Source organism: Massilia sp. TWR1-2-2, assembly GCF_049897565.1.
Classification (GTDB): Bacteria; Pseudomonadota; Gammaproteobacteria; order Burkholderiales; family Burkholderiaceae_D; genus JAFCUW01.
The window spans coordinates 52,765-93,237 of record NZ_JAFCWM010000021.1 but is presented as its reverse complement, the minus strand read 5'-3'; the positions used below and the strand labels follow the sequence as shown (position 1 = coordinate 93,237).

The 40,473-nt window shown below is 63.8% G+C and carries 42 protein-coding genes and 1 pseudogene (1 of these 43 only partly in view); 24 read left to right on the top strand and 19 right to left on the bottom strand.

The window, feature by feature from the left end; all coding sequences use genetic code 11:
• Positions 1-385: 385 nt before the first annotated feature.
• The 14 genes and pseudogenes from ACP7DD_RS19260 to ACP7DD_RS19195 form a co-directional block, all read left to right on the top strand.
• Positions 386-820: pseudogene (locus ACP7DD_RS19260) on the top strand (hypothetical protein); the annotation flags it as partial.
• A gap of 65 nt (positions 821-885) precedes the next feature.
• Entirely contained in the window at positions 886-1,425 is a 540-nt protein-coding gene (locus ACP7DD_RS19255) for a hypothetical protein (protein WP_426176417.1), read from the top strand.
• 125 nt (positions 1,426-1,550) lie between these two features.
• Positions 1,551-3,017 (top strand): sensor histidine kinase, encoded by a 1,467-nt coding sequence (locus ACP7DD_RS19250; protein WP_426176413.1) that lies wholly within the window; start codon positions 1,551-1,553, stop codon positions 3,015-3,017.
• A gap of 229 nt (positions 3,018-3,246) precedes the next feature.
• A complete protein-coding gene (locus ACP7DD_RS19245; RefSeq protein WP_426176412.1) occupies positions 3,247-4,719 on the top strand; it encodes a sensor histidine kinase in 1,473 nt (490 codons plus the stop codon).
• A complete protein-coding gene (locus ACP7DD_RS19240; protein WP_426176411.1) occupies positions 4,716-5,462 on the top strand; it encodes a LytR/AlgR family response regulator transcription factor in 747 nt (248 codons plus the stop codon). The genes ACP7DD_RS19245 and ACP7DD_RS19240 overlap by 4 nt, the downstream gene beginning before the upstream one ends.
• Positions 5,463-5,543: 81 nt before the next feature.
• On the top strand, positions 5,544-6,131 hold the full coding sequence (locus ACP7DD_RS19235) for a hypothetical protein (RefSeq protein ID WP_426176410.1): 588 nt from the start codon (positions 5,544-5,546) through the stop codon (positions 6,129-6,131).
• 156 nt (positions 6,132-6,287) lie between these two features.
• The gene (locus ACP7DD_RS19230; RefSeq protein ID WP_426176409.1) at positions 6,288-6,962 is read left to right on the top strand and encodes a hypothetical protein; all 675 of its coding nucleotides are present in this window, start codon (positions 6,288-6,290) and stop codon (positions 6,960-6,962) included.
• A 99-nt stretch (positions 6,963-7,061) separates the two neighbouring features.
• Entirely contained in the window at positions 7,062-9,947 is a 2,886-nt protein-coding gene (locus ACP7DD_RS19225; protein WP_426176408.1) for a response regulator, read from the top strand.
• A gap of 54 nt (positions 9,948-10,001) precedes the next feature.
• On the top strand, positions 10,002-11,141 hold the full coding sequence (locus tag ACP7DD_RS19220; protein ID WP_426176407.1) for a sensor histidine kinase: 1,140 nt from the start codon (positions 10,002-10,004) through the stop codon (positions 11,139-11,141).
• A gap of 158 nt (positions 11,142-11,299) precedes the next feature.
• Complete coding sequence (locus tag ACP7DD_RS19215) at positions 11,300-12,370, top strand: porin (RefSeq protein ID WP_426176406.1); 1,071 nt, start codon at positions 11,300-11,302, stop codon at positions 12,368-12,370.
• Between the two features lie 330 nt (positions 12,371-12,700).
• Complete coding sequence (locus tag ACP7DD_RS19210; protein WP_426176405.1) at positions 12,701-13,429, top strand: Crp/Fnr family transcriptional regulator; 729 nt, start codon at positions 12,701-12,703, stop codon at positions 13,427-13,429.
• Between the two features lie 304 nt (positions 13,430-13,733).
• On the top strand, positions 13,734-15,788 hold the full coding sequence (locus tag ACP7DD_RS19205) for a PAS domain S-box protein (protein ID WP_426176416.1): 2,055 nt from the start codon (positions 13,734-13,736) through the stop codon (positions 15,786-15,788).
• Positions 15,789-15,821: 33 nt separating this feature from the next.
• Entirely contained in the window at positions 15,822-16,643 is an 822-nt protein-coding gene (locus ACP7DD_RS19200; RefSeq protein WP_426176404.1) for a response regulator, read from the top strand.
• Between the two features lie 53 nt (positions 16,644-16,696).
• Positions 16,697-17,140 (top strand): hypothetical protein, encoded by a 444-nt coding sequence (locus ACP7DD_RS19195; RefSeq protein ID WP_426176403.1) that lies wholly within the window; start codon positions 16,697-16,699, stop codon positions 17,138-17,140.
• Here ACP7DD_RS19195 and ACP7DD_RS19190 read toward each other — a convergent pair.
• Positions 17,118-18,005 carry a dienelactone hydrolase family protein gene (locus ACP7DD_RS19190; protein WP_426176402.1) on the bottom strand — a complete coding sequence of 296 codons (888 nt, stop codon included), beginning with the start codon at positions 18,003-18,005 and terminating at the stop codon, positions 17,118-17,120. The two genes, ACP7DD_RS19195 and ACP7DD_RS19190, sit on opposite strands and share 23 nt — an antisense overlap.
• A gap of 185 nt (positions 18,006-18,190) precedes the next feature.
• Here ACP7DD_RS19190 and ACP7DD_RS19185 point away from each other — a divergent pair, with 185 nt between their 5' ends.
• Positions 18,191-18,793, top strand: a complete 603-nt coding sequence (locus ACP7DD_RS19185; protein ID WP_426176401.1) for a hypothetical protein — start codon at positions 18,191-18,193, stop codon at positions 18,791-18,793.
• A 3-nt stretch (positions 18,794-18,796) separates the two neighbouring features.
• On the opposite strand, the gene ACP7DD_RS19180 is transcribed toward ACP7DD_RS19185, so the two are convergent.
• Entirely contained in the window at positions 18,797-19,801 is a 1,005-nt protein-coding gene (locus tag ACP7DD_RS19180) for a sulfate ABC transporter substrate-binding protein (RefSeq protein ID WP_426176400.1), read from the bottom strand.
• Positions 19,802-19,957: 156 nt separating this feature from the next.
• On the bottom strand, positions 19,958-20,170 hold the full coding sequence (locus tag ACP7DD_RS19175; RefSeq protein WP_426176399.1) for a hypothetical protein: 213 nt from the start codon (positions 20,168-20,170) through the stop codon (positions 19,958-19,960).
• Positions 20,171-20,299: 129 nt separating this feature from the next.
• On the opposite strand from ACP7DD_RS19175, the gene ACP7DD_RS19170 reads away from it, so the two are divergent.
• From ACP7DD_RS19170 to ACP7DD_RS19160, 3 genes are read left to right on the top strand one after another with little or no spacing between them, the layout of a single operon-like run.
• Positions 20,300-21,043: a phosphatase PAP2 family protein gene (locus tag ACP7DD_RS19170; RefSeq protein ID WP_426176398.1), complete on the top strand. Its 744-nt coding sequence runs from the start codon at positions 20,300-20,302 to the stop codon at positions 21,041-21,043.
• Positions 21,044-21,054: 11 nt separating this feature from the next.
• Positions 21,055-21,930 carry a diacylglycerol/lipid kinase family protein gene (locus ACP7DD_RS19165; RefSeq protein ID WP_426176397.1) on the top strand — a complete coding sequence of 292 codons (876 nt, stop codon included), beginning with the start codon at positions 21,055-21,057 and terminating at the stop codon, positions 21,928-21,930.
• A 13-nt stretch (positions 21,931-21,943) separates the two neighbouring features.
• A complete protein-coding gene (locus ACP7DD_RS19160; RefSeq protein ID WP_426176396.1) occupies positions 21,944-22,780 on the top strand; it encodes a metallophosphoesterase family protein in 837 nt (278 codons plus the stop codon).
• 79 nt (positions 22,781-22,859) lie between these two features.
• Here ACP7DD_RS19160 and cls read toward each other — a convergent pair whose 3' ends face one another.
• Positions 22,860-24,248 (bottom strand): cardiolipin synthase, encoded by a 1,389-nt coding sequence (gene cls, locus ACP7DD_RS19155; protein ID WP_426176395.1) that lies wholly within the window; start codon positions 24,246-24,248, stop codon positions 22,860-22,862.
• Positions 24,245-26,335, bottom strand: a complete 2,091-nt coding sequence (locus ACP7DD_RS19150; protein WP_426176394.1) for a site-specific recombinase — start codon at positions 26,333-26,335, stop codon at positions 24,245-24,247. The genes cls and ACP7DD_RS19150 overlap by 4 nt, the downstream gene beginning before the upstream one ends.
• Before the next feature lie 220 nt (positions 26,336-26,555).
• Here ACP7DD_RS19150 and ACP7DD_RS19145 point away from each other — a divergent pair, with 220 nt between their 5' ends.
• Positions 26,556-27,392, top strand: a complete 837-nt coding sequence (locus tag ACP7DD_RS19145) for a branched-chain amino acid aminotransferase (RefSeq protein WP_426176393.1) — start codon at positions 26,556-26,558, stop codon at positions 27,390-27,392.
• Here the strand turns inward: ACP7DD_RS19145 and ACP7DD_RS19140 are convergent, their stop codons facing one another.
• The 6 genes from ACP7DD_RS19140 to ACP7DD_RS19115 form a co-directional block, all read right to left on the bottom strand.
• Positions 27,393-27,920, bottom strand: a complete 528-nt coding sequence (locus ACP7DD_RS19140) for a DUF3617 domain-containing protein (RefSeq protein ID WP_426176392.1) — start codon at positions 27,918-27,920, stop codon at positions 27,393-27,395.
• Between the two features lie 70 nt (positions 27,921-27,990).
• Entirely contained in the window at positions 27,991-28,446 is a 456-nt protein-coding gene (locus ACP7DD_RS19135; protein ID WP_426176391.1) for a hypothetical protein, read from the bottom strand.
• Positions 28,447-28,589: 143 nt separating this feature from the next.
• Entirely contained in the window at positions 28,590-29,267 is a 678-nt protein-coding gene (locus tag ACP7DD_RS19130; protein WP_426176390.1) for an OmpA family protein, read from the bottom strand.
• 103 nt (positions 29,268-29,370) lie between these two features.
• On the bottom strand, positions 29,371-29,517 hold the full coding sequence (locus ACP7DD_RS19125) for a lmo0937 family membrane protein (RefSeq protein ID WP_426176389.1): 147 nt from the start codon (positions 29,515-29,517) through the stop codon (positions 29,371-29,373).
• Positions 29,518-29,607: 90 nt separating this feature from the next.
• Positions 29,608-29,832, bottom strand: a complete 225-nt coding sequence (locus ACP7DD_RS19120) for a hypothetical protein (RefSeq protein ID WP_426176388.1) — start codon at positions 29,830-29,832, stop codon at positions 29,608-29,610.
• Between the two features lie 184 nt (positions 29,833-30,016).
• Positions 30,017-30,778, bottom strand: a complete 762-nt coding sequence (locus ACP7DD_RS19115) for a glycine zipper 2TM domain-containing protein (protein WP_426176387.1) — start codon at positions 30,776-30,778, stop codon at positions 30,017-30,019.
• 271 nt (positions 30,779-31,049) lie between these two features.
• Here ACP7DD_RS19115 and ACP7DD_RS19110 point away from each other — a divergent pair, with 271 nt between their 5' ends.
• On the top strand, positions 31,050-31,781 hold the full coding sequence (locus ACP7DD_RS19110; RefSeq protein WP_426176386.1) for a Crp/Fnr family transcriptional regulator: 732 nt from the start codon (positions 31,050-31,052) through the stop codon (positions 31,779-31,781).
• A gap of 3 nt (positions 31,782-31,784) precedes the next feature.
• Here the strand turns inward: ACP7DD_RS19110 and ACP7DD_RS19105 are convergent, their stop codons facing one another.
• Positions 31,785-32,018 carry a hypothetical protein gene (locus ACP7DD_RS19105; protein ID WP_426176385.1) on the bottom strand — a complete coding sequence of 78 codons (234 nt, stop codon included), beginning with the start codon at positions 32,016-32,018 and terminating at the stop codon, positions 31,785-31,787.
• Between the two features lie 49 nt (positions 32,019-32,067).
• Entirely contained in the window at positions 32,068-32,394 is a 327-nt protein-coding gene (locus tag ACP7DD_RS19100; RefSeq protein WP_426176384.1) for a hypothetical protein, read from the bottom strand.
• Between the two features lie 82 nt (positions 32,395-32,476).
• Here ACP7DD_RS19100 and ACP7DD_RS19095 point away from each other — a divergent pair, with 82 nt between their 5' ends.
• The 4 genes from ACP7DD_RS19095 (at position 32,477) to ACP7DD_RS19080 (ending at position 33,943) form a co-directional block, all read left to right on the top strand.
• Positions 32,477-33,079 carry a kelch repeat-containing protein gene (locus tag ACP7DD_RS19095; protein ID WP_426176383.1) on the top strand — a complete coding sequence of 201 codons (603 nt, stop codon included), beginning with the start codon at positions 32,477-32,479 and terminating at the stop codon, positions 33,077-33,079.
• A gap of 114 nt (positions 33,080-33,193) precedes the next feature.
• Entirely contained in the window at positions 33,194-33,571 is a 378-nt protein-coding gene (locus ACP7DD_RS19090) for a hypothetical protein (protein ID WP_426176382.1), read from the top strand.
• Positions 33,463-33,738 (top strand): RHS repeat-associated core domain-containing protein, encoded by a 276-nt coding sequence (locus ACP7DD_RS19085; RefSeq protein WP_426176415.1) that lies wholly within the window; start codon positions 33,463-33,465, stop codon positions 33,736-33,738. Before ACP7DD_RS19090 ends, ACP7DD_RS19085 begins: the two co-directional genes overlap by 109 nt.
• A complete protein-coding gene (locus ACP7DD_RS19080; RefSeq protein ID WP_426176381.1) occupies positions 33,701-33,943 on the top strand; it encodes a hypothetical protein in 243 nt (80 codons plus the stop codon). The genes ACP7DD_RS19085 and ACP7DD_RS19080 overlap by 38 nt, the downstream gene beginning before the upstream one ends.
• A gap of 326 nt (positions 33,944-34,269) precedes the next feature.
• Here ACP7DD_RS19080 and ACP7DD_RS19075 read toward each other — a convergent pair whose 3' ends face one another.
• From ACP7DD_RS19075 to ACP7DD_RS19050, 6 genes are all read right to left on the bottom strand, one after another.
• Positions 34,270-35,733, bottom strand: coding sequence for an RAD55 family ATPase (locus tag ACP7DD_RS19075; RefSeq protein WP_426176380.1), 1,464 nt, complete (start codon positions 35,731-35,733; stop codon positions 34,270-34,272).
• Positions 35,730-36,143, bottom strand: coding sequence for a hypothetical protein (locus tag ACP7DD_RS19070; protein WP_426176379.1), 414 nt, complete (start codon positions 36,141-36,143; stop codon positions 35,730-35,732). The genes ACP7DD_RS19075 and ACP7DD_RS19070 overlap by 4 nt, the downstream gene beginning before the upstream one ends.
• A gap of 3 nt (positions 36,144-36,146) precedes the next feature.
• Positions 36,147-37,550 (bottom strand): hybrid sensor histidine kinase/response regulator, encoded by a 1,404-nt coding sequence (locus ACP7DD_RS19065; protein ID WP_426176378.1) that lies wholly within the window; start codon positions 37,548-37,550, stop codon positions 36,147-36,149.
• 165 nt (positions 37,551-37,715) lie between these two features.
• Entirely contained in the window at positions 37,716-37,937 is a 222-nt protein-coding gene (locus ACP7DD_RS19060) for a glycine zipper 2TM domain-containing protein (protein WP_099790168.1), read from the bottom strand.
• 57 nt (positions 37,938-37,994) lie between these two features.
• Positions 37,995-38,312, bottom strand: a complete 318-nt coding sequence (locus tag ACP7DD_RS19055; RefSeq protein ID WP_426176377.1) for a BON domain-containing protein — start codon at positions 38,310-38,312, stop codon at positions 37,995-37,997.
• Positions 38,313-38,473: 161 nt separating this feature from the next.
• A protein-coding gene (locus ACP7DD_RS19050; protein WP_426176376.1) for an AsmA family protein crosses the window boundary here: on the bottom strand, positions 38,474-40,473 show its 3' portion. Its footprint extends 70 nt past the window's final position; only the last 2,000 of its 2,070 coding nucleotides appear in the window; the start codon falls outside the window, past its right edge; its stop codon occupies positions 38,474-38,476.

The window sequence follows — 40,473 nt, the reverse complement described above, 5'->3', positions numbered from 1 at the left end:
TCGCCTTGGCGTACCACGTCTTTCTTAACCTCAACTACTCGAATCGCCCGGTGCGGACCCGCATGCCGGGTGGTGTGGCAGGGGAGCGGCCCTTTTGGGCTGCCCCCTATGCCGATGTCAGTCAAATCTTCATCATGGTGTGATCGATTTCTCGAGACAGGGCCAGCGTATCGCTGCCTGTGGAGAGATGCGCAGCAATCTGCTGGCACCGGATATATGTATGTTCGGATGTCAGCGCAATAATCGGCGGGGCCGCAAATCGCGCCGAAGCAAACACCTTTATTACTGCTGGTTCTAAGAAGCGCCACTCTTATGGTGCTTGCTTAAGCCAACGTCTGCAGCGCGCTTCGGCCAGTCCGGCGCAGCGGCGGCAAACCAGTATTGTATGCCCCGTGGACGCCGGAGGTTATTCGCTGAGTTGTCGCGAATTCATGATAAATTCTGCCGTCAATCAAGTGCCGCGAATTTTTATTCGCAGTCCCCACTAGTCAATAATAGAGTGTTCATGTCGTTTCCTTATTTGAGTGATGTAATCAAGGCTCTCACTGGCTACGATCTGCCGCTGCCGATCGCGATGTTCGGCTTGTTCGTCGCGTTTGCCATGCTCGCCGCGTCTGCCTTGCTCAGCGCGGAATTGGCACGCATGCACGCCAGCGGACAGCTCGGCAATGTCAAGCGGCGCATAACCGGCAAGGATGGTGCGGCAGGGTGGCTCGACATCGCGCCGCAGGAAATCGTACCCAACTTTGCCGTCACCGTCATGATCGCCGGCGTCGTTGGCGCCCGCGTCTTCCATATTCTCGAGCATATGGACAGCTTTGCGGCCGATCCCTTGGCGATGATTTTCAGCCGCTCAGGACTGAGCGTGTTTGGCGGCTCGCCTGGGTGGCGGGCCTGGTCGCCGGGGTGTCGCTGGTTGCCGCGCCGGCGAATGAATGGCACCTGTTTGAAATCGGCTTCGGCGCATCGGATGCATTCGCGCGTGGGCATATCGCCGGCGCCGGCTATACCGATACCGCGCGCTTCGAGCATGGCCCGCTGTGGAACAAGGCATCCGACACGGCGCTCGAGCGCCTGTTGCTGGAACACGGCATTCGCCACGACACGACCGTCGTCCTTTACGGGCGCAATCGGCTGGCGGCGGCGAAGCGCGGCGCACCTGATGCTGTATGCGGGAGTGGCCGATGTGGGCCTGCTCGATGGCGGCTTCGATGCCCGGACCAATGCCGGACTGCCGCTCAGGGCAGGGGCGACGACGACGACGTCAACAGCATGAGCGCGTCGCTGGCATTCTTCTGTGCCTGGCTGATGAACTGGGAACGCATCGCCGTTTATGACGGCGGCTGCTGCGAATGGAGCCTCGACCCCGACAATCCCGTGATTTGCCGGGCGCATGGCGCCGATCGCAAGGCGCTCGGCGCATAATCGCCGCGGGCGAATTCCGTCTTATCGCGCACTCGTCGCGCTTTTACCTTCATCCATCGCATCAAGCCGGCCAGCGCAAACTCCGTGCTGCAAAATAAGAATATCCATCAAATGCGGAGTCCGGAATGAAATTGAGCGCGTCGAATGACAGGGTAAAGGCAAACGACCTGATTGTTATGGTGCCGCTCGGTATCGCCACCGGCATCGCGTTCTGCCTGGCATTCGGCCGGATTCCAACGTGGCAGTGGCTGACGGCGGACGTGGTCTTTCAGGCGGCCTATCTGTGGTGGGCGTCGAAGCGTTTTTCGGCGACGGGATCATTGAAGAACGGCGTCGCCTTTGCATTGCGAATCCAGGCGCAGGCCGCCATTCAGGTTGCCACCATCCTGGTGTATGTGTTGTTGCTTGCCGCTGTCCTCGATGCGATGTCCGGCGTCTCGATCCGGGCGATGGGGAATGCGCTTGCGGAGGGTGACAATCTTGCATTGCTCCTATTTGGAATGGCCAAGTCGATTGCGGCGGTTTCGATCGGGCTGTCCTGGTCGCGTGTGTACACCTTCGGGCAAAAGCGCCTGAATCTGCGTGCCGTGGCGGACGGCAGCTATTACCGGAAAGTAGTGCTGCTGCCGGCTTCCCGCGAGGTCGCCAGCCAAGTGCTGGTGCGCTACCTGGAGCGCCTGACGCATGAAGCGACGACGCGCTATCGCCGCTTCTTCTACGATGCGCATGCCAGCGTCACCGTGCACGACCTCGCTGGCCACCAGTTCTACACGCTGCAATGGACCATGTGCCCGGTGCGCATTCGCATCGCTGTCGTCGGATTGGGGCCGGCGGCCGTCGAACTGCACGTGACCGGCGAACTGCGGGGAGGGCACTACCGCACCGAGCTGTTTGCAAATCCGCTCGAAGTGCAGTCGATTCATGCCTATCTGCAGACGCACCTGTTCCAGCCTTTGATCAGCGAGTTCGCGTTGTCGACCGCGGTGACGCGGCAGGACGAATTGCGCCATCAGGCCATCGAATCGCAGCTGCGCATCTTGCAGGCGCAGATCGAGCCGCATTTTCTGTTCAATACGCTGGCCAATGTGCGCCACCTGTATCGCTCCGGCGTCGACGCCGGCGAAGAGATGATGGACCACCTGATCGTCTATTTGCGCAGCACGCTCGAAGACCTGCGCTCGGATGCATCGACGGTCGGCAAGGAGATGGACCTGATCCTGCATTACCTGGCGATCATGAAGATTCGGATGGGCGATCGGCTGTCGTATGGCTTCATTATTCCGGACGCGTTGTCGCAGCACGCTTTTCCGCCGGCGATGCTCATTTCGCTGGTCGAGAATTCGATCATGCACGGGTTGCATGACAGGGCGAGTGGCAAGCTGACGATCAGCTGCGAGCGGGAGGGACAGCATCTGCGCGTAACGGTTGCCGATAACGGCGCCGGGTTTTCCAGCGTAGAAGGTACCGGGGTTGGGCTGAGTAACATACGACAGCGGCTGGAGGCGATGTACGGCAGCCGTGCATGGCTGGAGGTGGGGGCACTGGCCGAAGGTGGATTTACGTCGAGCGTGATGGTGCCGTTCGAAGGATAGCGACAGCAAGGTTGTCGTCTGGAGATGGATCTTGCACGAATAGTTCTGTTAAGCAATAATGCCGCATGCACACCTCGCGAACCCGTCCGCGGCTCGCCTTCGATGCGCTCCCGCCAATTCCCCGAATCCCCGACGTTATCCGCGTTCTCCCCGCATTCATCGCACGCTTGCTGCGGTTGCAGTTGCAGCTGGGCACACTAGCCTCACGTGAACAACAACGGAACACGCAATGAAAATTAACACTGGCGCCGGCGATACGTCGGCGGCCGATCTGGCGCTGCTGACGCTGATCGCACTGCCGGCCACAATCGGCTTTGCCACTGCAACGCAGTCGCACCTGACCTGGCAGTGGCCGGCGTCGTCGGCGCTGCTGTACGCGATGTACTCGTGCTGGCTCGCGCACGGGCAGGCCGGCGCCGACCGCGGCAAGGTGCTTCTGCTTGGCCTGCGCATGCAGGCGCAGGCGTTCGCCCAGTTTTTTGCGTTTGCCGCGATGATCGCTTGTGCAATGGCGCTGGCTGGCGTAGTCGGCGCCAAGCTCGATCCGGCCGATCCGCTGTGGCCGCGCATGGCGCTGCCGCACGTGCTGGCGCTGGCCGGCGTGCTGGCGAAAATCGCACTGGTAGCGTCGATCTGCCTGGCCTGGGCGCGGTTTCATTTCTTGCGCCGCGCGGGAGCGAAGATTGCGACGCTGGCGGACGACAACTTCAATCACCGGGTGATTGTTTTCCCGGCCGCGCCGGCCGTGGTGACCGAATCGCTGCTGCGCCACATCGATCGGCTCGGCCACCAGTCGGCGTCGCGCTATCACCGCATGTTGGTCGAGGCGGCCGTCCGCATTGCCACTATTCAGACCGACGGCCGCACCGCTTTCACCCTGACGTGGAGTAATTCGTCAGTGCGGATGAAACTGATCCCGCTGCAGGCGCCAAGCGGCGCCACCGATTTGCAGATCGATTTCGAATTGCGCGGCGGCTTCCACAAGCTCGAATTGTTCGCCAATCCGGTCGATGTGCAGATGCTGATGAATTTCATGCAGACGCAGGTTTTCCAGCGCATGTCGAGCGAATTGATTCTATCGAACGCGATGACGCGGCAAAACACGCTGCGCGCCCAGGCGGTCGAATCCCAATTGCGGATCCTGCAGGCGCAGATCGAGCCTCACTTCCTGTTCAACACGCTGGCGAACGTGCGCCACCTGTACCGGTCCAGCGTGGAATCGGGCGAAGAAATGATGGATCACCTGATCGTCTATTTGCGCAGCACGCTCGAAGAGTTGCGCTCGGACGCGTCGACTGTCGGCAACGAGATGGACCTGATTTTGCACTACCTGGCGATCATGAAGATCCGCATGGGCGAGCGGCTGTCGTACGGCTTTATCGTGCCGGACGCGCTGACGCACCATGATTTTCCGCCGGCGATGCTGATCTCGCTGGTCGAAAACTCGATCAAGCATGGCCTGCACGACAAAGCCCACGGCAAGCTGACCATCAGCTGCGAGCGCGACGGCGAGCATCTGTGCGTATCGGTGGCCGATAACGGCGCCGGTTTCTCGAGCGTTGGTGGCACCGGCGTGGGCCTCAGTAATATCCGCCAGCGGCTCGAAGCGATGCACGGCAACCGCGCCTGGCTCGCAGTCGGCGCACAGGCCGATGGCGGCTTTATCGCCACTGTCACTGTGCCTTACGAAAGAAAGCAATGAACATCATGACGGCCATCCTGGCCGAAGACGAGCCGCTATTGCGCGACGAATTGCGCGAAGCACTGGCGGCGCTGTGGCCGGAATTGAAGATCCTGGCAGAAACCGGCGACGGCGTCAGCACGCTGCGCGCAATCGAGGCGCAAAAGCCGGATGTCGTTTTCCTCGATATTAATATGCCGCAGTTAAATGGCCTGGAAGTGGCGAAGGCGGTGCGCGACACCATCACCGTGGTGTTTCTGACCGCGTACAACGAGCACGCGCTCGAAGCGTTCGAGCTGGGCGCGGTCGATTACCTGGTCAAGCCGCTGCAGCGCGGCAGGCTGCTGACGACGATCGGCCGATTGCAGGCGCGCGCCGCCAGCGATCGCAAGGCGGTGCCGGAAGCGGTGTTCGAGATGATCGCCGCCAGGCCCGAACGCAAATACCTGCGCTGGATCCAGGCATCGGTCGGCGCCTCGCTGCGCCTGATTACGATCGACGAGGTGCATTACTTCCAGTCGGATGCGAAGTACACCCGTGTCGTCACGGGCCACAGCGAAGCGCTGATCCGCCGCCCGATCAAGGAACTGGTCGACGAGCTCAATCCGGACGACTTCCTGCAGGTTAGCCGCGGCGCCATCGTCAATCTGCGCCGGATCGAGTCGATCTATCGCGACGACGGCCACATGGAAATCCGCCTGAAGGACAGCGGCATCAGGCTGGCCGTCAGCGTCGGTTTTCAGGCCGCGTTCCGGCAGATGTAAATACCTGTTTGAGAATGAATGCCGTCGCCTGCGGGCGGCGGTTTGCACCGTCACGTCGATCAATTACGAAAAGGTTTTCCCATGAAGCGCCTCTGTCTGTTTCTCATCGCTTTACTGTTCGCTTCGATCGGCAATGCCGCCACTGCGCTTGCCTACGTCAAAGGCCAGGCTGCGCAAACAATCTACGTCTCCTGGAGCCAGCCGAACCAGGCGGGGGCCGATGCGCTGGCGCTGAAAGGCTGCCGCGCGCAGGCGAAAAAGGCAGGCACGTCCGCCAAATGCGTGGTCGGCGGACGGTACACCCTCTTGGGTTTCGGCGCGCTGGTGTGCGGCAAAGGTGATTGCGCCTGGGTGACCGGTCGCGCCAGCGCGCAGGCGGCGGCGGACGACGCCTACCGCGAGTGCGTCGCTGCCGACACCGCAGAGTGCAATGGCACCGATATCTTGACGTGGACCGATAAGGTCGGCGGCGTGCAGCCGGCCATCAAGCCTGCGGCGCCGGCCAGGCAGTGCAGCCCGCCGGCGGGAAGGGCAGTGCGCTCGACGACGCGCTGCAACAACGGCGCCTGCAGCAGGACGTTCGAAAACGGTTGCACCGTGCAGTTCCAGGCGCCGTACTGCCACAACCCGTTTTCCGGCCAGTGGGAATGGAAGCCGGACGGCTGCTGAGCTGGAACGGCTACATCTGCGAATTCCACGGAAACCGGCGTTCATCGCGATTAATACTTGCCTCATCGCAAGGTTATGGATGGGAAGCGGGCAGCTTCGTACACTTGGTCCTGAGTCGCAACGAAGCGATCAACGCGAACTACACGGAGCTGCAAAATGAAAAAAAATATCCTCGTCCTGGTCCCGATGCTGGCCCTGCTGGCCGCCTGCGGCAGTACCAACACCTACCTGGCCAACAAGACTTCCACCGTCGAGATGTATCACATCTTCGATATCCGCACGACCGCCGGCACCGCCACCGTGGCGAAGGCCGCCGCCGATGGACTGGGCCAGAATTCGAATGCCGTCGACACGAACACGCCGCTGCAGATGGGCGTGGCGGTGCCGGCTACGCCAGGTCGCTTCACGCTGGTTGACATGGGCTCGAAGATGGCCGGCACCGGGATCGGCGCGATGATGCAGATGGCGGCGATGCAAAACGGCGGCGTCGGCATGAAAACGGCCAACTGCGAAGGCGCCGTCTGGACCGCCCGCGCGCAACGCACCATCTCCGGTTCCAGCAACCTGACCTTGCACGGCTGCCTGTACCGCTACCAGAAAGGCTTCCACCTCGACACCTATGCGGTATTCCAGAAAGTGGAGGGCGGACTGCAACAGGTGACGCGCGATATCGCCTTCAAGATGGTCGGCACGCCGGAAGAATGGGTCAACAAGACCATTCTCGACATGGTCCGCTCGATCGAAAGCGGCGCCAACGCCAAGGTCACCCACCTGGAAGGCCAGCCGGAACTGGGCGCCGAGCCCGGTATCGCCAAGTCCGGCCAGCGCTAGCGGGCACGTGGCGACGACGGTGTTGGCATGTTGCGGCTTATTCGTGGACAATAGCAACAAAGTCCACTCACCTAATCCACCGCCGGCCAGACGGGCACAATGACACATCACGCAATCGCTCCTCGCTTCCTCGACGGCGGCGGCGACATGGCGGCGGCGATGCGCGCCCACGACTGGTCGCGCTCGCCGATCGGCCACCCGGCCGACTGGCCGCCGACGCTCGCGTCGATGGCCGGCATGATCCTCGGTTCGAAGTTCCCGATGCTGTTGCTGTGGGGGCCCGAATGCGCCTTCCTGTACAACGACAGCTATATTCCGGTGCTGGGCGCACGCCACGGCGATGCGCTGGGCCGGCCGATGTCGGCAGTGTGGCCGGAAGTGTGGCCCGAAATCTGTCCGATCGTGGCCAGCGCGTATGCCGGCGAGGCGAGCTTCTTCGAAAACCTGCCCGTCACGCTCGAGCGCAATGGCTTTCCGGAGCAGGCTTGGTTCATGTTTTCGTTCTCGCCGCTGCGCGATGAGAACGGCGTCGTCGGCGGCGCCTTGTGCGTGTGCGCCGAAACGACCCAGCATGTCATCGAAAAGACCTCGCTGCACCGCAGCGAATCACGCTGGCGCGGGCTGTTCGGAAACATGCAGGAGGCGTTTTTCGTCGGCCAGGCAGTGCGCGACCACGCCGACAAGATGGTCGACTTCCGCTTCCTGGAGTGCAATCCGGCGTTCGGCCGCCAGACCGGGCTCGACCCGGCGACCACCATCGGGCGCACCGCGCGCGAAGCCATTCCAGGTCTGCAGCAGTCGCTGATCGACACCTACGCGCAGGTGGTCGAAACGGGCGAGCCGAACGATTTCGAAGTCGACATTCCGGCGCTGGAGCGCTGCTACGAGGCGCGCGCGCGGCGCCAGAGTCCGCAACTGTTTTCGGTGCTGTTCCTCGAAATTACGGCGCGCGTTGCCGCCGACAAGGCGCTGCGCGCCAGCGAGCAGCGCTTTCGCACCTTGGCCCAGGCAATGCCGGACCAGATGTGGACGTCCGGCGCCGACGGCAAGCTGAACTGGTTCAACGACCGCGTGTTCGATTACTCCGGCCGGGGATTCAGCCAGCTCGACGGCGACGGCTGGGGCAGCATCGTCCACCCCGACGACTTGCCGGCGGTGCTGCGCGACTGGTCGGCGGCGCTCGCCGGCGGCGACCCTTACCGCAGCAACTTCCGGCTGCGCCGCGCCGACGGTGCCTATCGCTGGTTTCATGCGCGCGGCCTGCCGGTGCCGGATGACAGCGCCAGCGACAGCGCCAGCGGCAGGCTGTGGGTCGGCATCAACACCGACATCCAGGACCAGTACGATGCCAACGAGGCGTTGCAGCGCATGAACGACACGCTCGAACTGCGCGTGGCCGAGCGCGGCGCCGCGCTGGAAGCGGCCCACAGCGCGCTGCGCCAGTCGCAAAAGCTGGAGGCGGTGGGCAAGCTGACCGGCGGCGTCGCCCACGATTTCAACAACGTGCTGCAAGTGATCGGCGGCAACCTGCAGCTGCTGCGCCCGTTCGTCGGCGGCGCCGGCGGCCACGCGCGTCTGGACGGCGCCATCGCCGGCGTCGAGCGCGGCGCCAAGCTGGCCTCGCAGCTGCTGGCGTTCGCCCGCAAGCAGCCGCTCGAGCCGGTGGTCATCAACCCGGGCGTGCTGATCGCCGAACTGGGCGATATGCTGCTGCGCTCGACGGGCGAACAGGTCGAGCTCGAGACGATCATCGCCGCCGACCTGTGGAATACGCTGATCGACCCGCACCAGCTCGAAAACTCGCTGCTGAACCTGGTCATCAACGGGCGCGACGCGATGGACGGCGCCGGCAAGTTGACCATCGAGGCCGTCAACGCCGAGCTGGCCGAGCATGACGCGCGCCGGCAGCCGGGCGCCGCTGCCGGCCAGTATGTGATGCTGGCGGTGTCCGACCGCGGCAGCGGCATGAGCGAAGAGGTGCTGCAAAACGCCGTCGAGCCGTTCTTCACCACCAAGCCGGAGGGCCACGGCACCGGGCTCGGCCTGTCGATGGTGTACGGCTTCGTCACCCAGAGCGGCGGCCACCTGCGGATCGACAGCAAGGTCGGGGTCGGCACCAGCGTGCGCATTTACCTGCCGCGTTCGCTGGCGGCGCCGTACGTCGAGGATGTGCCGGCGCCGCGCGACGCGGTCGGCGGCAATGAAACGATCCTGGTGGTCGAGGACGACGCGCAGGTGCGCGCCATCGGCGTCGCGCTGCTGGCCGACCTTGGCTACCGCGTGCTGGAAGCGCCGGACGCCGGGCGCGCGCTGGCCATCATCGACAGCGGCCTGCCGGTCGACCTGTTGTTTACCGATGTCGTCATGCCCGGCGCCTTGCGCAGCCCGGAACTGGCGCGCCGCGCGAAGCTGGCGCAGCCGGCGCTGGAAGTGCTGTTTACATCCGGCTACACGGAAACCGGCATTGTCCATGCCGGCCGGCTCGAAAGCGGCGTCGCGCTGCTCAGCAAACCCTACAGCCGCGGCGACCTGGCGCGCAAGATTCGCCACCTGTTCGCCAACCGCGACCATCGGCTGGCGCTGGCGGCGCCGCCGATGCCGGCCGCAGCGGTGGCCGCGTCGCCCGCCGCGCTGTCGATCCTGATGGTGGAAGACAACGCCGACATGCGCGAGATGACGGCCGAAGTGCTCGCCGCGCTCGGCCACCAGGTCGCGTCGGCCGGCTCCGGCGAGGAGGCGCTGGCGCTGCTGGCGCAACGCAGCTTCGACGTGCTGCTCACCGACGTCGGCCTGCCTGGCATAACCGGCTACGAGCTGGCCGAGCGGGCGCGCGCGCACGGCATTGACGCGGTGCTGTTTGCCAGCGGCTACGGCGCCAGCAGCGACTTGCCGCCAGGCTCCTTCTGGTTGCAGAAACCTTTTTCACTCGACAACATCGAGGCGGCGCTGGCGCGCATCGCCGCATGGCGGCAGCAAACTAGTTGATAGCGGACAACTGAAATCGGCATACAATGCGCGCACTCCTCCACGAAAGCGCGCATGACACTGACTGCCTTTATCACCGACCACATGGATACTATCCTGTCGGAGTGGGAAGCGTTTGCCGGCACGCTCGAGCCAGCGGCCAGCCAGATGACGGCGCTGGCGCTGCGCGACCACGCGAAGGGGATCTTGCAGGCCATCGCGCTCGACATCGCCACCCGCCAGAACCCGGCCGAGCAGCTGGAAAAGTCGCAGGGGCGGGCGCCGGACGATGACGCCACTGTCGCAAGCGCGGCGTCGATCCACGGCGCGCTGCGCCACGACAGCAATTTTTCGCTGATCCAGCTGAGCGCCGAATTTCGCGCCCTGCGCGCCACCGTCTTGCGCCTGTGGCTGCCGCAGGTGAGCGCGATGTCGGCCAGCACCACCAACGACATGGTGCGCTTTAACGAAGCGATCGACCAGGCGCTGGCCGAATCGGTGGTGACGTATTCGGCGCGCGCCGACCATACCCGCGAATTGTTTCTCGCCGTGCTCGGGCACGACCTGCGGGCGCCGCTGTCGACGCTGTCGATGGCCGGCCAGTTGCTCACCAGCGAACAGACGCCGCCCGCCAAGGTGGGGCCGATCGGGCTGCGCATCGAGCGCGCGTCGCGCCTGATGACCTTGATGGTCGACGACCTGATCGGCTATACCCGCACCCAACTCGGCGCCGGCATGCCGACCATTCCGGGCGCCGCCGATGTGCGCGAAATTTTCCACGCCGCCGTCGAAGACGCCAGCGCGACCCATCCGGGCAGCCGGTTCGACGTCGACCTGACGGGCGACCTGACGGGCGTGTTCGACGCCGTGCGGCTGCACCAGCTCTACACGAACCTGCTGGTCAACGCCGCCCAGTACGGCGGCAAGGACACGCCGGTGACGGTGCGCGCGCGCGCCGACGACGACGCCGTCACCATCGAAGTCAATAACCGCGGCGAAACGATCCCGCCTGCCTCGCTGCAATCGATTTTCCGCCCGCTGATCCAGCTGCCGGCCGAAAGCGGCGACGACCGCCCGCGCACCAGCCTTGGCCTGGGCCTGTTCATTGCCCGCGAAATTGCCATCGCCCACGGCGGCAGCATCGTCGTCAGTTCCAGCGACGCCTCCGGCACCACGTTCACGGTGCGCTTGCCACGTTCACAACAGGTAAATTAATTTTCTAGCAGGGAACAAATAAGTGTAATGTCGGAGCACGCCGATAAAAAGGGCAGGAAATGTTGAGCCTGCTATGTGGGATAGCCGACAGATCGGTTGACAATAAAAGCGGATAACGTAAGCATGATGCAACGTCACCCGTTTGTTGGAGCCCGCTCATGAAACGAACCGGCTGTGTTTTCGCCCTGCTTGGCGCAAGCGTTGGCAGCGCCCTGGCGCAAAGTTCGACCACCGTCTACGGCGTCGTCGACGGTGGCCTCGTCAGCGAGCGCGGCTGCCAGCATTGCAGCGTCCGCGTCGACGGCGGCGTCGCTGCCGAATCGCGCCTCGGGGTGCGCGGCAGCGAGTCGCTCGGCGGCAACCTGTCGGTCGTGTACGCGCTCGAAGCGGGCCTGCAGCTTGACACCGGCCGCGCCGGCCAGGGCGGCCAACTGTTCGGCCGCCAGGCGTATGTCGGCGTCAGCGGCAAAGCCGGCACCGTCACCGTCGGGCGCCACCAGAATCTCGAATATGACGCGCTGACTTACGTCGGCGACCCGTTCAAGGGCGGCATGGCCGGCACCGCGGGCAACCTGATCGGCAGCGGCGAACGCCGGGTCGACAACAGCATCCTGTACAGCGCCGAATTGAACGGCGTGTCGGCATCCGCTTCCTACGGCGCCGGCGAGATCGTCGGCAACGGCCGCGCCAACCGCGCCTGGGGCGTGTCGGTCGGCGTCGAGAACGGCCCGTTGACGCTACGCGCGGCGCACCAGAACCGCAACGTCGCGCTGGTGGCGCCATCGACGGCGATGGGCAACAACACCGACGCCAAGAATTCGATCCTCGCCGCTAACGTGCGTGTCGGCATCGCCACCGCCTACGTCGCCTACAGCGCCAGCCGCGGCCGGGGCAGCTCGCCGTTGTGGAATCCCGACAATCCGTACGGCGCCGGCATGGCCAGCACGCCGTCGACCGACAGCCGCGACGTGCTCGTCGGCATGGCGCTGCCGGTCGGCGCCACCACCTTGCTCGTTTCGTACATCCGCAAGAACGACCGCGACCTGGCCAACCAGGACGCCAAGCAGATGGCCTTCGGCGCCACCTACGCGATGTCGCGCCGCACCGATTTCTACGCCGCCTACTCGCGCATCACCAACCGCAACGGCGCCGGCTACACGGTCGGCAACGCCTCGTCCCTCGGGCGCGGCTCATCGGCGCTGAATCTCGGGATGCGCCACGCATTCTAGACGGACCCGTACCGGCGCCTGACCTACGCCGGCCGCTGGGGTCAGGTCTGACATTCGACGATGTCTTCGCCAGCTTGCGCGGACGTGGCCGCCTTATCATTTTCGTATTGCATTAAATCGACAGGTCGGCCCGCTCTGTGGAGACGAAAATGTGCGATTGTCAGACCTGACCGCAGCGATAGGCTGTCCTCGTCAGCGCGGGTACCGGATGCTATGTTCGGTACCGAACGGACAGTGGTTCCCAACCGCAATATATTCGTGTGCCATAGCAGCTGCGTGTTACCCTGTATGCCCGAATCATTTGGCACTGCCAGCACGCAGGAACACGTAATGTCTAGTAAGCAAGATCCCAACCAGAATCACCTCATGGCAGCTCTGCTTGACGCCGACTTCGACCGTCTTTCGCCGCACCTTGAATTGATCCCGATGAAGCTCGGCGACGTTTTGTACGAGTCGGGCGATAAGGTGCAGTATGTGTACTTCCCCACCAGCGCGATCATCTCGCTGCACTACCTGCTCGAGAACGGCGGCTCGTCCGAAATTGCCGGCGTCGGCAATGAAGGCGTGCTCGGCATCTCGACGTTCATGGGCGGCGACAGCACGCCCAGCCGCGCCGTGGTGCAGACCGGCGGCTTCGGCTACCGCCTGCCGGCCACTATCCTGATGGAAGAGTTCAACCGCGCCGGCCCGGTGATGCGCCTGCTGCTGCGCTACACCCAGGCGCTGCTGACGCAGATGTCGCAAACGGCGGTGTGCAACCGCCACCACACGGTCGAGCAGCAGCTGTGCCGCTGGCTGCTGCTCACGCTCGATCGCCTGAGCTCGAACGAACTGACGATGACGCAGGAACTGATCGCCAACATGCTCGGCGTGCGGCGCGAGGGCGTCACCGAGGCGGCCGGCCGCCTGCAGGGCTACGGCTACATCAGCTACCGGCGCGGCCACATCACCGTGCTCGACCGCAAGGGCCTGGAGCAGGATGTGTGCGAATGCTACGGCGTCGTCAAGAAGGAATTCGCCCGCCTGTTGTCGGACACGCGCCACCGCCAGGCTGCGTGACGACGCAGATTTCGCCGTCCCCTTGTCGAGCCGAGGCTAGCGCTCCGTATCAGGTCACTGGAAGTATTGCATGAAAAATATAATAGTCAGAAACCCGTCGGTCGAGCGCTTGATGGCCATCGGCCTGGGCGCCACGTTCGGGGTGCTGCTGCTGGTCGGCGCCATTGCGCTCAGCTATGCGGTCGAGTCGCCCGGCGCCGTCAACCTGATCCAGGTCAGCATCATCCTGCTGTCGCTGTTTCTGTCGCTGCTGTTCGTCAAGGTGCAGCGTGCGATCCGCACCCGCTCGGCCAAGCAGCAGGCGATGATGGAAGTGCCGCTGCGTAAATCGGGCGCACTGCAGGACGCGATCTTCAACAGCGCCAATTTTTCCAGCATTGCCACCGACGCCCAGGGCGTGATCCAGATTTTCAACGTCGGCGCCGAACGCATGCTCGGCTACACCGCCGCCGACGTCGTCGACAAGCTGACGCCGGCCAACATCTCCGACGCCGGAGAAATCGAAACGCGCGCCGCGGCGCTGTCGGCCGAGTTCGCCACGCCGATCCGCCCCGGCTTCGAAGCGCTCGTCTACAAGGCCTCGCGCGGCATCGAAGACATTTACGAGCTGACCTATATCCGCGCCGACAAGACGCGCTTCCCAGCGCTGGTGTCGGTCACCGCGCTGCGTGACGCGGTCGGCAAGATCATCGGCTACCTGCTCATCGGCACCGACAATTCGGCGCGCAAGCAGGTCGAGGCCGAACAGGCGCTGCTCGACCAGCGCCTGCGCGACCAGCAGTTCTACACCCGCTCGCTGATCGAATCGAACATCGATCCCCTGATCACCACCGACACGCGCGGCATCATCAGCGACGTCAACAGCCAGATGGAACAGCTGACCGGGCGCACCCGCGATGAACTGATCGGCGCGCCGTTCAAGAATTATTTCACCGAGCCGGACCGTGCCGACGAAGCCATCACCCGGGTGCTGCGCGAGAGCAAGGTCACCAACTACGAGCTGACCGCGCTGGCGCTGGACGGCAAGGAGACGGTGGTGTCGTACAACGCCACCACGTTCCACGACCGCGACCGCAAGCTGCAGGGCGTGTTCGCCGCGGCGCGCGACGTTACCGAGCGCAAGCAGTTCGAGCACGCGCTGCAGGAAACCAACGCCGCGCTCGAGTCGGCCAAGGCGGGCGCCGAAAAAGCCAACCGCGCCAAGTCGGAATTTTTATCGAGCATGAGCCACGAGCTGCGCACGCCGCTCAACGCGGTGCTCGGCTTCGCCCAGCTGATGGCGTCGGAAGTGCCGGCGCCGCCGCCGCACCAGCAGCGCTCGATCGACCAGATTCTGAAAGGCGGCTGGTATCTGCTGCGCCTGATCAACGAAATCCTCGACCTGTCGATGATCGAATCGGGCAAGGTGACGATGTCGCAGGAGGCGATGTCGCTGACCGACGTGCTGCAGGACTGCAAGGGCATGATCGAACCGCAGGCCAGCAAGCGCGGCATTTCGCTGACGTTCCCGTCGTTCGACGACGTGTTCTACGTGCACGCCGACCGCACCCGGGTCAAGCAGGTGATGATCAATCTGCTGTCGAACGCGATCAAGTACAACACCAATGGCGGCTCGGTGATGGTGCAGTGCGTGAAGCGTGGCGACGACCGCGTGCGCGTCAGCGTCAAGGATACCGGCATCGGCCTCGCGCCCGACCAGCTCGCCCAGTTGTTCCAGCCGTTCAACCGCATCGGCCAGCAAGACAGCGCCGAAGAGGGCACCGGCATCGGCCTGGTGGTGACCAAGCAGCTGGTTGAATTGATGGGCGGGAAGATCGGCGTCGACAGCACGGTCGGCATCGGCACCGTGTTCTGGGTCGAGTTCGAGGCCGCCGCGGCGCCGACGCTCGAACTGGGCAATATCGACGACCAGTTCGAGCGGCGCACGCCGGCGCGGCTGGCCGGCCAGCAGCCGACCTTGCTGTACGTGGAAGACAACCCGGCCAACCTGGCGCTGGTCGAGCAGCTCATCGCGCGCCGCGGCGACCTCAGGCTCTTGACCGCCATCGACGGCCACCTCGGCATCGAGCTGGCGCGCGCCTACCAGCCCGACGTGATCCTGATGGACATTAACTTGCCAGGCATCAGTGGCTTCGGCGCGCTGAAGATCCTCAGCGAAGACCCGGCCACCGCGCACATCCCGGTGCTGGCGCTGTCGGCCAACGCGGTGCCGCGCGATATCGAAAAAGGCCTCGAGGCCGGCTTCTTCCGCTACCTGACCAAGCCGATCCGCGTGCGCGAATTCATGGACGCGCTCGACGTCACGCTGCGCCACGCGGCCGAGCATGGCCTGGCCGACCCGGTCGAGCCCGGCAAATGAACATCAAGACAATAGAATCTCTGGGACACGACCATGCTTGAACCTTCCGAAATACTCAACGCCAGCGTCCTCATCGTCGATGACATGGAGGCGAACGTGATGCTGCTCGACCAGGTGCTGCGCAACGTCGGCTACACCAACATCTCGAGCACGCAAAATCCGCGCGAGGTGCTCGCGCTGCACCGCGCCAACCGCTATGACCTGATCCTGCTCGACCTGCAGATGCCGGATATGGATGGCTTCCAGGTCATCGAGGCGCTGAAGGAAATCGAGACCGGCGGCTACCTGCCGGTGCTGGTCATCACCGCCCAGCCCGGCCACAAGCTGCGCGCGCTGAAGGCCGGCGCCAAGGACTTTGTCAGCAAGCCGTTCGACCTGGTCGAAGTGCAGACGCGCATCCACAACATGCTGGAAGTGCGCCTGCTGTACCGCAAGCTCGACAATTACAACAAGGTCCTCGAGCAGACCGTGCTCGAGCGCACCGCCGAGCTGCGCGAAAGCGAAGCGCGCTTCCAGCGCTTTACCGAGCTGTCGTCCGACTGGTACTGGGAGCAGGACGCTGCCGGCAATCTGAACCAATGCTCGGGACCTGTGCGCGAGATGCTCGGCATCGGCCTTGACGGCGGCAGCGTCGACGCCGGCGCCGGCTGGAATGTCGAGGAGCGCGCCGTCCTCGACGATAACATCGCCAACCGCCGGCCTTTTCTCGACCTGATCTACAGCCGTACCCACCCGGACGGCAGCGTCCAGTATTTCCAGGTCAGCGGCGAGCCGATGTTCGACGCCAGCAGCCGCTTCACCGGTTTTCGGGGCGTGGGGATGGACGTGACGGAGCGCATGCAGCGCGCCGCCTAGGAAAGAAATTCGTTATGCTCCCTACATGATCTAACAACCTGTCGGGAGATGACATGAGCGGTAGCAGCACCCTTGATCCGGACAACTTTCCGGAAGCTCCAGACCGCAGTCTGGGCAAAGGCCACGGCATCGACGCGCTTGGGCCGAGCGACACGTCCGACACCGGCAGCGATGTCGTCGGCGGACCAGGGCTGCGGCTCGGGGTAGGCGACGACGAGCTGCTCGACCTCGACCGCGGCACCACGTCCGACCTCGATTCGGCGCGCGGCGGTGAAGGCGCCGGCCCCGACATCGGCGACGCCAACCTCGACAGCGACAGCGATTCCGGCGGCACGGGCGAACGCGCCAGCGCCGGGCGCGACACGTCGGTGCGCGACGGCGCCGATATCGACACCGACCAGATCGTGTCGATGCCCGATACCGCGCTTGACGACGACGACGTCGACTTCCTGTCGACGCTGCCGCCGCAGAAAGCTACGCGCCGAGGCGGGTCTTAAAGAACTCGATGGTCCGCTGCCAGGCAAGCTTGGCGGCGGCCTCGTCGTAACGCGGCGTGGTGTCGTTGTTGAAGCCGTGCTCGGTGCCAGGGTAGACGAAGTACTGGTACTGCACATTGGCGGCCTTCAGCGCCGCCTCGTAGGCCGGCCAGCCGGCGCGGATGCGCTCGTCCTTCTCGGCGTCGTGGATCTGCATCGGCGTTTTGATCTTCGGCACTTCCGCTGCCGGCGGCTGGGCGCCGTAGAACGCGACCGCCGCGCCGACGTCAGGCAGGACCGTCGGCAGGTAGTTGGCAATGCCGCCGCCGTAGCAGAATCCCACCACGCCGACTTTCCCCGTTCCCTTTGGATGCGCTTTCAGGTACTGCGCCGCGGCGACGAAATCGGCGCGCGTCTTGGTCTGGTCGAGCTTGGCAAACAGCGCGCGCGCCTTGTCTTCGTCGCCCGGATAGCCGCCCAATGGAAACAGCGCATCGGGGGCGAACGCGACGAAGCCGTCGAGTGCGACGCGGCGCGCGATGTCTTCGATATGCGGATTGAGACCGCGGTTTTCATGGACCACCAGCACCGTCGGCAGCTTGCCCTTGGCGTTGACCGGCTGCACCAGGTAGCCGCGCAGCGTGCCGTAGCCCTGTGGCGACGGCACTTCGACGAACGTGGCGGTGATGCGCGGATCGGTCGGCGCGACCATTTGCGCCGCAAAGCTCGGCGACAGCGCACTCAACATGGTTGCCGCGGTAGCGCCACCAACGGCGTAGCGGCCGGCCTGGTTCAGGAAACCACGACGGTCGAGCTGGCCGTGCACATACTTGTCGAACAATTTCATTACTTCCGGATCAAAGTCTTTGGCAGTCAATCGTGTCATTGCGTCGGGCTCCTGGACAGGTGGTTGGCTTGGCGATACGCGCAACGGCGGCGCGGTGTCATGATGATACCGGATTGGCGACTCGTTGCGCGCCGTTCTGTTCAGGACAAAGACGGCGTGGCTGAGCAGCGTCAATTGGTGGGCCGGGCCACGAACGTTGCGCCGGCGCGGCAGGTCTAACAGCGATGGAAGATCGACTCGCGGTCCTTGAAAAGGACGTCATCAGTATCAAATCCGAGCTTGCCGTACCCAGGCAGGAGCGAACGAGTGCGGCAGAGATTAACGCTCGGACCACCCGCATTGAAATCGAACTGGCGGTGGTAAAGGGTGACATTGCGCAGTTAAGGCGGGAGATATCCCAGCTGCGTGAAGACCTGTTCGATCTCCAGAAACGTGTGATGCATCTTGAAGTGGATGTGGCGGAATTGCGCAGGGATGTTTGCCAGCTGCGCGAGGATGTAACGCAACTTGGAGAGGATATATCGGAACTGCGGACCTATGTTCGCGCCGAGTTCGCGAGCGTTCGCGACGAGCGCGCGGGCATTCGCGTCGAAGTAACGCGGCTGGCAACTGAGCAAGCGCACTTCGCGACCAAGGACGACCTTAAAACGGTGGAGTCGAGCCTGAGAGGGTGGATGCTGGGGATCGCGCTGACACTGATCACGCTGAACTTCGCGATGGTTTACCCGCTGTACAGCGCTCTGAAAACGTCGCCCCTCGCCGCACCGCCCCACGTGCAGCAGGCCCCGGCGCCAATTGGCCGGCAGCCTGCCGCGAGTGTGCGGTGATCGTTACTTCTTGCCTGGCTGGTAGATCTGGTCGAACACGCCGCCGTCGGCAAAGTGCGCCTTCTGCGCCTTGGTCCAGCCACCGGCCACTTCATCGATCGTGAACAGCTTCACTTTCGGGAATTGATCGGCATACTTCTTGGCGAACTTTTCCACCACAGGACGGTAGTAGTTCTGCGCCGCGATCTGCTGGCCTTCGTCACTGTACAGGTATTGCAGGTAGGCTTCGGCGACCTTGCGGGTGCCGCGCTTGTCGGCCACCTTGTCGACCACCGACACTGGCGGCTCGGCCAGGATGCTGACCGACGGGGCGACGATCTCGACTTTGCCGGGACCGAGTTCCTTGATCGCCAGCAGCGCCTCGTTTTCCCACGCGATCAGCACGTCGCCGATGCCGCGCTCGACGAAGGTGGTGGTGGCGCCGCGCGCGCCCGAATCGAGCACTGGCACGTTGCGGTACAGTTTGCCGATGAAGTCGCGCGCACTCGCTTCGCTCGCGCCCGGCTGGCGCAGCGCATAACCCCATGCGGCAAGGTGATTCCAGCGGGCGCCGCCGGACGTTTTTGGATTCGGCGTGATGACGGCGATGCCCGGCTTGACCAGGTCGTTCCAGTCCTTGATGCCCTTCGGGTTGCCCTTGCGAACGAGGAAGACGATGGTTGACGTGTACGGCGCGCTGTTATGCTTGAGTCGCTTCTGCCAGTCGTGCGCGAGCAGGCCACGTTCGCTGATAGCATCGATGTCGTAGGCAAGCGCGAGGGTGACGATGTCGGCCTCGAGACCGTCGATCACCGAGCGCGCCTGCTTGCCCGAGCCGCCGTGCGATTGCCTGACCGTGACGGTGTCGCCGGTCTTCGCTTTCCACTGCTTGGCAAACGCGGCGTTGAAGTCGTGGTACAGCTCGCGGGTCGGATCGTACGACACGTTGAGCAAGGTGATGTCGGCAGCGGATGCAGCTTGGGCCGATAGCACGAGAAGCAATGCCAGGCTTATTTTTTTGAGCAACATCTGAATTCTTTCGGTAGGGAGGAAGCTCTAGCGTAGAACTTTGCCGTCCGAAAAGGAACGAATGAAATCAGCTGTCGATATCTGTTTTTGTACTGTACTTGCGCGAACTCAGCGGCATGGCCTGACGTAAGGGCTGAGGTAACCCCGGCCGTGGGCTTAGTGCGCCTTCGACAGGATCAGCAACCAGCGGCGCATCAGCAGCACTTCGACATGGCCAGGCTCGACACCGGTGTCGCACTCGATGAGCGGATTGACAGCGTAGTAGCGCTTGCGGAAATCACGCGTGACCAGCACTTCGCGGCGGCCGAGGCGCAGCATGAAAGGTGTCGGTGCGTATTCCATGCCGAAGTTGCTGTTCAATGTGGTCATGATGGATTTCCTTGTTGGAGTTATGTTTGGTCCAGAGATTCCAGAATAGCATAACCACTGTATAAATCCACAGCTACTGTACGAATAAACAGTAAATTTTTTAAGTGTGGTTTTCTCGCCAAGGACCCGATGTTATCGATTTTGTTCCCCCGCCTGCACCGGTTCGTCGCGGCGCGCCTTTCCCCGCAAGAGGCAACCGGCCTGCACATGACGATCGGCCTGGCGCTGTTGGTGGCCGCGGCCTGGGTGTTCGGCGGCATTGCCGAAGATGTCGTCGACGGCGACGACATCACCGTGCTCGACGCCTGGCTGGCCAACTGGCTGCACCACCATGCCGCCGAACCGATGACCAGCGTGATGCTGGTCATCACGCACTGGCACAGCATGGTCGGCAGCGCCATCATGGCGCTGCTGCTGGCCGCGTTCTTCTACGTCCGCAAGCTGCATTACTGGCTGCTGGCCGAACTGTTCGTCGTGCCGGGCGGCATGTTGTTAAATGTACTGCTAAAGTATGTTTTTCAGCGCGCGCGGCCCAGCTTCGACGAGCCGCTGCTGACGCTGGCGACGTATAGTTTTCCGAGCGGGCATACCGCGAACGCGGCCTTGCTGTACGGGCTGATCGGCTGCTGGCTGTGGCTGCGGTATCGCCGCGCGCGCGCGCGCGCGGCCATCGTCGGCGCGGCGTGCGCGATGGTGGCGCTGGTCGCGTTCAGCCGCATGTACCTCGGCGTGCATTACCTGAGCGACGTGCTGGCCGCGGCGGCCGAAGGCGTTGCCTGGCTGGCCGTGTGCGTGACCGGCGTGTCGACGCTGCGCCGGCGACGCGCCATTCGCGCCGCGCGGCAATCGGCCATCGAAGGGAGTTTGAACTGAAACGTATTGCAGTGATCATCAACGGCGGCGCCGGCGCCGGCCACGACGAGCAGGCCGTCGGCGACCTGCGCGCCAAGTTCGCCAGCCACGGCGTCGACGCCGACATCACGCTGGCCAACAGCGGCGAGGAGATGATCGCAACGGCGCGCCAGGCGATCGACAGCGGCGTCGACACCGTGGTCGCCGGCGGCGGCGACGGCACCATCAATGCGGTGGCGTCGGTGCTGGCCGGCAGCGGCGCCGCGCTCGGCGTGCTGCCGCTCGGCACGCTGAACCACTTCGCCAGGGACCTCGGCATTCCACAGGTGCTCGACGAGGCGATCCGCACCATCGCCACCGGCCGGCGCGTGCAGGTCGACGTCGGCGCAGTCAACGACCGGATCTTCCTGAACAACTCGAGCCTCGGCCTGTATCCCGATATCGTGCGCCACCGCGAAAAGCAGCAGCACCGGCTCGGCCGCGGCAAGTGGCCGGCGGCGGTGTGGGCGACCATCGCGGCGCTGCGGCGCTATCCTTTCCTTAACGTCAAGCTCGCCGTCGACGGCGCCGAACACGCGCGCGTGACCCCATTCGTTTTCATCGGCAACAATGAATACATCATGCAAGGGCTGTCGATCGGCGCGCGCCAGCGGCTCGACCGCGGCAAGCTGAGCCTGTACGTGGCGCAGCGTCCCGGCCGGCTTGGGCTGCTGCGCTTCGCGTTTCGCGCGCTGGTTGGCAAGCTGGCGCAGGAACGCGACTTCGACGTCATGCTGTCCGAGCAGTTCGACATCGCGACGCGCCATCGGCACCTGCGCGTAGCTACCGATGGCGAAGTCACCCTGATGAAAACACCGCTGCGCTACCGCATCATGCCGGCCGCGCTGACGGTCATCGTACCCCACTAAGAAGGAAAATCTTATGCGCACTATTGTTCATTTATCGGACCTGCACTTCGGCAAGGTCGACGAAGAATTGCTCGAACCGCTGCGCACGCTCGTCACCAACATCGCGCCGGACGTGGTGGTGGTGTCGGGCGACCTGACCCAGCGCGCCAAGAGCGAGCAGTTCGAAGCGGCGCGCGACTATCTCGACTCCTTGCCGGGACCGCAGATCATCGTGCCGGGCAACCACGACATTTCGCTGTACAACGTGTTTCGCCGCTTCTTCCAGCCGCTCGACCGCTACAAGCGCTACATCACGACCGACCTCGACCCGATCCATATCGACGACGAGATTGCGGTGCTGGGAGTCAATACGGCACGTTCGCTGACGTTCAAGGATGGCCGCGTCAACGAGGAACAGGTGGCCAAGATTCGTCAGCAGCTGTCGGGGCTGCCCAAGCACATCACCCGCATCGTCGTCACCCATCATCCGTTCGACCTGCCGCACACGGAAGACGAGGACGACCTGGTCGACCGCGCGCCGATGGCAATGAAGGAGTTTGCCGAGTGCGGCGTCGACTTGCTGCTGGCAGGCCACTTGCACCTGAGCCACTCGAACAGCACCGCCGACCGCTATCCGATCAGCGAGTACGCCGCGCTGGTGGTGCAGGCCGGCACGGCGACGTCGACGCGCGGGCGCGGCGAAGTCAATTCGTTCAACGTGTTGCGGGCAGAGTCGGGCAAGGTCGAGGTCGACCGCTACGGCTGGGACGTGCTGGGCAAGCAGTTTTCGCTGATGAAGACCGAGAAGTTCATGCGCAGCGGCGAGGTGTGGGCGGCGCACACCGACGGCATGTTCGCCGCCGGGATCTGATTCTTATGCCGTCATTCCTGCCACCGGCAGAAATGACTCTCCGCTGCGCGAGGATGACGTCGAAACGGAGGTGAAGGCCTTAGATCCAGTACTCCGTCAAGCGCGACGCCCATTCCTTGATGCGGTCGGCCCACGGCCTGCGGCTCCATTCCTCGCGGCTGACCGGCTTCGAATCGCGCAGGTCCTCGTTGAAGGCCGCTTCCATGTCCTGGCCGAACGCCGGGTCGAGCACGATGACGTTCAACTCATAGTTGTGGATGAAGCTGCGGCGATCGATATTGGCCGAGCCGATGGTCGACCAGGTGCCGTCGATGACTGCGGTCTTGGCGTGCAGCACGGCCACCTGCAGGTGGAAGATCTTGACGCCGTTGGCCAGCAGCTCGTCGTAGAACGCGCGGCCGGCATGCAGCACCAGCCCGTGGTCGGTCACGCCTGGCAGCACCAGGCGCACGTCGACGCCGCGCCTGGCCGCAGCGCTGAGCGCATCGACGATCTGCTTGTCAGGCACGAAGTACGCCGACGTGATGTGGATCGTTTTTTTAGCTTCCTGGATCGCCAGCACCAGCGACTTGTAGATCTCGAAGCCTTTGTCCGGATCGGTCGCCAGCACCCGCACGACCTTGTCGCCGGCCGGCGCCAGCGCCGGGAAGTAGGGCGCGTCGGGCAGTTCGCCGACTTCCTGGCGCACCCACATGTTGACGAACGAATATTGCAGCGCGGCGACGGCAGGGCCCTCGATCCTGATGTGGGTATCGCGCCAGCCGACCTTGCGGCCGTCTTCCTTGTTCGGGGTGCGGCGCGAACCGAAGAACGAACTGTTGGCGTAGGTGTTGCTGATGTTGATGCCGCCGGTGAACGCGACCTTGCCGTCGACCACCATCAGCTTGCGGTGGTCGCGGTTGTTAATTTCCCAGAACTTCGCCTTGCGCGCGGTCGGGTTGACCGGGTTGAACGCGACGAGCGAGATACCGGCCGCCTTCATGCGGTCGAAGAACGCCTGCGGCGTGCCGAAGGTGCCGACGCTGTCGTACAGCACGTTGACGATGACGCCCTGGCGGCGTTTCTCGATCAGCAGGTCGGCGAACTCGATGCCGACCGGATCCTGGTCGAAAATATAGGTCTCGAGGTTGATGCTCGATTTGGCCGCCTGCGCCGCCGCCATCATTTCCTTTATCGTCGCCGGGCCGTCGAACAGCAGGGTCACCTTGTTGCCGGCTATCAGCGGCACGCCGGTTGCCGCTTCCTCCAGCAAGGCCAGCGCCTTCATGTCCGGCGTGGCGCGGGCCCAGCGCTTGGCCAGCAAGGCGGCCGCCTGCCTGGTCTGCAGCATGCCGTTGGCGCTGGCAACGGCAGGCGCCGGCTTGGCCGGCGCCTCCACGTTGGCCACGTCCGGCAACGTGGCGCACGACGCCACCGCCCACGCCAGCGTCAGCACCAATATCCATTTTCCGCTGCGCTTACTTCTCATGTCGATCCCTTAGGTATGTCAGCGACAGGCTGGCTGGACGCAATGTCCTTGGGCCCGATAAAAAAATCGATCGGAGCGGCAAGGAAACGCCGACCCAGCGACTTGAACAATAAAATGCCATGCTCGAAACGAATCTTACGGGCGCGCAGCGCGACCCACAGCGCCAGCGCGAAACTGACCAGCAGGTTTACCGCACCGATCGACAGGAAACCTGCTACGGATGTGACCGCTAGCTCCAAGCTTACCCGATGATCGAGGGCGACGAGCGCCGTGGAGAAATTCGCCGCCGAAAACGTTACGTGGCGGATGTCCAGCGGCAGGCCCAGCAGGTAGCCGAGCGTGCCCATCGTGCCGAGCAGGATGCCGAAAAAGAAGTTGCCCATCAGGCCGCCGAGGTTGTTTTCCAGGTACACCGACAGGCGCGCCAGGCGCTGCTGGCCGAGCAGGCGGCCCAGGCCGCGCAGCTGGCGCACCCGCTGCGCCATGCGCGTGTACAGCGACTTGTTGTCGTAGTAGCCGGAGATCAGGCCGGCGACGAACAGGCAGACGCCGGCCACCGCGGCGTACCACAGCGCCGGGCTGTGGATCGGGTCGATGTCGTGCAGCATGTGCATCGCCTTGACGGGCGTCACCAGGTGGGCGCCGAACGCCTGTTGCCACAGCATCGAAATGCCCCACGAGACCGGGATCACCGTGGCCAGGTTGCCCAGCACCGCCACGCACTGGGTGCGAAATACCTTGTTGACCAGCTCGGCCATGTTGTCGAGGTCGATATGGCGCCCGTCCTTGCTCGACAGGGCGGCGGCAATGCGCGCCGCCGTCATCGCCGGCTGCTTGGTGGCAATCGTCAGGTGCATCACGTGGATCAGCATGAAGCCGAGCGAGTAGTTCATGCTGAACAGGAAGGACTCGACCAGTGGCGCCGCGCGCACGTAGCTCATCAATGTCTTGAACAGCGCCATGAAGGCCACCACCACGCCGGCCCCGGCCGACGACAGGAACATGTAGCGCAGCCGGGCGCGCGTTTCAGCAATGTAGTGTTCGCCGGTGCGGCTGGCGTTCTCGGTGACGTTGCGCGCCAACAGGTCGATATTGGCGGCAAGCAGGCCGCGCAGTTCGTACTTGGCGTTGTGCGCTTCGACCAGCTCCTGCGCCAGCGCGATGGCGCCGGCGCGGCGCAGGCTGACCGGCGCCGCGGCGGGCGGTGTGGCCTCGATGGCGACGGCCACCAGGTCGACCGTCGGTGCGCTCGGCAGCTCACCGCTGACGTCGACCAGGAATAGCAGCTTGCGCAGGCGGTCGATGCTTTGCGCCAACGCCACCAGCAGATAGGTCAGCGCCACGCTGGTGCCCTGGCTGGCGGCGTTCTTGCGGATCTTGCCGAGCGCCGTATCGCACTGGTCGAGCATGACCAGCAGGTGGCGCGCGTCTTCCGGCGCGCCCTGGCCGTCGACGAGCATCCGGGCGTAGCCGTCCAGATACGCGTTGACCTCGATGTTTTGCATCAGGAACGGCGAGTGAAAGGTCTCGATATCGGGATTGCTGCGAATCAGGCGCGGCTCCAGGCCGAGCGCGCAGACCCGGCACGACAGCGTGCGGATCGCGTCGAGCATGCCCAGCACGATGGTGCGCTGGGCGACGCCGCGGTGCTCGCGCGGGGTGGCGGCGGCCACCACGTCGAACAGTTCGAGCCAGTCGGCCGCCGGCACCGCGTTGACCCAGCGGTAATCGGTGTCGACATACAGCACCTGGTCGATGGCGTCGCTCAGGTAGGCGTCGTCGAGCGCCGGCGGCAGCAGGCGGTAGGCGATGCGGCGCTTGAGTTCGACGACGAAGCCGTCGTTCGACAGGATGCCGATGTCGGTGTACAGGCTGGCGTGGCGGCGCTCCTCGAGCAGCGTGCACAGCGAGGCGCCGAGGCGCGCGGCCAGGTCGGGATTACCCTTCAGTAGCAACGTCAAGGTGCGCACATTGGCGGACGTGACCTCGCCCTGGCTCGGATGGCGCGGGCGCAGTTTGTCGATCAGGTCGATGAGCAGGTCGATCCGGCCGGAGTCGGAATCGATACGCTCGAGTGTCGAAAGCATGGAAAGTTCAATCTTGCTGATAACAAAGGCCACAGTGTACGGCGGATGGCCCTCGGAACTTTGTACGGTAGCGTACCAAGCCGCCGGATGCTTTTTTCAATCGGGGTCAGACCTGGGTCTGACCCAGGGTCTGACCCCGATTAGAAGTTGCGCCCGCCGCTTCACGGCTGCCTGGGCCACATCGGTTAAACTTGCGGGGCTTCCACATCAAGGATAGACCATGCACCTGACTTACTTCAACGGACAATGGACCGAGGGTAATACGCCCTTGTTTGGCGCGATGGACCACAGCGTCTGGCTCGGCTCGTCCGTCTTCGACGGCGCCCGCTCGGTGCGCGGCCACATGCCCGATCTGCGCCTGCACCTCGAGCGCGTCACCCGCTCGGCCGTCTCGCTCGGCCTGCGCTGCCCGCTATCGGTCGACCAGATGGAAGCGCTGGTGCACGAAGGCGTGGCGAAGTTTCCGGCCGACGCCGAGCTGTACGTGCGCCCGTTGGTGTTCGGCACTGACGGGTTCCTGGTGCCGGTAGCCGAGAAAAGCAGTTTCGCGCTGACCCTGTTCGACGCGCCGATGCCGCCGTGGAGCGGATTTGCCGCGTGCCTGTCGGGCTTGCGCCGACCTGATGCGACCATGGCGCCGACCGACGCCAAGGCGTCTGCGCTATACGCCAACTCGAGCCGCGCGATGCGCGACGCCCAGCAGCGCGGCTTCGACAACGCCGTCATGCTCGACAGCGAAGGCAATGTCACCGAATTCGCCACGGCCAACTTGTTCCTGGTGGCGGCTGACGGCACCGTGGTGACGCCGGCTGCGAACGGTACATTCCTGGCTGGCATCACGCGCGCACGTGTCATTGCGCTGCTGGCGGAGGCGGGCGTGACGGTCGAGCAGCACACGGTGAAGCCGGAAGAACTGTCGAGCGCGCTGGAGATTTTCAATACCGGCAACTTCGGCAAGGTCACGCCGTGCGTGCGCTACGAGGAACGCACCTTGGCGGTCGGACCGGTCGCCACGCTGGCGCGCGACCGTTACTTCGCCTATATGGAACAGCATTAATTACTTGACGCTGCCGCACTCGGCGCCGACCCAGCGCGCGGTCGAATCGATGCTGACCGTTTCGCTGGCGCCGGTGGCGGTGGTGGTCACCTTCGTGGTCGAGGTGTACGAGGTCGGGCTGAGGAAGGTGGCGGTGCCTTCGCCGAGGGTTTTCGGGTTGGCGCAGGAGAAGTAGTACGTCATCTTGTTGCCGCTCGGCGGATCAGGCTGGAAGGTGCAGTTACCATTCGTGCGCTGCTGGATGGGCAATTCGCGCTTGGCGGCCATGTCCGGCGTAACGCACACCTTGGCGACGAGGCCGTCGTTGCTGATGACCACGCCCTGGCTGGACATCATGCCTTCGATCTTGCTGCGCTGCTCCGGGCTCATGTTCTGCATCTGCTGCTGCACCATGGCGAGCGCGCCTTGCATCTTGCCGCCGCCAATCTTGTTATTGGTTTCCCACAGGCCCGGCTTGATGTTCTGGGCGAGCGCCGGCTGGGCGGCGAGGGCGGCGATGGCGAGGATGGCGGCGAGGCGGATATTCATGGCGGCTCCGAAAATTGCGAATGGACTGGAGCCAGAGCATAACGGAAAACCGCCGCGGCGGCCGTTCGGGTCAGGTGGTGGCGTCCAGCAGCAGCGACAGCAGCGCGCTGGTGCTGGCATAGGCGGCGCCGGCCACCACCGCGCACATCAGCACGCTGTCCCACGACCTGCGCTGGTAGCTGGCGCCGTAGCGCGCCTTCACCAGCCGTTCCTGCTGGCGGGCAGCACCGAAATACCACACCAAAAAAAACAGCAGTCCGCCCGGGTGCAGCAGCATCGGCTCGCTGCCGAGCCGCGCGTTGAGTGCGCTGGTAATTAGTTGCAGCATCAGCAGCGCCAGGCTGGCATGGAACCAGCGTCGCGCGCGCACCGCTTCTTGCGGCTGGCCCATGAAATGCCAGTTGTGCATATGAATGAAGGCGCCGAACGCCGGCGTGAACACCAGGCTCCAGCGCGCAGCGGCGGACGGGTTCCAGATGGCGCAGGCAGGTTCGCTGGCGGCGGGGGCGGTAGCGTCGGGGGTCATGGCGAGCCTCGGAATTGTCGGCTCGAAATCTTGCCGATACGCATGCCAATATGCGCCCGCGGCACTGCCTCCACGTTGATCTTCCCCAAACGCAAAAAGCCGCCCAGCTCCGAACCTGGACGGCGTTGCCGAGCGGTGGCCGGTCAGCCGCGCGGCGCCGGCTCGGCCACGAAGATCTCGACGCGGCGATTGCGCGCGCGGCCGGCCGGATCGTTGTTCGAGGCGATCGGTTCGCGTTCGCCGCGCCCGTCGACGTAGATGCGGTTCGGCGACACGCCGCGCATGGCCAGGTAGTCGCGGGTGTGGGCGGCGCGGTCGATCGACAGCGGCCGGTTGATGGCCTCGTCGCCGGTGCTGTCGGTGTGGCCGATGATGGTGACGGTGGTCGCCGGGTTGTCGTTCAGCGTGCCGGCGAAGCGTTCCAGCACGGGACGGAAATTCGGCTTGATGTCGGAGCGCCCGGTGTCGAACGAGACGTCGCTGGGGATGTCCAGCTTGAGCCGGTTGTCGGCCGTCTGGCTCACTTGTACGCCGGTGCCGCGGGTGGCCTGTTCCATTTGCTGCTTTTGCTGCTCCATGCGCTTGGACCAGACGTTGCCGATCAGCGCGCCGGCGGCGCCGCCGATGACGGCGCCCTTGGCCGCGCGGCCGCCGCCGCCGCCGCCGGTAGTGCCGCCGAGCAGCGCGCCAATGCCGGCGCCAATGCCGGCGCCCGTCGCGGTGCCGCGCTGCGTCTGGTTCATGTCGGCACAGCCGCTGCTGGCCAGCGCCAGGACGGCAGCGCAGATGATTGTTTTGGTGAGAGTAGGCAAGTTGCTCATTTCAACTCCTTAAATGAAAAATCCGTTTCGTGGTTGCATCCGGTAAGGAGCGCGACCGCGAAACGGATCGGGCATCAGCGACGATGTCCGCATGAACGGTGCGCTAGATACCTCGGCCGCTGATGAGGCGAACCAGGATCATGATGACAGCGACGACCAGCAGGATGTGAATGAAGCCGCCGACGGTGTAGGAGGTGACCAAGCCAAGTACCCACAGGATCAGGAGAATGATTGCGATTGTATAAAGCATGATGGCGTCCTTGTTAGTTGGTGTAACGACTGTCTCGTCGTGAAGCCAGTATCGCGAGTTCTCTTCAGTTTCTCCGTACGCTGGCGTACATTAAAGATAACTTTTTTGCTCAGCTCGCATACCCGGCATCCATCCCATGATGCCGAACAGGCCGACGGTGCCGATGAGGCATGTGACCATCCCGCCTACGATGAGGAACAAGACGTCCTGCGGCTGTACGTTCACCGCGTGTGGCGGCGCGCTGACTCCAGTTAGACCGAATCCGGCGACGAAAAGTCCCCAAACGATGATGCCAATCCAGGTCAATTTGTTCATATTCGATCCTTGTCGATTCGGAGCGGGAAATTGTTCCCCATGACGGAATGAATCGATTCTGAGGCTTGTTACAAAGCAACTCTGTTCGTTCTCACACATTGCATCGAAGAAAAAAAACGCCATGCGCAAATTGCCGCATGGCGTTGTTTTTGAGGCTAGGAGGGCGGCCAGGGCCGCCGCGGTATTACTTTACCGAGCGCAGCACACCCTTGACCACGCGCACGCGGTCACCGTTGCGCCAGCCGGGCGCGCGCTGCTGGTGGAAGGTGCGCGACGAGCCATCGTCGAGGCGCACGCGGATTTCGTAGCTGGTGGTGGCCTTCATGTTGCCTTCGACCTGATTGCCGACCACGGCGCCGCCGACTGCACCGGCGACGGTTGCCAGCTGACGGCCGTGACCGCCGCCAACCTGGTTGCCGAGCAGGCCGCCGAGGATCGCGCCGCCGGCTGCGCCAACGCCGCTACCCTGGGCGCGGGTCTTGATTTCACGCACCGATTCGACGTTACCGCAGTTCGAGCACCAGTTCTTCGCCGGCTTGTCGGCGGCAGCGAGCTGGACCGGGCGGCGCGGCGCGGCGCGCGGTGCATCCGTATCGCCGACGTAATTCTGTGCCGGTGCGTAGTTCTGCGCCGGTGCGCGCTGATATTGCTGGACCGGCTGAGGCTCGACCTGTGCCATCGCCAGTTGTTGCGGCTGGGCAGCCGGCAGCGGCGGCAGGGCGGCCAGCTGCTGCGACGGCGTCGTCGATTGCATCTTCGATGCCAGCGCCAGGCGGTCCGCCTCGGTCAGCTCGCCGCGATTGGCCGGCGTGCCGCCGATCGACGACGGGATCCAGCCCATGATGGCGGCGGTACCGGCCAGGCAGAACAGGATGATGGCGATGGCCGCGATGATCATCATCGGATGATGTTTCGGTGCAGTGTTGTGGGTCAGCGGTGTGTTCATTGGTGGTTCCTTTTGGTGTGAGTTTGTTCTCGTCGCCAGGCGATTCCGACGCCAGACGGACCGAGCACTAGGTCCGTTGATGGCGCCATTCTCCCTGTGAACTTGGGGGTTATCCGTGCGTCACCGTACATACTTTCATGTTTATTGCCGCTACGCTGAATCAAATTGTTTGTAAATGTAATCGCGTTCCATTTGACACATGGTTTCTTACACGATCGCCACCCGACGAGAAAAAATGTTTCAACACACCCAACCGAGCCGCGCTGGACCTGTGACTTTCGCCGCTGCCCATGAGGATGCCGAGAAGAACGGCAACTGTCTGCTGGGCGCATTGCCCGACCACGACTTTGCCCGCCTGGCGCCGATGCTGCAGCAGGTGCAGATCGATGTCGGCGATGTGTTGTGCGAGCCGGGCGACACGTTCAAGCATATCTATTTCCCGCACGACAGCCTGGTATCGCTGCTCGGCGTTGCCGAAGGGCGCATGACGCTCGAGGTCGGGCTGGTCGGCCGCGAAGGCATGCTCGGCGCCACAGTCGCCCTCGGCCATCAGCTGGCGCAGGTGCGCGCGGTGGTGCAGCGCGCCGGTATTGCCAGCCGCATGGACAGCGCCCAGTTCCGCACCGAATTCGCCCGCAATCCGTCGCTGCAGCGGGTGCTGTACCGCTACACCGACACCTTGCTGGCGCAGGCGATCCAGATTGCCGTGTGCAGCCGCTTTCACGTGCTCGAGGCGCGCCTGGCGCGGTCGCTGCTGATCACGCGCGACCGCCTGCAATCGGACAAATTTCACCTGACACATGAATTTCTGGCGCACGCGCTGGGCGTGCGGCGGGTCGGCGTCACCAAGGCCGCCAGCGCGCTGCAGCAGCAGGGCCTGATCATTTACAGTCGCGGCAATATCGAGATCCTCGACCTGCCCGGACTGGCCGCGGCCTCGTGCAAGTGCTACGAGATCGTCAAGGAAGCGGGCGAAGCGGCGCTGGCCACCGCCTTCGTCTGATTGCTAGCGCGCAATTGGCGGGCTGGTCAGTGACTTGAGGAACTCGACCAGGTCCGCTTTTTCAAGCGGCGTAAGAATTAACGGCCGATCCGCTTGAGCGCTTCTGTAAGATAACTCCAGTTCAACGGCTTGCTCCAACGTGGCGACGCTGCCGTCGTGCATGTAGGGCGCGGTCATCGCCACGTTGCGCAGGCTGGGCGTGCGGAACTTGGCGATGTCGGCGGGATTGAACGTCACCGCGAAGCGGCCTAGGGCGGCGATTTCACCGGCGGTGAGGGCCGTTTGATCAACGCTGGCGCCACGCTGGTTCGCGCTTGCCGGGCGCAGCGTGATCCGGGGCGAGCTCGGGGGTGAGGCGGCGCAGGCCCATGCCGAGGCTGTGAAACTTGTCGTCAGCGAACAAGGCGGGTGTGGTGCCGATGGAGTGGCAGGCCACACATTGCGCGTCGTGCCGGAATAGCGCCAGGCCGCGCACCGCAGCGGGCGACAATGCCGCTTTCACCTTAACTTGGCCCAGCAGGTATTGCCGACCACCGGCACGTATGCCATCAAGGCCGATCCCGCGGGCGCCAACATCGGCAGCGCCAATCTCGCAGTGACCAGTCCCTAGCATGCCGTGCGCGGGACCTACGACTCGTTGTTGACGCTGTGATGCCGGCCTAACACGGGCTCGTTATTCGATCAGGAAGACCGCCATGTCAAAATTCACGCCGAAGTTTTCCACCCGGTTCGCGCGCCGCGCGATGGGCGCGCTGGTCCTGTCGGTCGGGGTGATGCACGCCGTGCAGTCGCAGGACGCGCCCGCCGGCGCGCCCGACGCCGCTGCGCTCGCCAGCGTGCTGCTGCCGCAGCCAGCCGTGCGGCCAGGCCAAAGCGCGACCCAACTGCCGGACGGCAGCTGGCTGTTGCTCGGCGGCGAGGAACCCGACAAGGCGCCGGTCGCCGGCGCTGTGATTGTGCAGCGCGGCGGCGGCGCCACGGCCGCCGAAATCAAGCTCAACAAGGCGCGCAGCGGGCATACCGCCACGTTGCTGCCAGACGGCGAGATCCTGGTAATCGGCGGCGTCGACGCCACCGGCGCGGTCGTCACCGGCGCCGAACAATTCGACCCGGCCGGTACACAGGTGCAGGACCGCGGCGATCTCGGCCTGATTGCGCGCACCGGGCATACGGCCACGGTCCTTGCCAACAGCCAGCTATGGATCAGCGGCGGCTTCGACCAGCACGACCATGAGGTGCATGAGGCCGGATGGCGAGCAAGGGCTGCGGGTCGCGCATGCCATGCTCGCGCGGATTGAACAGTGGGTCGATCGTCTGCGATTCGACTGACCCGCATCGACCAGGCCGCGGGCGCCGCCAACAACAACGTCGCGCAAAGCATTGCTTTTACTTACGACGCCGCAGGCAGGTGCATGCGAACCACCTATATGAACGGGATAAAGGGCGACAACAGCTACGATGACGCCGGGCAGCTTGCCGCCATCACGTTTGGCGTCGCCAACGGCTACGTCTACGACGGATCGAACATCGTGCAAGAGCCGGTCGGCGCCGCCAGCGCCAACAACGACGCGTCAAATGTGAAGGCGAGCTATGTCGGCGCCGGCGTCGACGAGGTGTTTGCGCAGTTGAGCGGATCGGGCCAGAGCGCGGCCATCCTGACCTACCTGACCGATGCGCTCGGATCGACAATCCGGCTGGTCGATGCGGCAGGCGCCAAGGTGGTCGAGTACACCTACGATCCGTACGGAAATACGATTGCCGACGCGGCGGTCCGCAATCCGTTCCAGTAACTGGACGAGAAAACGACGCCACGGGGCTGTATTATTACCACGCACGCTATTATTTGCCGAACCTGGCGCGCTTCATCTCGAGCGATCCGATAGGGCTTGATGGGGGCATCACTACTTATGCATATGTCGATGGCAATCCTCTTTCGATGGTTGACCCTTATGGTTAGTCGGCGCGGCAACATGCGGGTGCCCGTGATGAAAAGGCTGCTCTACATCTTGATTTGGCTTGTCATCGCGTTAGTCGCTGGAGCGGTCGGCAGCTACCGCTTCAATGTCAACTTCTGGGTCGCTTCGCTCATCGCGGGGTTTGCATTGATTGCGAACGGGTTGATTGCTGAATGGGAAGACCGCCGACGTGACGGTGGCTCGTGAAGCTCAGAATGATTTGATCGGGCTCGGCGGCGGCATCAACGTAGCTGGGGGCACATAGCCGGGGTCGCACCCGGCAAGCCGACTTTGCTTCTGCGAACAAGGGGCCAGGTCTGCCATTCAGACACGACCTCGACTATGTGTAGAAGGGGCGGCATGAGGAGGGCAACGCGGGCAGGTACCGCCATCAGACAGAGCGGGCACGGGGTCTGTACCGACAAACGTACGAGCGGAGCAGTAAAGCAAGGTTGGTCCGGGTCAGTACACTTGGCTTTTAGACCTTCGCCTCTGCCATTGGCTTAGCGCCGGCGCCTGATTGCAGACCAACATCAGGCCGGTTCGCCGCCCGCACCGATCAGCGTTGGCGTGCCGGCCAGAATACCTTGGTACTGCTGCAGGTCGTCGCCGATGCGGATGCCATCGGCACCGATGTCGTAGAAGCGGAACTCGTCGCTATGCGCGCTGCCGCGGATCTTGACGACCGAAGTGACGCGCCGCAGCTTGCCCTTCAGTTCGACATAGCGCTGCATGACGATGGCGTCGGCCAGGAATGCGTTGCCGTACGAGCTGAATCGCAACTCTTGGTAGCGGTCTTCCACCTCGGCCGTCATCAACACCGTCACCCCCATCTCGGTCAGCGTGGCCACCAGGCGGTACAACGATTCGCGGAAGTCTTCGCGGAACATCGACGCGAGCGCCATTTCGAAGCCGGACACCGAATCGATGACGACGCGGCGGGCCTTCATGCGCGCGATCATGGCAACCAGGTCGTGCAGGATTTCATCGAGCGACAGGTCGAGCGTGCGGGTATTGATGACGCCCACCGCGCCGCTGGCGATCAGGTCGTCGAGCTGCCGGCTCATCAGCTGGTTCGGGCTTTTCTCGAACGCGGCAATGACACCCGGTTCACCGACGCGCACACCTTCAGCCAGAAATTGCGTCGCCAGCACGGTCTTGCCGGAGCCGGATGGTCCCACCACCAGCAGAGAGTACGCCGCCGGCAGGCCGCCGCCCATCATCTTGTCGAGCTCCGGCACCCCCAGTGAGACACGCTCGTTGGACGCGATGCGCACTTGCTTGCCGGCCGGCTTGAGTACCGCGCGCGGGAAAATTTCCAGGCCGTTGTCGCTGATGCGGAACGTGTGGATGCCCAGGCTCTGCGCCTGGCCGCGCATCTTGACGACCTGGATCTTGCGCACCAGCGCGTCGCGATGAATCAGTTGCGACAGCCACAAGATGCCGTCGGCGACGGTAAACACCGGGCTCGATTCGGCCTCCGGCGCCAGGTATTCGCCGATCAGGAAGGTGGTGGCCAGCCAGCTCGTCATCTGCATGCCGAGCTGGTGGACGAAGTGCTGCAGGCCGCCGGCGCCGGCGTCCATCGCCCTGGCCGACTGCACCACTGAACGGAACGAGTCGACGAACACCAGGCTTGGCTTGAAGGCCTGGACTTCTTCCTCGATGCGCGCCAATACCCGGTCGAAGTCGCCCTCGAGCAAGTCGGCGGCCAGGTTGACGAAGCGGATCGACTCGTTGATCTTGCTGACATCGAAGAACGGAAACTGCTGCTGGTAACGCAGCATCTTCAGCGGCGGCTCGCCCAGCACGGTGAAAAACAGTGCGCGCCGCTCCGAGTTGGCCAGCGAGAACATGATCTGGTGCGCCATCGTCGTCTTGCCGCTGCCGGGCGTGCCGGCCAGCAGGTTGAACGAAAACTCGGGCACGCCGCCGCCGAGTAATTCATCGAGCCCGGGAACGCCCGTGGCCAGCCGTTGGATACTCACTTTATTCATGTTCGGTGCTCCGTTGCAGCTTGATTCACGACGTCGTCACCCCATGCCTTGCGCAGGATGCTGTAGGTCAAAAGTTCGCCAATTAGTATGATCAGGGTATCGATGAAGATATTCAGCAGGGCGGCGCTGGCCACTTGCGCTTCGGCCGCCGGGCGCTGTTTCAGGCGCGAGGTCAGCAGCGTGAATGGATCGCCGCTTTGCGGCGGCTGCGTCGCCAGCCACGGCAACGCGGCGGCGGCATGGTGCAGGCTGCGCGCGTACAGCGACTCGAAGCCGCGCTCGCCGATGATGACGCGCAGCTCGAGCGCCAGGTTGTCCCACAGGCGCAGGTCGACGTCGTCGTCGGAGCCGGGCACGCGCCGCACCGCCTGGCTGATCATGAAATGTCGCTGTTGATCGGTGGTAGCCATAGTTCAGTATTTCTTTGACGACGCCGTCGGGTCGTCGCGGCGTTGGGACGGGATGCGCAGCTGGGTGGCATGCGCGGCGATGATGCGGGTCAGCGCCGGAACGCTCACCGGTTTGACGAGGTAATGGTCGAAGCCGGCCTCGCTGGCGCGGTCGGGCTGGTCGCTGTCGCTGTAACCGGTGGTGGCAACGAAGCAGGGACGCGGCTCTTCAAGGGCGGCGCGCAGTGCGCTGACGACCTGATAGCCGTCCATGCCGGGCAAGCCGATGTCGCACAGCACCAAGTCGAATGACTGGCTGAGGCCGGCGCGCAGGCCGCTGGGGCCGTCGAAGCAGCTCGTCACGTTGTGGCCGTCGCGCTCGAGCAGCATGGTCAGGATGTCGTTGGCGTCGCGATTGTCCTCGATCAGCAAAATCTTGCACGGCGCCGCCGGCTGTGCCAGCGCGGCGGCATTCGCGCGCTGGTCGGTGCTAGCCGACAACGGCAAGGTGACGCTGAACATGCTGCCCTGGGCGCTGCCGGCGCTGGTCACGCTGACTGTACCGCCATGCAATTGGGCGATCGTGCGCACCAGCGACAATCCGATGCCAAGCCCGCCCTGGGCGCGGTCGAGCGAACGGAAGCCCTGGGTGAACAGGTCGAAGATGAACGGCTGCAGCTCGGGCTGAATGCCGGCGCCGTCGTCGCTGACTTCGACGGTGACGGTGTTGCCCACGCGCCTGGCATTGATCTCGATGCGGCCGTATTCATGGGTGAACTTGCTAGCGTTGATGAGCAGGTTCGAAACCAGCTGCGCCAGCCTGACCTTGTCGCCGTCGAGCACCAGCGCGGCGGCCGGCAGGCGCACCTGCAACTGCTGGTAGCGCCGTTCGATGCCGGGACGGCTGATTTCGACGGCATCGGAGATGATGTCGTTGAGCACAACCGGAGCCAGCTGCAAGACGATCTTGCCGCTGTTGACGCGCGAGGCGTCGAGCAGATCGTCGACCAGCCGCACCATGTGGACCATCTGGCGCGCGTACACGCCGTGCACCTTGGCCACGGTCGGATGCAGGTCAGTGACTTTGGCGAGCAATTCGTTGGCCATGGCCATCGGCTGCAGCGGGTTGCGCAACTCGTGTGCCAGCATCGATAAAAATTCGCTCTGGCGCAGGTTGGTCGCTTCGGCGGCGGCCTGGCGGTCCTGGGCGCCGAAGTTGGCGAGCACCAAGTGTTCGTTGGCATCCTGCAGCTGGCGCACCAGCTGGGCAAACGCGGCGGACTGGTTGTCGTTGGCGGAATGGCTGGCGATCATGTCCACCAACTGGCCAATGGTGGCGCGCAGCGCCGCCACTTCCTGTTCGTGCAGAACTTGCTTTGCTGGGGGGCTGGCAGATTCGCCAGCGCCGGCGTTCCCTTCGTTGCTCATGTGATTCTGACCTGGCGCTGCGATGGTCGCCAGCAATATTAATGCAAAAATGAAATATCCGAGTGACACATTACTACCATTTGACACTAGCGGTTGCGCTATTTAGGGCCACCAATAAAAAGCGCCCCGTCGAGCGGGGCGCTGTTTACTGTCTACCGCCACGAATTACTTGGTGGTCTTGACCTGGTTACCGATGATGCCGCCGACGGCAGCGCCGCCAACGGTGCCGACTGGGCTGCCGCCGGTCAATACGCCGCCGACGACTGCACCAGCGCCAGCGCCGATTGCAGTGTTCTTGTCCTGGTTCGACATGCCGGCACAGCCAGCCAGGCCGAGGGCCACGGTGATCAGCGATGCGCTTACTACGAATTGTTTGATGGTCTTCATGTGGTATCTCCTTGGGTGAGTTGGGGTATTGCTTATTACTTAACTAATTATTATGTATTACTTCAGGCGCAGGTCGTTCTTGACCGATTTCACGCCGTTCACCGAACGTGCTACCGACGATGCGGTGGCGATGTTCTCTGCCGAGCTGACGAAGCCGCTCAGTTGCACAACGCCTTTGTAGGTCTCGACGTTGATTTCCGACACTTTCAAGGTCGGGGCATTCAGGATGGCTGCCTTGACGCCGGTGGTGATGGCGACGTCGTCGATGTATTGGCCTGGGGTGGCGTGCTTGGTATCGGTGGTCGAGGCGCAGCCGACAATAGTCGACAACATCAGGGCAGCGATCAGGGTACTGGCGATTTTCAGGTTTTTCATGTGGGTTCCTTGGTGGGGATTGTTGTTCTTGGTTGCGGCGGTGCGTTCAACACCTGAGCCGATAGGTCACAGAGTAGAGCCTGCTTGAGGGCTGGTCTGTTCGGCAACGCACACAAGTGTTGCGAACAGGACAGCCCCCGGCGGAGGTGCGTATTGACGTGTTAACGGGGGGCGCGGGCAGCCGGCGGCGGCGCGACCGGCTTGACGCGGGCGTCGGCGAGCAGCTTGCCGCAGGCGCTGTCCTGGCCAGGGCCGGTGTTAATCAGCGGCAGCAGGGCGGCGATGGGAGCGGCCACCGTGGCCAGCGCGATGGCGCCGCCCGCTTTCATGGCCAGCACGCCCTTGTCGACGGACACGTCGGGCTTGCTGAAGGTGCCTTGCAGGTGCAGCGGCGAACGCAGCGAGAAGATGCGCAGGCTCTTCGTTTGTGGGCGCATCGTCAGGTTCAACTGCTCGTTGGACAGGTTGACGGTGCCGTCGGCCGTAATGACCGCTTCGTCGGTGTCGATGACGAACACGCGCGTCTGCATCACGCCGTTGGTGACGGCAAAGTCGGTTGCCATGCAATTGAGCTGCACCGGCTTGTCGCCGAACAGCTTGGTCAGCACGATATTGCCGACGTTCAGCCCTATCGTCTCGAGCAGCAGCTTGCTCACCGAGCCCTGGTTGATGAGCGTCTTGACTTCGCCGTTGGCGCCGGCGAGCAGGGTAGCGACGGAATTGCCGGTTGCCGACAGCTGGGCGTCGCCGTTGATTTCACCGACCGTCGCCTGCACCTTTTCGATGGTCGGGAACAACTCCTTGATCTTCATGTGGCGCGCGGTGACCTTGGCGGTGGCCTTGATGGCATCCTTGCCGTCGCGCCCGCTGCCGTCGAGCCGGATGTTCGACACCATGTTGCCGCCGGCGATCGTGAAGTTCAGTGGATTGAGCGTCAGTACGCCCGCCTTCATGATCAGGTGGGTGCTCAGCTTGCTGATCGGCAGCTGCTTTTCGCGCACGATCTGCTGGGCCGAGTATTTGACATCGGCGTCGACAGTTTTCCAGCGCTCGGTGCGGAACGTTTCGACCGGCAGTACCTTGCCCGCCGGCTGCACCGGCGCCACGCCGCGCGCCGTCTTGCTGGCGTTCGAGTCGGCGCCGATCACCGGCCCGAGGTCGGCGAAGTTGAGCTGCTGCGACACCACGTTGCCGGTCAACATGCCGCGCGGCTTGCCGGTCTGGTATTCCAGATGTCCGCCCAGGTCGCTGCTGCCGACCTTGCCCTTGAATTTGTCGTAGGTCCAGCGGCTGCTTTTTTCGTCGAGGTTGCCGATCAGGCGGCCTTCGGTGCTGAAGGCCGGCGTTTCCGGCAGCAGCACCCCGGTGAAATCGTACAGGCGCGCCATGCTGGGGCCGGCCAGTTTGAGCTTCAGGTCGATGGCCGCCAGTTTCGATGGACGGGTAATGGTGCCCTCGGCGCTGACGCGGTTCGGGCCGGCGCGAAAGTCCGCCTGTATCGGGTAGGGCACGCTGCTTTCCTTGAGCGACAACACCGCGCCGGCCTTGCCGCCGCCGGTCACCGGGGCGCCATGGTAGTTGCCGCGCAGTTTCCAGCTGATGCCGTAGGTCTTGTCGATGATGGTGTCGACGTCGGCGGTGATGTCGGCTTTTTCGACCGCGTCGGCCACGTGCACGACGCCCTTGGTAAATACCACCCGTTCAAGGTCGAGCTTCCATTCGGACTTCTTTTCGTCGCGCTCGAACGTCCAGTTGTTGGTGCCGTCGGCATTGCGCAGCAGGTCGATTTTCGGCGTTTCGAAGCGCAAGGTCGGAATGGCGATGGTCTTGTGCAGCAGCGAAAACGGATTGAGCGAGAACGACAGCTGGCTGACGCTGGCCGTGTCGCGCGCCGGCAGGCCGACCGGGTTGCTGACGTGGACGTCGTTGGCGATCAAGTGCGGCCATCGAATATGGTCGCGCCAGGTTGTATCGTGGCCGGCAATCTTGTTGGCCGGCTTTTCCCACTGCAGCGTCAGCTCGCCGTTGATGGCAAACGGACGCCCGATCGCGTCGCTCGCCTTGGCGTTGAGCCACGGGCGCGCCTTGTTCCAGTCGTAATTGAGCAAGATGACGAGCGCAATGGCCGGTATTGCCACCAGCAGGCCGAGCACAGTCAGCC

Excerpts from the sequence above, each read along its gene's own strand:
- ACP7DD_RS19100 (WP_426176384.1), bottom strand. The coding sequence starts at position 32,394 with ATGCTAGGGACTGGTCACTGCGAGATTGGCGCTGCCGATGTTGGCGCC.
- ACP7DD_RS19205 (WP_426176416.1), top strand. The coding sequence starts at position 13,734 with ATGATGGAAGTGCCGCTGCGTAAATCGGGCGCACTGCAGGACGCGATC.
- ACP7DD_RS19080 (WP_426176381.1), top strand. The coding sequence starts at position 33,701 with ATGGCAATCCTCTTTCGATGGTTGACCCTTATGGTTAGTCGGCGCGGC.
- ACP7DD_RS19245 (WP_426176412.1), top strand. The coding sequence starts at position 3,247 with ATGAAAATTAACACTGGCGCCGGCGATACGTCGGCGGCCGATCTGGCG.
- ACP7DD_RS19070 (WP_426176379.1), bottom strand. The coding sequence starts at position 36,143 with ATGGCTACCACCGATCAACAGCGACATTTCATGATCAGCCAGGCGGTG.
- ACP7DD_RS19175 (WP_426176399.1), bottom strand. The coding sequence starts at position 20,170 with ATGACCACATTGAACAGCAACTTCGGCATGGAATACGCACCGACACCT.
- ACP7DD_RS19200 (WP_426176404.1), top strand. The coding sequence starts at position 15,822 with ATGCTTGAACCTTCCGAAATACTCAACGCCAGCGTCCTCATCGTCGAT.
- ACP7DD_RS19150 (WP_426176394.1), bottom strand. The coding sequence starts at position 26,335 with ATGCTTTCGACACTCGAGCGTATCGATTCCGACTCCGGCCGGATCGAC.
- ACP7DD_RS19140 (WP_426176392.1), bottom strand. The coding sequence starts at position 27,920 with ATGAATATCCGCCTCGCCGCCATCCTCGCCATCGCCGCCCTCGCCGCC.
- ACP7DD_RS19210 (WP_426176405.1), top strand. The coding sequence starts at position 12,701 with ATGTCTAGTAAGCAAGATCCCAACCAGAATCACCTCATGGCAGCTCTG.
- ACP7DD_RS19240 (WP_426176411.1), top strand. The coding sequence starts at position 4,716 with ATGAACATCATGACGGCCATCCTGGCCGAAGACGAGCCGCTATTGCGC.
- ACP7DD_RS19075 (WP_426176380.1), bottom strand. The coding sequence starts at position 35,733 with ATGAATAAAGTGAGTATCCAACGGCTGGCCACGGGCGTTCCCGGGCTC.
- ACP7DD_RS19160 (WP_426176396.1), top strand. The coding sequence starts at position 21,944 with ATGCGCACTATTGTTCATTTATCGGACCTGCACTTCGGCAAGGTCGAC.
- ACP7DD_RS19065 (WP_426176378.1), bottom strand. The coding sequence starts at position 37,550 with ATGAGCAACGAAGGGAACGCCGGCGCTGGCGAATCTGCCAGCCCCCCA.
- ACP7DD_RS19180 (WP_426176400.1), bottom strand. The coding sequence starts at position 19,801 with ATGTTGCTCAAAAAAATAAGCCTGGCATTGCTTCTCGTGCTATCGGCC.
- ACP7DD_RS19130 (WP_426176390.1), bottom strand. The coding sequence starts at position 29,267 with ATGAGCAACTTGCCTACTCTCACCAAAACAATCATCTGCGCTGCCGTC.
- ACP7DD_RS19170 (WP_426176398.1), top strand. The coding sequence starts at position 20,300 with ATGTTATCGATTTTGTTCCCCCGCCTGCACCGGTTCGTCGCGGCGCGC.
- ACP7DD_RS19220 (WP_426176407.1), top strand. The coding sequence starts at position 10,002 with ATGACACTGACTGCCTTTATCACCGACCACATGGATACTATCCTGTCG.
- ACP7DD_RS19195 (WP_426176403.1), top strand. The coding sequence starts at position 16,697 with ATGAGCGGTAGCAGCACCCTTGATCCGGACAACTTTCCGGAAGCTCCA.
- ACP7DD_RS19230 (WP_426176409.1), top strand. The coding sequence starts at position 6,288 with ATGAAAAAAAATATCCTCGTCCTGGTCCCGATGCTGGCCCTGCTGGCC.
- ACP7DD_RS19215 (WP_426176406.1), top strand. The coding sequence starts at position 11,300 with ATGAAACGAACCGGCTGTGTTTTCGCCCTGCTTGGCGCAAGCGTTGGC.
- ACP7DD_RS19185 (WP_426176401.1), top strand. The coding sequence starts at position 18,191 with ATGGAAGATCGACTCGCGGTCCTTGAAAAGGACGTCATCAGTATCAAA.
- ACP7DD_RS19250 (WP_426176413.1), top strand. The coding sequence starts at position 1,551 with ATGAAATTGAGCGCGTCGAATGACAGGGTAAAGGCAAACGACCTGATT.
- ACP7DD_RS19060 (WP_099790168.1), bottom strand. The coding sequence starts at position 37,937 with ATGAAGACCATCAAACAATTCGTAGTAAGCGCATCGCTGATCACCGTG.
- ACP7DD_RS19125 (WP_426176389.1), bottom strand. The coding sequence starts at position 29,517 with ATGCTTTATACAATCGCAATCATTCTCCTGATCCTGTGGGTACTTGGC.
- ACP7DD_RS19115 (WP_426176387.1), bottom strand. The coding sequence starts at position 30,778 with ATGAACACACCGCTGACCCACAACACTGCACCGAAACATCATCCGATG.
- ACP7DD_RS19120 (WP_426176388.1), bottom strand. The coding sequence starts at position 29,832 with ATGAACAAATTGACCTGGATTGGCATCATCGTTTGGGGACTTTTCGTC.
- ACP7DD_RS19135 (WP_426176391.1), bottom strand. The coding sequence starts at position 28,446 with ATGACCCCCGACGCTACCGCCCCCGCCGCCAGCGAACCTGCCTGCGCC.
- ACP7DD_RS19190 (WP_426176402.1), bottom strand. The coding sequence starts at position 18,005 with ATGACACGATTGACTGCCAAAGACTTTGATCCGGAAGTAATGAAATTG.
- ACP7DD_RS19145 (WP_426176393.1), top strand. The coding sequence starts at position 26,556 with ATGCACCTGACTTACTTCAACGGACAATGGACCGAGGGTAATACGCCC.
- ACP7DD_RS19235 (WP_426176410.1), top strand. The coding sequence starts at position 5,544 with ATGAAGCGCCTCTGTCTGTTTCTCATCGCTTTACTGTTCGCTTCGATC.
- ACP7DD_RS19055 (WP_426176377.1), bottom strand. The coding sequence starts at position 38,312 with ATGAAAAACCTGAAAATCGCCAGTACCCTGATCGCTGCCCTGATGTTG.
- cls (WP_426176395.1), bottom strand. The coding sequence starts at position 24,248 with ATGAGAAGTAAGCGCAGCGGAAAATGGATATTGGTGCTGACGCTGGCG.
- ACP7DD_RS19090 (WP_426176382.1), top strand. The coding sequence starts at position 33,194 with ATGCGAACCACCTATATGAACGGGATAAAGGGCGACAACAGCTACGAT.
- ACP7DD_RS19095 (WP_426176383.1), top strand. The coding sequence starts at position 32,477 with ATGTCAAAATTCACGCCGAAGTTTTCCACCCGGTTCGCGCGCCGCGCG.
- ACP7DD_RS19225 (WP_426176408.1), top strand. The coding sequence starts at position 7,062 with ATGACACATCACGCAATCGCTCCTCGCTTCCTCGACGGCGGCGGCGAC.